The organism is Streptacidiphilus pinicola (genome assembly GCF_003258295.1).
Lineage (GTDB): Bacteria > Actinomycetota > Actinomycetes > Streptomycetales > Streptomycetaceae > Streptacidiphilus > Streptacidiphilus pinicola.
Genome location: NZ_QKYN01000035.1, coordinates 1 through 49,170 on the forward strand (window position 1 = coordinate 1; position 49,170 = coordinate 49,170).

Below are 49,170 nucleotides of genomic sequence, written 5' to 3' on the forward strand. Positions count from 1 at the left end.
TCCTCCGGGTGGGTGGACCGGCTCGCCCCCGCCGGTCCACCCACCCGGAGGACGCAGATGCCCGACCAACTCCCCCAGCTCTCCCGCAGATCCCTGCTCCGCGCCGGCGGTCTCGGCGCGCTCGGCCTCGGCCTCGCCGGCTGCGGCTTCAGCCAGCCCACGACCGTGGCCGCGGCCCAGACCGACAAGCCAATCGACATGAAGGTCGACGGCCCGCTGGTCTACTTCAACTGGGCCGACTACATCGACCCCTCCGTCTTCGCCGGCTTCCAGAAGGAGTACGGCGTCAAGATCATCCAGTCCAACTTCGACTCGATGCCGAGCATGGTCGCCAAGCTGGACGCCGGGAACAAGTACGACATCATCTTCCCCTCGGCCAAGTACGCCCAGCGCCTTGCCCAGGCGGGACGCCTGCACACGATCGACCACGCGAAGCTGCGCAACGCCGAGCTGGTCTTCGGCAGCTACTCCTACTTCGACGACCCCTGGTACGACCCGAAGTCCGCGCACACCGTGCCGTTCACGATGTACAAGACGGGCATCGGCTGGCGCCGCGACAAGCTCGGGAACCTGACCGGCTCCTGGCAGGACCTGTGGGACGCGCAGTCCAGCGGCACCACCTTCCTCCTCGACGACGAGGACGAGGTGCTCGGTATGGCGGCCTTCAAGCTCGGCCTGGACCCGAACACCACCGCGCAGGGCGACCTGGACCGGATGACCGCACTGCTGCACACCCTCCGTCCGAACCTGCGCGGCTTCTCCAGCGACGACTACAACAACCTGCTGAACGGCACCGCCACCATGACCCAGGCATGGAGCGGCGACATGGTCAGCGTGCTCAACCAGGCCAAGGACGCGACCCTGTACGGCTTCGAGGTCGCCAAGGAGGGATCGCCGATCAACTCCGACTGCTTCGCGATACCCGCCAACGCCGAGCATCCGGGCACCGCGATGCTGTTCATCGACTATCTGCTGCGACCCGAGAACGCCATCAAGACCATCCAGTACCTCGGCTACCCGATGCCGGTCCACGGCACGGAGTCGACGTACGCGGCCCTGGTCAAACAGCTGCCGCAGTGCATGATCGAGCCCGGCGACCTCAAGCCCTCGCTCTACTTCCGCAATCCGTCCGGCGCCGGCGCCCAGGCGCGCGACACGGCCTGGACCGACGTGAAGGCGGGCTGAGATGGCACTGCGCACACCCGTCCGCACCGAGGCCCCGCGCGGAGGCAGAACCGCCCGGCGGGACCGGCGGCCCAGACCGTCCGCCGCCGGGGCGCGGATCTGGACCTGGCTCACCCTGCCCGGCACCGTCTGGATGTCGGTCTTCTTCATCGCCTCGCTGCTGCTGGTCGCGGCGATCTCCTTCGGCACCACCGACCAGCTCGGCGACCCGCGGTTCGGCACCAACCTCGGCAACCTCCAGGCGCTCACCGACCCCGCCTACCGCGACGTCATGCTCCGCTCGCTCGGCTTCGCGCTGCTCACCTCGGTGATCTGCCTGCTGATCGCCTATCCCGTCGCCTACGCGGTGGCGCTGCACGCGGGCCGCTTCAAGAACGCGCTGATCGCCGCGATCGTGGTGCCCTTCTTCGCCAACTACCTGGTGCGAATGTACGGGTGGTCCGTGCTGCTCTCCGACGACGGGCCGGTGCTGCGGCTGCTGCGGGCGGTCGGGCTCGCGGACGCACACACGAAGATCCTCAACACCGGCTTCGGCGTCATCGCCGGCCTGGTCTACGGCTTCGTGGTCTTCATGATCATCCCGCTCTACGCCGCCATGGAACGCATGGACACCTCGCTGATCGAGGCAGGACGCGACCTGTACGGCGGGCCCCTGCGCACCTTCTGGTTCGTCACCGTCCCCGCCACCCGGCAGGGCGCCGGGGCCGGCGTGGTGCTGGTCTTCCTCCCGGCCATGGGCGACTTCGTCAGCGCGCAGTTCATGGGCGGACCGAACCAGATCATGATCGGCAACCTGATCCAGGACAAGTTCTTCGAGGGCCAGGACTGGCCCCTCGGCTCCGCGCTGACGATGGCGCTGATGGCCGTGCTGCTGATCGCGATGTTCGGCTACCTGCGGCGCGCCCGCAAGGACGAGGCGGAGGCCACCCGATGAACCTGCCGGCCTCCCTCCCCCCGCGCGCCCGCAGACGCCGTGGCCCGCGCCGCAAGCCGGTGTTCGCGATCGCCGTCACAGTCGTCTTCTTCGTCCTGCTCTACCTGCCGATCGCCATGGTCGTGCTCTTCTCCTTCAACGCACAGAAGTCGCTGACCATCTTCAAGGGCTTCTCACTGCGCTGGTACGAGGCGTTCTTCCACGACAACGTGCTGCTCGGCTCGCTCGGGATGAGCCTCGAGGTCTCGCTCGTCGCCATGATCGGCTCGGTCGTGCTGGGCGTGGCCCTCGCACTCGGCCTGGTGCGCCACAAGGGCCGGCTCGGCGGCTACGCCGGGCTGATCATGATGGTCCCGCTGATCACCCCCGAGATCGTCACCGGCGTCGCCTCGCTGCTGCTCTTCAAGGGCCTCGGCGTCACCCTCGACAGCGGCACGGTGATGATCGCCGAGATCACCTTCTCCATCTCCTACGTCACCGTCATCCTGCGCTCCCGCGTCGCCGCGCTGAACCCGGAGGTCGAGGAGGCGGCGATGGACCTCGGCGCGACGCGCTGGCAGGCGCTGCGCCTGGTCACCCTGCCCGCGCTGCTGCCCGCGATCCTCGCCAGCGCCGTGCTGATCTTCGCGCTCGTCTTCGACGACTTCGTGCTCGCCTACTTCACCACCGGCGTCGACCCCCAGCCGCTCGCCGTGCGCATCTACTCCGCGATCCGCTTCGGCGTCGAGCCGACGATCAACGCGGTCGGAACCCTGATGCTCGCCGGCTCGATCACCCTCATCGGCCTCGCCCTGGCCATCCCGCGCCTCTTCGGCCGCCGCGGCGGCCTCGACCTCATCTCCGGGGAGTGACACCCATGACGCCGACCGCTGCGACCCCCGCCGTCCGACTCGACCACGTCAGCAAGGAGTTCAACGGCTCCCACGCGGTGCGGGACCTCGAGCTGGACATCGCCGCCGGCGAGTTCTTCTCCCTGCTCGGCCCCTCCGGCTGCGGCAAGACGACCACGCTGCGCATGATCGGCGGCTTCGCCGACCCGACCGAGGGCGCCGTGCTGCTCTCCGGCGAGGACGTCACCGCACTGCCGCCGAACAAGCGCAACGTCAACACCGTCTTCCAGAGCTACGCGCTCTTCGACCATCTCAGCGTCGCCGACAACATCGGCTTCGGCCTCAAGCGCAAGGGCGTCCCGAAGCCGGAGATCCGCGAGCGGGTCGGCGCGATGATCGACCTGGTGCAGCTGGGCGGCATGGCCGAGCGCAAGCCGCGGACGCTCTCCGGAGGCCAGCGCCAGCGTGTCGCGCTGGCGCGGGCGTTGGTCAACCGGCCCGCCGTGCTGCTGCTGGACGAGCCGTTGGCCGCGCTCGACCTGAAGCTGCGTCGGCAGATGCAGGTCGAGCTCAAGCAGATCCAGCGGGAGGTCGGCATCACCTTCGTCTTCGTCACCCACGACCAGGACGAGGCGCTCACCATGTCCGACCGCGTCGCCGTGATGAACGGCGGCCGGGTGGAGCAGTGCGGCACCCCGGAGGACGTCTACGAGCGACCCGAGAGCCGGTTCGTGGCCGCGTTCATGGGCACCTCCAACCTCGTCGGCGGCGTCTACCGCGACGGCACGGTGCAGCTCGAGGGCGGCCCGGCGCTGCCCGTGGGCCGACGGCCGGAGATCGGCGAAGGCAGCCAAGTCGACGTGTCGATCCGGCCCGAGAAGATCTGGCTCTCCGACTTCGAGCCCGGCATGCCCGTCGTCAACGGCGTCATCCGGGAAACGGTCTACTCCGGGCCCACCACGACCTACCTGATCGAGCTCGCCCCAGGCGTCACCGTCGCTGCGCTGGAACAGAACACCGCCCGTGCGCGGATGGAGGACCGCTGGGCGGGCGGCGAGACCGTCGAGCTCGGCTACGACCCCGAGCACTGCCTGGTCCTGAGCCACTGACGCCGCCGGGCCACCAAGGGGAGGCAACCACATGAACCACGACGTCATCGTGCTCGGCGCCGGCCTGGCGGGCCTCAGCGCCGCCCGCGATCTCGCCGCCGCCGGCGTCGACGTCCTCGTCGTCGAGGCCCGCGACCGCGTCGGCGGCCGGGTCGAACAGCAGCAACTGCCCGACGGGCGTCTCGTCCAGCTCGGCGGGGAGGTCGTCGGCCGCGCCCACACCGCCTACCTCGGCCTGGTCGCCGAGCTGGGCCTGACGCTGATCCCCAGCTACGTCGCCGAACCGGGGCTGATCGCCCGCGCCACGCCCGAGGGGGTGTCCGCGGGCGATCCCCCGCACTGGTTCGGCCCCGACGACGAGACCGAACACCGGGAGGTCACCGCCGAGTTCGTCTCCCTGGCGGGGACGGTCGACCCGGACGACCCGTGGTCGCACCCCGACGCGGCGGCGCTCGACGACCTGTCGGTCGGGGCCTGGCTGCGCTCCCGCAAGGCGCCCGGCGCCGTGGTGCGACTGTGGGAGATCGGGGCGCTCGGACTCGCCGACGGCTCGGTCGAGCGCACCTCGCTGCTGGCCGCCTTGCGCAAGCAGGCCGCCGTGCCGAGCGCGGGCCACTACGACTACGAGGACTGGGAGGGTCTGCGCGTCGCCGAGGGCTCAGCGACGGTGGCGCTGCGGATGGCCGAGGAGCTCGGCCCCCGGATCCGGCTGGGCGCGCCGGTGACCGCGCTCGACGTGCGGCCCGAACGCTGCACGGTGCGCCTGCGCGGCGGCGAGACCCTGACGGCGTCGGCGGTGGTCAGCGCGCTCCCGATCGGGCCGCTGCGGGACGTCGTCGTCACGGGCGTCTCCGACGCGCGGTTGGCGTCCCTGCACGCGCAACGCCACGCGTTGGCGGCGAAGTTCGTGGCCGCCTACCGTCAACCATTCTGGCGAGACCGCGGGTTCAGCGGGCTCTCGGAGTGCGAGGGGGTGCTGGGCAGCACCTGGCCGCAGAGCACCGCCGTGCTCTCCGCGCTCGTCCCACCGGAACGCCTCGGCGTGCTGCTCGGCGTGCCCGCCCAGCTGCGCGAGCGCGAACTGCTCGCGCAGATCGGCGAGTTGTACGGCCCCGAGGCCGAGGAGCCGCTCTCGGCGTGGCTGCGCCTGTGGGGTACGGACCCCTGGACGCAGGGCTACGTCACCCAGTGGGTGCCGGGCGACGTGCGGCGGGTCGGTCCGCTCCACGGCACCCACGAGCCGCCGTTCTACGTCTGCGGCTCCGACCAGTGGGTGGCCGGCTACATGGAGGGCGCGGTCCGCACCGGCCGCGTCGCCGCCGAGGAGGCCCTGCGCCGTGGCTGACTCGTCATCACTTCCCCTCGTACGCAACCACATCGGCGGCCACGACCGTCCCGCGACCTCGGGCCGGGAGACCCTCCTGCTCGATCCGGCCACCGGACGCCCCCACGCCCGCGCCGCCTGCTCCGACGCGGCGGACGTCGCCGCGGCCTGTGTCGCCGCCGAGGCGGCGTTCGAGCGCTGGTCGCGCACCACTCCCGCCGAGCGGCAGCGCGCGCTGCTGCGCCTCGCCGACACCGTGGAGCGTCACGCCGACGCGTTCGCCGAGGCCGAGACCGCCGACACGGGCAAGCCGCGCCTCGCCTTCCTCACCGACGAACTGCTCGCCGTCATCGACACCTTGCGGTTCTTCGCGGGCGCGGCCCGCGCGCTGCCGGGCAGCGTGGCGGCCGAGTACACCGAGGACCGCACCTCGCTGCTGCGCCGCGAACCGCTCGGCGTCTGCGCGCAGATCACGCCGTGGAACTACCCGCTGATGATGGCGGTGTGGAAACTCGCGCCGGCGCTGGCGGCGGGCAACACCGTCGTCCTCAAGCCGGCCGACACCACCCCGTCGTCCACGGTGCTGCTCGCCCGGCTCGCGGCCGAGCAGCTGCCGCCGGGGGTGCTCAACGTCGTCTGCGGCGACCGGACCACGGGCGCGGCGCTGGTCGCCCACCCGGCGCCCGCGCTGGTCGCGGTCACCGGCAGCGTCCGGGCTGGACGCGAGATCGCGGCGGCCTGCGCCGCCGACCTCAAGCGCCTGCACCTCGAACTCGGCGGCAACGCACCGGTCCTGGTCCACGACGACGTGGACGTCGAGGCGACGGCTGCGGCGCTGGCGGAGGTCGCCTTCTACAACGCCGGCCAGGACTGCACCGCCGCCACGCGTCTGCTGGTGCACCAGGGCGTCCACGACGCCTTCCTCGCCGCCTTCGCCGACCACGCGGCCAAGCTGCGTCCAGGTGCGCCCGACGAACCCGACGCCGCCTTCGGCCCATTGAACAGCTCCGCCCAACTGGCCCGGGTCCAGGGCCTGCTGGACCGCCTCCCGGCCCACGCGCGGCTCGTGACGGGCGGGAGCGCGATGGCCGGAGCGGGGTACTTCCACGAGCCGACCGTGGTCGCCTCGGTCCGCCAGGAGGACGAGATCGTCCAGGAGGAGGTCTTCGGCCCGGTCGTCACCGTCCAGCCCTTCGCGGACGAGGCGGAGGCGCTGCGCCTGGCGAACGGCGTCCGCTTCGGCCTGGCCGCGAGCGTCTGGACCCGCGACGTCGACCGGGCCATGCGGGCGACGCGCGCGCTGCGGACCGGCATCGTCTGGGTCAACACCCACGGCACCACGGTCTCCGAGATGCCGCACGGCGGTCGCGGCCAGTCCGGCTACGGCAGCGACCTGTCGATGACGGGACTGCTGGAGTACACGCAGGCGAAGCACGTCATGGTCTGACGCCGCGCGCGTCACCGCGGACGGCGAAGGCCGCCGACCGGAGGGGTCGGCGGCCTTCGCTTCGTGCGGAGCGGATGTCCGGGCTCAGAGGATGGCGCCCGGACGGTACTTGGCCGCCTCCGGGTAGCGCGCGGTGACCTCCTCCACGCGCGCGACGACCTCGCCGACCTGCGCGGCGGCGGCGCCGGTGAAGGAGAGCTTGTCGGCGAGCAGCGCGTCCAGCGCGTCACGGTCCAGCGGGATGCGCTCGTCCGCCGCGAGGCGGTCGAGCAGCTGGTTCTCGCGCACGCCCTGACGCATGGCCAGCGCGGAGCCGACCGCGTGCTCCTTGATCGCCTCGTGCGCGGTCTCGCGGCCGACACCGGCGCGCACCGCGGCCATCAGCACCTTGGTGGTGCCGAGGAACGGCAGGTAGCGGTCCAGCTCGGCGGCGATGACGGCCGGGAAGGCGCCGAACTCGTCGAGCACGGTCAGGAAGGTCTCGACCAGCCCGTCGAAGGCGAAGAACGCGTCCGGCAGCGCGACGCGGCGCACGACAGAGCAGGAGACGTCGCCCTCGTTCCACTGGTCGCCGGAGAGCTCGGAGACCATGGAGGCGTAGCCGCGCAGGATCACCGCGAGGCCGTTGACGCGCTCGCAGGAGCGGGTGTTCATCTTGTGGGGCATCGCGGAGGAGCCGACCTGGCCCTCCTTGAAGCCCTCCGTCACCAGCTCGATGCCGGCCATCAGCCGGATCGTCTTGGCGAGGGAGCCGGGCGCGCCGGCCAGCTGGACCAGGGCGGTCAGCACGTCGTAGTCGAGCGAGCGCGGGTAGACCTGGCCGACGCTGGTGAAGCCGTGCTGGAAGCCGAGGTGACCGGCGACGCGCTGCTCCAGGTCGGCGAGCTTGGCGGCGTCGCCGCCGAGCAGGTCCAGCATGTCCTGGCTGGTGCCGACCGGGCCCTTGATCCCGCGCAGCGGGTAACGGGCGATCAGCTCCTCCAGCCGGGTGAAGGCGACCAGCAGCTCGTCGGCTGCGGTGGCGAACCGCTTGCCCAGCGTCGTCGCCTGCGCGGCCACGTTGTGGGACCGGCCGGCCATCACGAGCTCGCCGTGCTCGGCGGCAAGCTGGGCGAGGCGGGCCAGCAGCGCGACCGTGCGGTCGCGGACGTGCTCCAGGGACTGCTTGAGCTGCAGCTGCTCGACGTTCTCGGTCAGGTCGCGGGACGTCATGCCCTTGTGGACCTGCTCGTGGCCGGCGAGGGCGTTGAACTCCTCGATCCGGGCCTTCACGTCATGGCGGGTGACCCGCTCACGCTCAGCGATCGAGGCGAGGTCGACGTTGTCGACCACCCGCTCGTAGTCGGCGACGGCGCCCGCGGGCACCTCGATCCCCAGGTCGGCCTGAGCCTTCAGAACGGCGAGCCACAGCTGCCGTTCGAGGACGACCTTGTGCTCGGGGGACCACAGCCGCGCCAGCTCGCCGGAGGCGTAGCGGGCGGCCAGGACATCGGGGATGAAGGGCTTGGCGCTCACGCTGGGCAATTCTAACGTGCAGCTCACCGGGGCTCCGCCAAGGGATGGCCTCCGGCCACGACGAATCCCGACGTGACCGTCGGAATCAGCCTGGCCGGCATGCCGACGCAATGCGGGGACGAGACGGTGCCAGCCCTCGGATCCATCACCGGCACCGGCCCGGACATCCCGTGTGCTGCGGGCCTGCGGCCGCGCCGACGCCGCCCTCGCGCTGTGTGTGACCGGCGGACTCCGTCGGGCGCGGCGTGCCGACCGAGTTCCGACCACGCTCAGGCGCAGCCACAGGCGCCGGCGGACGCGGTGGCCCGGCCGCCGGCAGGCACACGCTCCGCACCCGCGGCCGCCCGCACAGGAGCCCAGGCAGCCGCCGGGACGGGGCGATGGTTGTGGCTGGCGCGGCCGCGGCTGCCACAACCCCACACCCGACCAGGCCAGCCCCCGACACAGACGAGCACCCCACCAGAACGAGCCGGGCCAGCAGGCTGGCCCGGCACCACCACAGCCAGGGCGGGCGTCGTCCCGCGGGGCGACCGGAGACGGCCGCTCGGAGGGACCTGGGCTGAAGAGCCTGGACCGGGGAGCCATCGAGCTGCGAGGCCGCGGCCAGGCATGCGGAGCGCGCCAGAGCGCTGGACCCGGCCCGACCGGCACAGGCCCAGCTATCGCACGATCAGTACCCAAGACCCACCCGGGGCGGCAGACGCTGGCCGGGCAGGCGGCGGGTGCCAGGGCGCGGCATGGCCGGGCAGCCCTGCGGGGCAGCAGCAGGCGCCGGCACGACAGCAGGAGAGGGGCGGAGCAGCAAAAAGCGCCGAGCCCGTGCGAGTAATCCAGACGGGCACGGGCCGGGTCCGCCCGCCACCGAACCCGAACCCGAGGAACGCACCCCCGCCCGCGGAAGGGGGCGTCAAGGCGGGGTGGGGCGATTGCCACCAAGCAACGCCGTGCTGCGGATCGTGGAATTCAGTCTCTGGACCAGCGGGCTCCCCCGTGGTTGGCGAGGGCTTGTGAGAGCTGCGTTCGTTGTTCGTGTGTCATCGGTCCGAGGACACACACCGGGTGTCCGATGTCGTTGGCGCGCCAGACCTTCGGAACTGGCCATCCAGCGGGCGCTTGAGTGACCGCCGAGTCTCTTCTCACCGGCTTCACGAACAGTGCGGTGAACCGGTACGGGACTGCGTCTTGGAGGTCTCGGATAGTGACCTCCTTGATGTTGTCCCAGGTGAACTCGCGGCGTCCGGTTGAGCTGGTGGTCATGATGTAGTCCGGGCCTACATACAGGGCCCAGCCCGGTCGTGCTGAGGGCACTTGGCCCAGTCGCCGGCTGTAGACGGCTGCCAAGTGGCAGCAGATCGCAAGAACGGCGAAAAGGCCGCCCCCTCCCAGGAGGCCTAGGCCGAGTTGCGAATGGGAGGTACTAATTTCGGGAAGGGCGTTGGAGAGCAGTTCAACCACGCCGACAATGACGAGTCCAAGGGATATCAGCCAGAGAGCGGGAATCAACTCTGCCACGTCTGACGAAGTGCCCGCGGGTACCTCCTCCGCGAAGCCGTGCAGGGGCTCCCTTCCGGTCCAGGCCAGCTCGAAGGAACCGCCACTCCCAGGAGGCTGCGGCTCCTGTGACTTGTTCACGGGGTGGCTTGGGGGTGGCGTCTTGACGGGCGGTGCAACGGTGACAGGGGAGTGCAGTCGCTCCGCGACGGTTTCGGCGTCGGGCCGCATTGCCGGTTCTTTGGCGAGCATGGCTGCAACGAGTTGCTCGACGTGCGGAGGAACGTCGTCTCGGACAGATCGCAGTGGCGGTGGTGTCTCCTCCAGATGGGCCACCATAAGGGCGGGCAATGACTCCTTCTCAGGCAGGAACGGTGGGTTGCCGGTGAGCAGGGCGTACAGGACGCAGCCGAGAGCGTAGATGTCCGTGGGCCTGCCGACGTCTTTGCTGCCGCGCCATTGCTCGGGAGCCATGAAGGGCGGAGTACCGATCAAAGCACCGGAAGCGGTCAGAGGCCCGGTGGCCTGGACAGTGCGAGCGACGCCGAAGTCGCAGATCTTGATCCGCCCAGTGCGGAGCAGGAACAGGTTCGCGGGCTTGAGGTCGCGGTGCACTACCTGCTGCTCGTGGGCCGCAGCCAGCGCCTCGGCAGCCTGCCCGACCAGGTCGAGAGCTTCGGCTACGGGCAGGCCTTTGACCTTGTCTGCCGGGAGCCCTTCGCGGTGCCGCTTGAGGTGGCGCGCCAGGTCGGTGCCTTCGAGCAGTTCCATCACCATGAAGTGCTGGCCCTCGTACTGCCCGAAATCGTGCACGACGGTGATCCCAGGGTGCTGCAAGCGCGCACCGACCCGGGCCTCACGCCGGAACCGCTCCATCATCTCCTGATCGATGCCGGACTCAAGCAGGACTTTCACCGCGACCGCGCGGCGAAGCGTCAGGTCGTTGGACTGCCAGACCTCTCCCATGCCGCCCTTGCCCAGGTGCGCCCCCAGCTCGTACCTGTCGGCAAGAACGTCTCCAGGCTGCACGCGAACTCCCAAGATCCCAACTGGCATGGAATATCCAATGTATGGAGCACTCCGATCACACCTCCATGGTTCCCGAATCCACTCGCGGTTCGGAAGGCTCCCTCCAACAGTCGAGCTGACGACCTGTGAGCAAGACTGGCAGGGCAAGCGGGCCACAGGCAGGGCGGTGCTGGCCCTCACGGCGGCGGCGGTCCGGGCTGTTCAGCCTCCGGCGGGAGCTCATGCTGCCGGAGCCGGTCGTGGTGGCGAACCGTATCGGGTCCCCGTCGGGGCGAGCGGGCTCGCCGTGTTCGATGTCGTCGAGCGTGCGGACACGCGCCGCATTCAGGTCGATGGCCGGCGCGCCGCTCTCGGAGCCAAAGCCGTCCTGCGACCCCGTACTGTCGTCGCCTGCCCGGTCCTGACCTGCCGACGGAGCTGCCCGCGACCGCGCCGAAGCTCAAGGGCGGCTGACACCTCACACGACGCACTCCTCAGACGGCGCGCACCCGCCGGACGCGGGCTTCGATGCCGTCCAGGGCGATCTCCAGGCTGGCCGCGAAGGTGTCGTCGCGCTGGGTGGAGAGGGTTGTGCCCTCCTTGTGGGGCATGACGCGTTCGGCGTTGGTGAGGTGGCGGGGGTCGATGTCGGAGGCGAGGCCCATGACGGCCTCGTGGTAGGCCTCCTCGGTGAGACCGGATTCGCGGACACGGATCAGCTGCTGGGCTTCGGAGGTGGCGAAGCCGTAGACGAACTGGAAGAGCAGGCCGAGCGCGCCGCCGCACTGTTCGGGTGGGAGGCCGGTGCGCTCGGCGGCGGCGATGGCGCTGCTGGAGAAGAAGAGCGCGTTCGGGCCCAGCGGCAGGACCTCACCGGCGACGCGGGTGGCCCAGAGGTGGCGGCGGTAGAAGTCGCGGTACTCGTGGGCCATGACGCGCAGGTGGTCGCGCCAGTCGCCGTCCTCGGCGAGAGGCGGGATGCGCATCTCGCCGAGGGCCTCGTCGAGGGCGAGCTCGAGGAGCTCGCCCTTGTTGTCGACATACCAATAGACCGACATGGGGGTGACCCCGAGCTCCGCGGCCAGGCGGCGCATCGAGAAGCCCTGGTCGCCCTCGGCGTCCAGCAGCTCGACGGCGGCCTGCACGATGCGCTGGCGGGAGAGCCCGCCGGGCGCGGTGCCCCGCTTGCGTTCCTTCGGGGGCCGAACCCAGACGCTGACCTGCGGCGCTGCGGCGGGGTTCGGCGGCGAGGACTTCTGCGGGGCCATGCGGCGATCGTAGTGCCGCCCGTCGGCGCTCACCTGGGTCGCCCGCCGGTCAGGCCGCCGTGGCGGGCTCGGGCTCGACGACGGGGCCGCCGCCCGCGGGCGTCCCGGCGACGGCGCGGCCGATCAGCCAGGCGGCCAGCAGGCCGCCGACCAGGACCGCTACGGCGCCGATCAGCTGAGCGCTGGTCAGGCTGTCCGCGAAGGCGTTCGCGACCTGGTGGGCGCGGCCGGGTCCGGCCGTGGCCAGCGCCTTGGGCAGGGAGCGCGCGGCGTCCTGCGGCACGCCGGCCGGCAGTGAGGCCGCGAAGCCTGCGGTCAGCACGGCGCCGAGGACGGCGACGCCCAGGGAGTTGCCGAGCTCGCTGAGGGTGCCCATCAGGCCCGAGCCGACGCCGGCCTTCTCCGGCGGGATCGAGCTCATGACGGAGCCGGCCATGGCGGGCTGCGCGCAGGCGACGCCCGCGCCCATCAGCACCAGGCCGAGGAGGATGCCCAGGTAGTCGCCGTGCCGGCCGAGCACCGCGATCGCGGCGAGGCCGCCGGCCATCAGGCTGAGGCCGCCTGCGATGGCGACCGGCGCGGGCAGCTTGGAGGTGATCCGCATGCCGGTACCGGTGAGGTTCAGCAGCACGATCGTCAGCGCCATCGGCGCTGTGCGCAGGCCGGCCTCCAGCGGGCCGTAGCCGAGGACGAACTGCAGGTGCTGGGTGAGCAGGAAGAGGGAGCCGCCCATGCCGAAGGAGACCAGCACGCCGCCGGAGACCGCGCCGCGGAAGCGGGCGTTGTGGAAGAACGACATGTCCAGCAGCGGGTGCGGGGTGCGGCGCTCCCAGAGCACGAACAGCACGACGAAGACGACGCCGATCGCGCCGGGCGCGAGCGTGCGGCCCGAGGTCCAGCCGTAGCCGGGGCCCTGGATGATCGCGTAGACCACGGCCACCAGGCCGACGATCGACAGCAGCGCGCCGAGCAGGTCGGGGCGCTCGCCCTGCGGGTCCTTGGACTCGGGGACGAACCTGGCCACGGCCAGCAGGCCCAGCACGCACACGGGCAGGTTGACGATGAAGACCGAGCCCCACCAGAAGTGCGCCAGCAGCGCGCCGCCGATGATCGGCCCGAGGGCGAAGCCGAGCGAGCCGACGCCCATCGCGGCGCCGAGCGCCTTCGGCTGCTCCTCCGCGTCGAAGGTGCGGACGACCAGCGCGATGGTGGTGGCGAGCAGCAGGCTGCCGCCCACGCCCATCCCGAAGCGGGCGGCGATCAGTTCGCCCGGCGTGGAGGAGAGCGCGCCGCCGAGGGAGCCGACGCCGAACAGGCCGAGGCCGAGCATCTGGACGAGCTTGCGCCCGTAGCGGTCGGCGAGCCCGCCGGCGGCGATCAGCATGCCCGCCTGCGCGAGGGAGTACGCGCCGATGACCCACTGCGTCTGCGCGGTGGTGGCTCCGAGCTCCTTCGTGAGCGAGGGCACCGCCACGTTGAGCACGGTGTTGTCGAGGATCACGACGAGCTGGACGAGACAGATCACGGCGAGGATCAGCCAGCGGTCCGGTCTCCGTTCGACCGGTGTGGTCGCGGGCACGGTGGTGGCGGTCACGGGGTCCCCCTTGTACGGCGTATAAGGCTTGTACACTGTAGAAGGACAAGCCGGGTGACCGCCACCGGTTTTTCCGTGCACGATTCTCAGGCGCCCGCTGGCCGCCCGTCAGACCCCCGGCAGGGTCTCCACCCAGCGCAGATGGCCCTCGACGACGGCCAGGACGCGCGCCTCGCCGTCCGGTCCGCGCAGCTGCAGCCCGGCGCCGCCGCGCGAGCGGTCGGTGCGCGGGTCCGGGTCGGGTACGTCCTCGACCGAGAGCCACCACAGCGGGCCGGTCTCACCCAGCGAGGCGATCGCGCCGTCGAACGCGGCCCGCCGCTCCGCCGGGACGTGCATGCGCGTCGCGGAGTGGAAGACGACGCGCGGTTCGCCGTCGGGCAGGCCGGCGGCGAGGCCGGGCAGCACGTCGATCGCGTCCCCGCGCACGATCGGCGGCGGGTCGCCCGCGACCAGGTCCAGCGCGGCGGTGAGCAGGATCCGCTGGTCGTGGTGCTCCGGCCAGACCAGCGCGCGCAGCCACTGCCGGTCGTCGGGGTCGAGCACGTCGACGGGGTTCAGGTCCACACCCCGCACGCTCGCCAGGGCGGGCAGCGCGTCCAGGTCCGGCAGCTCACCGTCGCCGTGCAGCTCGGCGACGAGCTGGACCGGCGAGTCCGGTTCGCCGAAGCGCCGCCCGCCGAGCCGGTAGCCGTACCGGTCGAACCTGAGGTTCAGGCCGGCGCTCGCGCCCACCTCGATCAGGTGGACCGGCCGGTCCCCGATCTCGTCGGCGATCGCCGCCAGCGCGAACCGCAGGCCGAGCGAGCGCTGCACCTGGTTCGTCTGCACCAGCCGCGAGCCGATGACCGCGCGCAGTGCGTCCGCGTGCCGGGCGCAGAAGGCGACGAGCGCGGGCCCGGCCTCCTCCGCGGGCCGGGCCGCCACGCCGTCGGGGAGCAGCGACGGGTAGTACGCGGCGAGCGGGTCGTCACCGGCACCGGTCAGCAGCACCTGCTGGACCGCGCCGAAGAACAGGAACGTCGGGTACTGTCCCGGCCGCCCCGCCGCGGCGAGCTCCAGCAGCGCGTCGTCGGCGGCGACGGTGCGGCTCAACGCCTGGTACAGCGGTGAGGTCGCGAACTCCCCGGGCTCCGCGAACGCGCGCCGGACGAGGGCCCGGTGAGCATCAGTGATCTTGGATTCCATGCCGCCGAACATAACCGACTCCCCCGCGGCGGGGTCGCCTCCGCCGTGCCGCCGCTTCCGCCGGCTCAGCGCACGAGCAGGTCCAGCAGCCGGTCCGCCTCCGCCGAGGGGTCGACGGAGAGCCCGCAGTGGACCGGGCCGGGTTGGACGACGGTGCTGCGCGGCGCGGTGAGCCAGCGGAAGCGACGGCCCGGCTCCTCGTCGCGGGCCTGGCCCGCGGTCTCGCCGCCGGTGCAGACGTCGGCGACGGCGCGGAGCGCGGCGCGGACACCGGGCAGGTCGACCGCGGGGTCCAGGGCCAGCAGACGCGCCTCGTCCAGGTGGATCGCCGCGCGCAGTACGCCCGCCTGGCGGCTGTAGACCAGCACGCCCGCGTTGATCTGCTCGCCCCGCTCCACCCGCGGGACGACGCGCACGAGCGCGTACTCGTAGACCAGCTTCTCCGCGGCCGGAACGCTGCTCACAGCGACACCCACTCCCTCGGGCCGGCGGCGCGCGCCGCCAGCTGGGCCACGTACGCGGCGCGCACCGCGTCCGGATCGTCGAAGCCGGGCTCGTCGGCGAGCCAGACGTCGGGGACGAGCGCGAGGACCTCGCGCAGCAGCGCCTCCGTCACCCGAGGGCCGAGTTCCGCGTCCGCCGTCGCGACGTCGGGGGCGAAGCGCAGCAGCACGTGGTCGGAGGAGTCGAAGGGCTTGCGCGCCGACGCGGCGGCGCGGGGCCAGTTGTGATGGAAGATCAGGCTGGCGCCGTGGTCGATCAGCCACAGCTCGCCGTCGTGGACCAGCAGGTTGGGGTTGCGCCAGGAGCGGTCGACATTGCCGATGAGGGCGTCGAACCAGACGACGCGTCCGGCCAGCTCCGGGTCCACCGGAAAGGCGAGCGGGTCGAAGCCGAGCGCGCCGCTGAGGTAGGCCATGCCGAGGTTGGTGCCGCCGGACGCCTTGACCAGGTCCTGCACCTGCTGGTCGGGCTCGCCGACGGCGATCCGCGGGTCGACCTCCAGCCGGGTCAGCTCCGGGACGCGGAAGCCGAGCCGCCGGGCCAGCTCCCCGCTCACCACCTCGGCCACCAGCGCCTTGCGGCCCTGGGCGGCGCCGACGAACTTGGCGACCCACAGCCCGCCCCGGCCCGTCTCCACCAGACCGGGCAGGGAGCCGCCCTCCCGCAGCGGCGTCACGTACCGGTCCGCCGTCACCTCGTGCAACATGCGCCCCACCCTAGATGACCTCGGTCCGCGGGCCGGGTCCGGCCGCTCTGCGGAGGCCCTAATTCGGTGTCCCGGCCGCGGCCCACGGAGCTACGCTCCCCGACATGATCCCGTCGATGGCCGAGGCAGCAGCGAAGCGATATCCGCGGTAGTCCGCGCGGCCGGGCCCGCGTGACCTCCGTGGCACGGCCGGACTCCTCCGGGGGACGGCCGCCTCTGCTTCCGCTTCGCCTTCGACCCGACGGGACTCCCCTCGCCATGCCCCACACCCCGCCTTCGACGACCCTCGACGCCTCCGCCGACGCCCTGCTGACGGTGCTGCGAACCCAGCCGGACCTACGGGAGGGCCCGGCGCTCGACGCGGTGCTGCGGCTGCTCGCCGAGCGTCGCACGATGGACCTGACCGACCTCGCCCCCGCCCGCCAGGCCGAGCTCGTCCACGCCCGCGCGGTGCGGCTGCTGCCCGGCGCCGGCCGGCTCGCCGAACTGCTGGAGTCCGCCCGTGCCGCGAACCGGCCGCTGACGGTCAAGTTCGGCATCGACCCGACCGCGGCCGACGTGCATCTCGGTCACGCCGTGCCGATGATCCTGGCGAGCCGGTTCCAGCGGATGGGCCACCGGGTGGTGTTCATCGTGGGCGACGTGACCGCGCGGATCGGGGATCCGTCCGGGCGCAGCGCGGACCGGCCGGCCCTCACGGAGGAGGACGTGCGGCGCAACCTCGCCGGCTACCGGCGGCAGGTGGCGCCGTTCTTCGACTTCGACCGGGCCGACTTCCGGTTCAACAGCGAGTGGTTGGCGACGCTGCCGCTCCCGGAGTTCCTCGGCGTGCTGCAACGGCTGCCGGTCTCGGCGGCGCTGCAGCGCGAGGACTTCCGCACGCGCCTGGCCGCGGGCGGCGGGCTGACGCTGGCGGAGCTGGTGTACTCGGTCGTGATGGCGCTCGACTCGGTCGAGGTCGCGGCCGATGTCGAACTCGGCGGCCTGGACCAGTTGCTCAACCTGCAGATGTGCCGGCGGGTGATGGAGAACGCCGGGCAGGAGCCCGAGGTCGTCGTCGCCACCGGGCTGATCGAGGGCACCGACGGCAGCGGAGCGAAGATGAGCAAGAGCCAAGGCAACTACGTCGCGCTCGGCGCGGGTCCCGACGACGTCTTCGGCAGGCTGATGTCCGCCGCGGACCGGCTGCTGCCGGACTACCTGCGCGCGCTCACGGAACTGCTGGAGCCTGAGGTCGAGCTGCTGCTGGCCGCGGTCGCGGACCGGACCGTCCATCCGCTGGGCGTCAAGACGCTGCTCGCCTCGGACGTGACGGCCACGATCCACGGCCTCGACGCCGCCGCGGCGGCGCGCGCCGGCTTCCGGGCCCGGTTCTCCGCGCGGCGCTTCTCCGAGGCGCCCGGCCTGCCCGTCGTCGACGCCGCCGAGCACGCCACGACGACGGTCGGCGAGTTGCTGGCCCGGGTGGTGGGCGTGGTGGCGGGCCTCAAGCAGGTGCGCAGGGTGGCCGAGGCGGGCGGTCTCCGCCTGGTCGTGGAGGACGCGGCGGGCGGACAGCGGGTGACGACGCTGACGTCCGCCGACGCCGACCGCAGCGTGGGCGCGCTGCTCACCGCGCACCCGGCCGCGCCGGGCGGGACGGGGAGCCGGGTGTTCCTGCGCTGCGGCCGGAGCGTGGTCGAGTTGACCTGACCGCCACCCCGGAGCCCGCGCCGTCGGCTCCGCCTCCGTTACGGCGCGTCAGTCCGCGGTGGCGGGCCGGAGGTCGGCCGCCGGATGCCTGCCGTGGGGTCGGCTCAGGCCACGTGGTCGAGGACCTGCCGCAGCGTGCCGATCAGCGCGGTCGCCCCGACGGCGGCGAGGCGTTCGGCCGGCATGAGCGCGGTGTAGCCGAGCACGTCCATGCCCGCGGCCCGCGCGGCGAGGACGCCGTTGGGGCTGTCCTCGACGACGAGGCAGTCCGCGGGCGCCACGCCCATCGCGCGGGCCGCGTGCAGGAAGAGGTCCGGGGCGGGCTTGCCGACGCCGGCGACGTCCTCGGCGCTGAAGACCACCGAGGCGGGCAGGTGCTCGCGCAGGCCGGAGCGGTCCAGGGTGAGGTCGATCCAGGCGTGGTCGGAGGAGGACGCGAGGCAGTAGCGCACCTCGCGTCGTCCCAGCTCGGCCAGCACCTCGGCCGCCCCCGGCGCGGCCACGACGCCCCGGTCGAACGCGGCGAAGACGCGATCGTGGCAGCGCGCGGTGAAGTCCTCGGGCAGCGTGCCGCCGTAGCGGTCGGCGACGACCGTGTGCACGTTGCGTCCCGCGTTGCCGAGGAAGTAGTGGAAGGACTCCTCCAGCGTGGTGGGATAGCCCAGTTCGGTCAGAAAGCCGGAGAGCACGCGGTGCGCCGTGGTCTCGCTGTCGACGAGCGTCCCGTCGTTGTCGAAGATCACCATCTGGTAGGCCACCCCGGCATGCTAGTGCCGGGCTAGTGCCCCATCGCCGCGCCGCCGTCCACCGGCAGCACGGCGCCGGTGATGAAGGCCGCCTCCGGGGAGGCCAGAAACTCGACCGCGGCGGCGACCTCCTCGGGTTGGGCTAGTCGGCGCAGCGGCGTCTCGCCGGCCATCTTCTCCTTGAGTTCGTCACTGAGAACGGCTGTCATCGCCGTTTCGGTGAGGCCGGGGGAAACGACGTTCACGGTGATGGAGCGCGGGCCGAGCTCGCGGGCGAGCGAACGCGAGAAGCCGATCAGGCCCGCTTTGGACGCGGCGTAGTTGGCCTGTCCCGTCTCCCCACGAAGTGCGACCGCCGAAGAGATGATCACGATTCGTCCGGCCCGCGCGCGGATCATCCCCCGGGCCGCGCGCTTGACGACGCGGAAGACGCCGGTGAGATTCGTGTCGACGACCGTGGTGAAGTCCTCCTCGGTCATCCGCAGCAGCAACTGGTCGCGCGTCACGCCCGCGTTCGCGACCAGGATCTGGACCGGGCCGTGCGCCTGCTCGACCTCCTTGAAGGCCTGCTCGACCTGCTCGGGGTCGGCGACGTCGCAGCGTACGGCGAGCAGGCCCTCGGGCGGGTCGCTGCGATAGGTGACCGCGACCCGGTCGCCCGCCTTGGCGAAGCGACGGGCGATCGCGAGTCCTATCCCTTTGTTTCCGCCGGTGACCAGAACGGACCGGGACATACCGTGACCCCTCTTCCACGAAGCCTTGCGGAATTCCCGTGCATACTCCGCGATCAAGGCATCCGGGGCGGGTACTGGACGCGTCCCTCGGGGGTCTTTCAGGGGGCGCGGCGGTGACCGGATACCGGACGTCCGCGTCTCATCTCTTACCGTCGGGTAGGATAATTCTCCCGTGTCCTCGGCGGCCGCGTTCGCCCGCGTGAAGGTTTGGAGCAGGGTTGCTCGACCAGCCTGCGTTCGGACGTCGCCTTCGGAATCTGCGTCGTCAACGCGAGATGTCCCAGTCGGAATTGGCCGGCGGCGAGGTGTCGCCGAGCTATATCTCGCTGATCGAGTCCGGCCGCCGCATGCCGAGCGAGGAGATCGCCCAGGCCATCGCCGAACGCCTCGGTGTACCGCTGAGCGAGTTCGGCGTCGTCCCGCCCGCGCAGGCGAACGCCGACGAGCGCGCGGATCTGGTGCGCCGGCTGGTGGTCGCGCGCAGCGCCCGCGCCGAGGGCGGTTCCGCGTTCGCGGCCGAGGAGCTGGTGACGCTGGTCGACGAAGCGGACTCGCTGGGCGAGGACGACGTCGCCTGGGAGGCCTCCTGGGAGCTGGCCGAGACCTACGGCGACCTGGACCAGCCGGTGGACCGGGACGCGGTGCTGCGACGCCTGCTCGACGACCCGCTCACCAACAGCTCGATCCGGCTGCGCGCGCGGGTCGCGGCCGCGATCGCGGAGCTGGCGCAGAGCCGCGGGCGACTGCCGGAGGCGGTGCGCGCGGCGGAGCAGGCGGTCGCCGCGGCGGCCGAGCTCGACGCCAGCGCGCTCGAGTGGTGCCGCGCCAGGCTGGCGCTGATCGCCGCGTACACGGCCTGCGACGACCTGGACCGGGCGGGCGACGCGCTGCACGACATCCTGGACCGGCTGGACGAGCTGCCCACCGACCGGCTGCGCGGCCTGGCCTGCTGGGCCGCCGCCGACCTGCACGTCGCCACCGGCCACCCCGCCGACGCCGTCCCACTGCTGGAGCGCGCCGCGGAGCTGCTGCCGCCGCGCACCGACCTGCGGCAGTCGGCGCGGCTCGCGCTGACGACGGTGCGGGTCTGGCTGGCCACCGACCGACCGGCGGACGCGGTCGACGAGCGGCTGGGCTGGACCCGGCACGCGTTCTCGATGGTGGGTACCGAGGCGGACCGGGTCCAACTGGCCGCGGTGGAGGCGACGGTGCTGGCCCGCAAGGGGCTGTTCGAGGAGGCCCTGTCCCGCGCCGACGACGTCCGCCCGGCCCCCGGGCTGCCCCCGCACGAGCTGGCCGAGAGCCTGCTGGCCGCCGCGGAGGTCCAGATGGCGGGTGGACGCGCCGCGGACGGCGAGAAGTCCTGCCGCCGCGCCGCCGAACTCTTCGACGAGACCGGCACCCACCGCAGGGCCGCGCGCGCCTGGCGGACCCTGGTCGGCCTCGTGGCCGAACGCGGCGAGCGCTGACCACGCGGAACGCGGTCCCGTTCAGCCCGCGAGCCGCTCCCGCTGAGCGGCCTGGCGGGCGAGCAGACGGTCGCGCTGTTCGACGAAGCGGTCGGCCTTGTGGTCCAACAGGGCAAGGAACTCAGCGAGTTCCTCGCGGGCCCGCTCGCCCTCGGCGGAGAGGCTGGCCAGTTCGAAGACCCGCCAGAAGCGCAGCACCGGTGTGACGACCTCGTCGTGATGGAGCCTCAGGTCGTAGATGCCGGCCTTGGCGATGGCCACCGAGCTGCGCGCGAAGTCGGGTTCCGCGCTGCCGGGCATCTCGAATCCGATCACCTCGTCCCGGATCGCCTGCAGGGTCTCGTTCGGCTGGATCTCCAACGCGGCCTGGAGCAGGTTGCGGTAGAAGACCATGTGCAGGTTCTCGTCGGTGGAGATCCGGGTCAGCAGGCGGTCCGCGACCGGGCAGCCGGTGGCGCGGCCGGTGTTGCGGTGCGAGACGCGGGTGGCGAGCTCCTGGAAGGAGACGTAGGCGAGGTCGCGGACGACCGAGTCCGTCGTGCCGGCGTAGCCGGTCTGCATGTGCGCCATCCGGCGCCTTTCCAGCTCGACCGGGTCGACGCCGCGGGTGACCACCAGGTAGTCGCGCAGCGCGATGCTGTGACGGGCCTCCTCCGCGGTCCAGCGGTTGACCCACTCGCCCCACGCGCCGCCGCGGCCGAAGGCGACGGCCACCTCCCGGTGGTAGGAGGGCAGGTTGTCCTCGGTCAGCAGGTTGATGATCATCGCGGCCTTGGCCACCGGATCGAGGCGGGAGTCCTCCGGCCGCCAGTCCTCGCCGCCGAGGAAGGCGAAGTCGCGCCCCTCGCTCCACGGCACGTAGTCGTGCGGCATCCACTCCTTGGCGGCCGCCAGATGGCGTTCGAGATTGGTCTCGACCACCGATTCCAAAGAGTGCAGGAGTTCGAGGTCACGCGTTCGCACAGAGTCCGTGGTCATCCGTCCCCCAGGTAATGGAGAGCGCTCCAATTCAGTGGGCGCACGCAGCGCCTCACCATTTAATCGACAAGGCCCGTGGCGGTCGCCTCCGGGCGCCGATCTTGTTGTGGTGTTCACAGCTCGTTCGTCCCGTCGTCGTACCACTGCGGGGCGGCGTACGCCTTCGGACCTTTGGATGCGGAGAAAGCGGACAGGGCGGTGGACCCTTGCCCGATGCTCGATCATGCTGCTAGCTTCGCAACCGAGTTGGGATCGGCACGCGACCGCCCAGGTCGCACGGGAACTGCCCCGAACCAGAGGGCAAGTCGCGTTACACGCCGGTGATTGCCGATCCATGAACGCTTGGCACGTTCTTCCCGCGAGGCATTTTCTGCCGATTCACCACGCGTTCCCGCACCTGATCCACGGGCGGCCGAAAATCGGTAGCGGTCCACCCCGTCCCGGGGAGTAATTCAATACCGAATTCGCGGGCGCCGGAGAGCGCGTTCTCGCACAGAATTGGGGTTTCCATGGGCATTCTGGCCGGCAAGCGCATCCTGGTCACGGGCGTGTTGACCAGTGATTCCATCGCCTTCCACGTGGCTCGGCTGGCGCAGGAGGAAGGCGCGCAGGTGGTGCTCACCGGCTTCGGGCGGCTGAGCCTGGTCGAGCGGATCGCCAAGCGGCTGCCCACGCCGGCGCCGGTGCTGGAGCTGGACGTGACCGACGACGACCAGCTCGCCTCACTGGCCGACCGGGTGCGCGAGCACGTGGACGGGCTCGACGGCGTGGTGCACGCGATCGGCTTCGCCCCCGCCGAGGCGCTGGGCGGCAACTTCCTCAACACCGGCTGGTCGGACGTCTCGACGGCGCTGCAGGTCTCCACCTACTCGCTCAAGGCGCTCGCCACCGCCACCCTGCCGCTGATGCACGACGGCGGCTCCATCGTCGGCCTGGACTTCGACGCCACGGTCGCCTGGTCCTCCTACGACTGGATGGGCGTCGCCAAGGCCGGTCTGGAGTCCTGCTCCCGCTACCTGGCCCGGCACCTGGGCCCGAAGGGGATCCGGGTGAACCTGGTCGCGGCCGGCCCGCTGCGCACCATCGCGGCCAAGAACATCCCCGGCTTCGAGGAGTTCGAGTCCACCTGGGACGCGCGCTCGCCGCTGGGCTGGAAGGCCGACGACATCGAGCCGGCCGCGCGCGCGGCGGTGGGCCTGCTCTCGGACTGGTTCCCGGCGACCACGGGCGAGATCGTCCACGCCGACGGCGGCTTCCACGCCATGGGTGACTGACAAGCACGGCGGTCCCGGCGGAACCCCGCCGGGACCGGACCCGGCCGACCGAGCTCGACCACAACACGAAGCACGCGTGTACGGGGGCGTCTCGCTCATGTCAGATCAGTCATGCACGCGTTGCGGTGAGCCGGACCACGGCTGCCGCACGGAATCGGAGTACGAAAGACCGCCGCGACAGCGACCGCACGTGCCGTTGCCCCCGCCGGGGCGGCCCGGTGAGCCGTTGCCGTCTCCTGACGCACGGCTCGGCGCTCCGGTCGAGGCGGCCCAACTCGCCACGCTGCTGGCCGCGGTGGCGCATCTCGGTGCCGCGGACCGGGCCTGCCCCGGCGCGCTGGGGCTGTACGTGGTGGCGAACCGGATCACCGGGCTGGCCTCCGGGATCTACCGCTACCGGCCGCGGACGAACGCACTGGCCCCGGTCGAGGCGGCCCAGTCCGCGCGGCGGCTCGCGAGCTGCGCCGCCGAGCCGGCTGCACTGCTCGCGGCGGACGCGGTGCTGGGCTTCGCGGCGGGTGCCGCACGGGGCGGTCCGCCACGGCATGCGCTGCCGCGCGCCGCCACGGACGGGCTCGGCCCGGTGAAGTCCGCGTACCGGGCGGTCCGGTCCGCGGGCGCACTGGGGCTGACGGGCACCGTGGTCGCCGGGTTCGTCGACGCCATCGGCGACCTGCTCGCGCTGCCCGCGGGCAATCCGTCCTGCGTCCTGGTCGCCCTGACCCGGACTCAGGCGCGGCTCCACCGTTGACCGGAGAATGTCACCGGAGAACCGGCAGGGCCGGCACCGCTCACGGTGCCGGCCCTGCCCCGTTTTCGCGCCCGGCATGCATCCGACCCGTCGAATGTCACAGAACCTTACGGTGAACGTCGGTCGACGCGCGAAGTCCACGGCATTGCTGTCATAAAACGTTACGGCCAACAGTGGTGGGCCAGTCGCTGGCCACTGCCCCAACGGCCGCTCTGACCAGGTGAAATGACAGCACTCAGAGCTGTCACAGATGTTGACTCCTGCCTCGAACACATGACAGCGTTCGCGACGGCTGGCCGCAAGCCAGTCTTGGACCACCGATCTGACGGCGAGGTACCTGGTGCGCGACATCGCGATCGTTGGAATGAGCTGCCGCTTCCCAGGGGCACGGAACCTGCAGGAGTACTGGCGTCTGCTGCTCGGCGGGCAGCGGCAGTTCCGCTCGGTCCCCGCGGAGCGCTGGGACCACGCGGAGTACTTCGACCCGACCGACAAGCGCGGCTCCAAGGCCTCCTACACCGACAAGATCGCGGTGATCGACGAGGTCGACCAGTTCGACGCCGCGCACTTCCGGATGTCGCCGCGCCGCGTGCAGAACATGGACCCGCAGCACCGACTGCTGCTCCAGGTCTCCCGCGAGGCCCTGCAGGACGCCGGCTGGGAGCGCCGCCCGTTCGACCGGGCCACGACCGGTGTCTTCTTCGGGCTGAGCAGCTCGGAGTACGCCGAGTACAGCCCCGACGTCAAGCAGATCCAGCCGTTCACCGTGCCCGGTGTGCTGCTGAACATGGCCGCCGCCACCGTCAGCCAGTACTACGACCTCGGCGGGCCCAGCTTCACCGTCGACGCCGCGTGTTCCTCCAGCCTGGTGGCGCTCTACGAGGCGGTCACCCACCTGCGCGCCGGGCACTGCCGCGAGGCCGTGGTCGGCGGCGCCTACCTGGCGCTGGCGCCGAACGGCCTGGTCGGCTTCGCGAAGGTCGGCGCGCTGTCCCAGGCGGGGGTCTGCCGCCCGTTCGACCGGCGCGCGGACGGCTTCGTGCTCGGCGAGGGCATCGGCGCCGTCGTCCTGCGGCCGCTGGACGAGGCCCTCGCCGCCGGCGACCGGGTCTACGCCGTGGTGCGCGGCGTCGGCTCCTCCAACGACGGTGTCACGGACGGTCCGATGACGCCGCGTCAGGAGGGACAGGAGGTCGCGCTGCGCCGGGCCTACGCCGACGCGGAGTGCACCATGGACTCCGTCGGCTTCATCGAGGCGCACGGCACCGCGACCGTCGTCGGCGACCGGACCGAGCTGGACGCCATCAAGGCGGTGCGGACCGCCGACCTGATGGGCAGACCGGACCGCGGCGCCTACCTCTCCTCCGTCAAGAGCCTGATCGGGCACGGCCTCAGCGCGGCCGGCATGGCCAGCGTGATCAAGGCCGCCCTGGTGCTGCACCACGGCACGGTCGTGCCGCAGCCGGAGACCGAGGTGGACCCGGCGGTCGGCATGGCCGAGGCGGGCCTGCGGATCGCCGACGCCCCTGTGCCGTGGCCCGCCGAGGACGCGCCGCGCCGCGTCGGGGTCAACGGCTTCGGGTTCGGCGGCACCAACGTCCACGTGGTGCTCCAGGACGCGCCGGACAACCCGGCCACCACGCCCGCCCCGGACGAGCCCGAGCGCCCCGAGCTGTTCCTGCTGTCGGCCGGGACCCCGGCCCTGCTGGCCGACCACATCGGCGCGGTGCTCGACGAGCTCGCCACACAGCCCCACGCCACCGCACGCGAGTTGGCCTGGACGCTGGCCCAGCGCACCCCGCTGCCCGCCCGCCTGGCCGTCGTCGCGAGCGACCTCGCCGAGCTGCGCGAGAAACTGACGCAGGCTCAACAACAGCTGGCCGACGGCAGGCTGGGCGTGCTGGGCGACGCCGGGTTCGCGGGCAGGACGCCACTGCCGGCCAAGAAGCGCCAGGTCGCCTTCCTCTTCCCCGGCCAGGGCAGTCAGCGCCCCGGCATGCTGGGCGACCTGGTCGAACGCTTCGGGGCGCTGCGCGGACGGGCCGAGGCGCTGGACGCGGGTCTGCGGGAGCAGGCCGGGTTCTCCGCGCTCGACGCGCTCTACGGTCCGGAAGCCGCGAGCGACGCGGGCCGCGCCCGACTGACGGGCACCGACGTCTGCCAGCCCGCGCTCGGCCTGCTCGGGCTGTCCATGGCCCGCCTGCTCGCGGAGTGCGGGGTGCGGGCCGACCTCACGCTCGGACACAGCGTGGGCGAGTTCCCGGCCGCGGCGATCGCCGGAGCGATGACCGACGAGGCCGCCCTGGGACTGCTCGCGACCCGGGGCCGCCGGATGCGGGACGCCGAGGCCGAGGTCCGCGGCGGGATGCTTGCGGTCCGCGGCGACGCCGAGCGCGTCGAGGCCCTGCTGCACGGCGTCGACGGGGCCTGGCCGAGCTGCTACAACCACCCCGGCCAGACCGTGGTGAGCGGCACCGAGGCCGGGCTCGCCGAGACCGGGCGGCGCTGCGCCGCCGAGGGCCTCCCGGCGGTGCGGCTGGAGGTGTCCAACGCCTTCCACTCCCCGCTGCTCGCCGGCGCGCGCGAGGGCATCGAGAGCGACCTCGCCGACGCACCGATCGGCGCGCCGGGGCTGACCTTCGTCTCCTCGGTGAGCGGCGCGGCCTGCGCCGCCCCGGAGCGGCTGCGGGTGCTGTGGGCCGAGCACGCGCTCGCCCCGGTCCGCTTCGCCGACGCCGCGAGAGCCGCGCACGACGCGGACGCCCGGATCTTCGTGCAACTCGCGGGCGGCAGAGGCCTGCTGTCCACCGTCCGGCAGAACCTCCGCGAGGAGGAGGGGCTCCACTACGTCGCGCTGACCGGCGAGAAGCCGGACGACGCGCGCACCTTCCTCGCCGGGCTCGGCCAACTGGCCGTCCTCGGACTGCCCGTCGGCCTCACCCCACTGTTCGAGGGCACGCCCCGGCTGCTCTCACTGCCGCCGTCGCCGCTGCGCACCCGGCGCTACTGGGTCGACGCACAGAAGCCGCGGGACACCTCCGCCTTCCTGGCGCCCCGGCCGGTCCCGGCGGCGACGGCCGGCACGGCCGAAGCGACCGCCCCGGCCGAACCGCCCGCCATCGCCGCGAGGGCCGTGCTGCCCCAACCCCCCGTGAAGGAGCATCCCGTGAACGAGGTCGTGTCCCTGCTGCGCGAGCAGCTCGCGACGTTGCGCAGTCTCGGCGTCGCCGAACTCGCCGAGTTCGCCCCCGCGCCGACGACGGTGGTGACGGCGGAGGCCGTGGTGCGGACTCCGGCCGCGCTCCCCCCGGCGGCACGGCCCGCGCCCACCGCGACGGCGGGCGCCGCCGAGCGGCTTGCGGTGCGCGGCACGGTCGTCGGGCACATCTCCCGGATCAGCGCCTTCCCGGCCGACCAGCTGCACGACGACCACCTGGTGGTCCAGGAGCTCGGCTTCGACTCACTGATGCTGACCGAGCTGATGGCCTCGGTGCGCAACACCTGGCCGCACCTGGCCGAGCAGCTCGCGGGCGGAGTCATCGCGACCCGGCCGACCATCCGTGAGATCGTCGACGCCGTCGCCGGCCTGCTCGGTGTCCCGGCGGCGGCGGCCGCACCGCAGGCCACCGCACCCGCCGTCCCCGACGAACCGGCCGACGCCGTCGCGCAGGAGCGCAGGATCGAGGACTTCCCCGAAGCGCTGGCGCTCGCGGCGCAGATCGACGAACCCGGCACCCGCAACCCGTACTTCCTGCTGCACGAGGGCACCGCGACCGACACCTCCCGGATCGAGGGCCGCGAGCTGGTCTGCTTCTCCAGCTACAACTACCTCGGCCTGTCCGGCCACCCGGCGATCAAGCAGGCCGTCGGCGAGGCGCTGGACACCTACGGCAGCTCCGTCTCGGCCAGCCGCTTCCTCTCCGGCGACCGGCCGGTGCACCGGGAGCTGGAGGCCGAACTCTCCACGCTGCTGGGCACCGAGGACGCCATCGTCATGGTCAGCGGCCACGCGACCAACGTGTCGGTGATCGGGCACCTGCTCGGCGCGGAGGACCTCGTCGTTCACGACGAACTCGCGCACGACAGCATCCTGCAGGGCTGCAAGCTCTCCGGCGCCCGGCGACTGCCGTTCCCGCACAACGACATGACCGCGCTCGACGAGCTGCTGACCCGGGCTCGGCCGCGCTACCGCCGCTGCCTGATCGTGGTCGAGGGCGTCTACAGCATGGACGGCGACCTGGTGGACCTGCCCAGGCTGATCGAGGTCAAGGAGAAGCACGGCGCGATCGTGCTGGTCGACGAGGCGCACAGCATCGGCACCATCGGCAAGAACGGCGGCGGCGTCGGCGACCACTTCGGCGTGGACCGCTCCCGGATCGACCTGTGGGCCGGGACCCTGTCCAAGTCGCTGTCCAGCTGCGGCGGTTACGTCGGCGGTTCGGCGGACGTGGTGCGCTACCTCAAGTACAGCGTGCCGGGCTTCGTCTACAGCGTCGGCATGACGCCGCCGAACACCGCCGCCGCGCTGGCCGCGATCCGGGCGATGCGCGACGAGCCGGAGCGCCTGGAGCGGCTGCGCGGCAACGCGGAGCTGTTCCTCGCCGAGGCCCGCAAGGCCGGTCTGGACACCGGGCCGAGCTCCGACTCCCCCGTGGTGCCCTGCATCGTCGGCGACTCCGCGATGACGCTCAAGCTCGCCGAGGTGCTGTTCGACCGCGGCATCAGCGTCAACCCGATCATGTACCCGGCGGTACCGGAGGCCGAGGCCCGGCTGCGCTTCTTCATCACCTCGGAGCACACCGAGAAGCAGATCCGCGCCTCCGTCGCCACCGTGGCCGAGGAACTCCGGCTGCTGCGCGCCGGCGCCTGACACCACCCCGAACCCCCGCCGCTCGACCGTCCGCTCGACCCCAGGAGCTGGTTCCCGTGTCCTCCATGCCCACGTCGCCGGTCGCCGCCCCGGCGCCCCCCGGCCCAGGTACGGCCGAGCACGCCCGCCGGCTGCCGCTCGCGCTGCGCCGGCCGCGCTGGGTGCTCTGGATCAGCGTGCTGTTCCTGGTGCTGACCGGGGTGCTGGCGGGCGGCGCGTCGGCGGCGATGAAGAACGGCGGGTTCGACGACCCGGCGTCGGACTCCTCGCAGGCGACGCAGCTGCTCGCGGCCAAGTTCCCGGCGAGCCAGGCGAACCTGGTGCTGCTGGTGCAGAGCCACGCGGGCGTGGACGCGCCGCAGGCCACCGCGACCGGCAAGCGGCTGCTGGCCACGCTGACGTCGACACCCGGGGTCCACGTCGTGGACAGCTACTTCGCCACGGGCGACCCCGGGCTGCGCTCCCGCGACGGGCACAGCGCGCTGACCACGGTGAACGTCAGCGGCGACGAGGACGCGGTGGCGCGCACCACGACGAAGCTGCACGACGAGCTGGCCCGGGCCTCCGGGCCGGTCGCCGTGCGGTTCGGCGGCATCGCGCAGGTCACCAACGACCTGACCGACCAGACCAACAACGACCTGGCGACCTCCGAGGGCATCGCGCTGCCGCTGACGCTGATCCTGCTGTTCTTCGTCTTCCGGGGGGTGGTCGCCGCGCTGCTGCCGCTGTTCATCGGGGTCCTGTCGATCTCCGGCTCGCTGGCGGTCCTCTACGGGCTGGGCCAGGCCACCTCGGTGTCGGTGTTCGCGGTCAACCTGACCACCGCGCTGGGCCTGGGACTGGCCGTCGACTACAGCCTGCTGATCGTCTCCCGCTACCGGGAGGAACGCGCGGGCGGCCTGGAGGCGCGCCCGGCCCTGGCGGCCACGCTGCGGACGGCCGGACGCACGGTGGTCTTCAGCGGAGCGATCGTTGCCGCGGTGCTCAGCACGCTGGTGGTGTTCAAACAGTACTTCCTCAGCTCCTTCGCCTACGCCGGGGTCGCGGTCGTCGCCATCACGGTGCTGTGCGCGCTGCTGCCGCTGCCCGCCGCGCTGCTGCTGGTGGGCGACCGGATCGACTCCCGCGCCGTCCGGCGCAAGCGCGCCGCCGGGACGGCGGCCGAGGCGAAGGCTCCGCAGGACCGGCTCTGGGGCCGGATCGCCGGTGGCGTGATGCGCCGCCCGCTGGTGGCCGGGCTGCTGGTGGCCGGGTTGCTGGTGGTGGTGGCCGCGCCGCTGACGGGAGCCCAGTTCGGCGTCCCGGACGAGCGGGCGCTGCCCAAGGGCACCGAGAGCCGGGTGGTGGCCGACCTCGCCCGCACCCAGTTCAGCGGCGACGACGAGAACGCCCTGTCGCTGGTCGGCCAGGACTGGCCGGACGGCTCGCCCACCGATCTGGCCGCCTACGCGCAGCGCCTGTCCGCCCTGCCGCACGTGACCTCGGTGACCAGCGCCGCCGGACGGTTCCAGCAGGGCCGGCCGGTCGGCGGGCCGGTCCCCGGCCTCACCGCGGGCGCGGCGACGGTGCTGCAGGTCGCCGACGACGTGGTGCCCTACTCCCCCGCGGGCGAGCAGCTGGTGACGAGCGTGCGGGCGGTCCCCGTGCCCGGCGGGCACCGGGTGTACGTCGGCGGCCTCGCCGCCCAGTACGTGGACGTGACGGCGTCGATCGGCGCGCGACTGCCGCTCGCGATCGGGCTGGCCACACTGCTCACCCTGGTGCTGCTGAGCCTGGCGACCGGCAGTGTGCTGCTGCCGCTCAAGGCGGTGCTGTTCAACGCGCTCGGCCTGGGCGCGGTGCTCGGCGCGATGATCTGGATCTTCCAGGACGGGCACCTGGCCGGCCTGCTCGACGTCACCCCCGCGCCGATCGCGGTCACCATGCCGGTCCTGCTGCTCTGCATCGCCTACGCGCTCTCGATGGACTACGAGATGTTCGTGCTCTCGCGGATCAAGGAGCGCTACACGAAGTCCGGCGACCCGATCGGCGCGGTGCGCGAGGGGCTCGGCGGCTCCGGCCCGATCATCACCGCGGCGGCGGCGATCCTGGCCGTCTCCTTCTTCTCGACGGCGATCTCCGGGGTGTCGCTGGCCAAGCTCTTCGGCATCGGCACCGGGCTCGCGGTGATCCTCGACGCGGTGCTGGTGCGCGGCGTGCTGGTGCCCGCCTTCCTCAAGATCTTCGGTGCCGCCGCCTGGTGGGCGCCGGCCCCGATGAAGCGCCTCACCGGCCGGATATCCGGCGCCGTGGGCGAGCACTGACACGGCCTCACAACGACGACTGAGGAGAGATCGTGGAACTTCCCCAGGCGACCCTGGTCACCGGGTCCGGCACCCGTACGGCGCAGGACATCGCCGGTGCGGCGCTGAGACTGGCGGCGGTGCTGCGCCGGACCGGCGTGAGAACCGGTGAGCGGGTGCTGCTCAAGGCCGACAACTCACCCTCGATGGTGACGGCGCTGCTGGCCCTGATGCACCTCGACGTCTCCGTCGTGCTGCTCGACGACCGGCAGACCGACCAGGAGTGCACCCGGGCGGCCACGCTGACGAAGGCCCCGTGGGCGGTCTCGCACCGGGGCGAGGAGATCGCCCCGCACGTGCGGACCATCCCGCTCGACGCCGTCGAGGCCGAGCCGGCCGAGACCGAGCTCGACGCCGAGCTGGACTTCTCCGCGTGGGAGCGGCGCGAGGACGCACTGATCACCTGGTCCTCCGGTTCGACCGGACTGCCCAAGGGCATCGTCCGCTCCGGCCGGGCACTCCTGGACGACCTGGAGCGCTCCCGCGAACGGATGGGCTACCAGGCGAGCGACGTGCTGCTGCCGCTGGTGCCGTTCTCGCACTTCTACGGCCTGACCCTGGTGCTGATCTGGTGGCGGCTCGGCTGCACCCTGATCGTCACCCCGACCAACCGCCTCGACCAGGCGCTCAAGGTGGGCTCGGAGGCGGGCGCGACGGTGGTGGACGCCACCCCGTCGACGCTGCACAGCATCCTGAACCTGACCGAGCGTCGCCCGCAGCTGCTGGTGGAGCTGGCCACGGTGCGGATGTGGTGCGTCGGCGGCGCGCCGATGAGCAGCACCTTCGCCGCGCGGTTCGCCGCCACCTTCGGGGTGCCGGTGCTCGACGGCTACGGCAGCAACGAGGCCGGCAACATCGCGCTGGCGAGCGTGGACAACCCGGAGGGCTGCGGCCGTCCGCTGGACGGCGTCGAGGTCACCATCGTCGACGCCGACGGCAGCCCGGTGCCGATCGGCAGCACCGGCGAGATCATCGTGCGCAGCCCGGCCATGATGGTCGGTTACCTGGACGAGGCCGGCGAGGTCGCCCCGCTCGGGTCCGAGGCTTACCACACGCAGGACCTCGGCTACTGGGACACCCACGGCAACCTGTACGTGGTGGGCCGCAAGTACGCGGTGCACCGCCTGGGCCACACCCTCTACCCGGAGTCGATCGAGCGGCGCGCGGAGGCCTGCGGGCGCCCGGTCAAGATCGTCGCGCTGGACGACGAACGGCGCGGCTGCCAGCTGGTGTTCGTGGTGGCCGACCCGGACGGGTCGAGCGCCCAGCTGTGGCGCCGCGAGATCGACGCGCTGCTGCCCTCCTACGAGCAGCCGAACCGGGTGATCGTGGTCGAGCAGTTCCCGCTGAACGCCAACGGCAAGCCGGACATGGTGGAGCTGCGGCGGCAGGCGCAGGACGCCATCGGCGACCGGGCGGCCCGCCCGGTGGTGCCGGTCGCCGCGCTGGCCTCGGCCAACGTGCCGCTGCCCGACCGCCTGCACGCGGTGCACGACATGGTCGCCTTCCTGCGCGAGCAGCCGGAGCAGATCGCGGAGATCCTCACCGAGATCTCGGTGCGCCGGGCGGTCGACGAGGAGATCGAGGACTCGATCGTCACCCTGGAGGGCGCCGTCGAGGAGATCGACCGCTACCGGCCCGGGCGGGTCTCCCGGCTGGCCGGCTTCATGTCCTCGAACGTGGTGCTCTACTCCTACGTGCTGCACGCGGTGCTGCCCTCGCTGTTCGTCGAGCGGATCTCGATGCGGCCCTCCAGCCAGGTGGCCGCGCAGACACGCCGGCTGCACGAGCTGTTCGCCCCGGTGCACGGCCTGCCGATCGAGATGTCGACGCTGAACCAGCGTCAGTTCGTCTCCGGCCCGGCCGCCGAGGCGGACGTGGTGGTCTTCACCGGCGCCTACAACAACGCCGAGGAACTGCGCGGCAAGCTGCGCCGCGACCAGCTGATGGTCTTCTTCGGCCAGGGCATCAACCCGTTCGTGGTGGGCCCGGACGCGGACGGCGAGCGGGCGGTCGAGGACGCGATCCGGATCCGGCTGCACAACTCCGGCCAGGACTGCTTCGGGCCGGACGTGTTCTTCGTCCACGCCTCCCTGCAGGATCGTTTCGTCGGGGGCCTCACCAAGCGCCTCGCCGAACAGCGCCACGGCGCCTACACCGACCCGGACGCGGACTACGGCGCGGTCTACTACGACTCCGCGATCCGTGCCACCACCGAGTTCCTGCTGCGCAACCGGGAGCACGTGGTGCACGGCGGCGAGGTCGACTTCCGCACCGGCCTGGTCCGCCCGACGGTGCTGGTGCGGAACATCGAAGACCAGCTGGACATCAGCGAGTTCTTCTCGCCGATCTTCAACGTCGTGGTCTACGACGACCCGGAGCGGCTGGAGAAGGTGCTCTTCTCGCCCTACTTCGCCGAGCGGTCGATGGGCGCGATGGTCTACGGCACCGAGGACGCCCTGGTCGAGAAGCTGCGCGAGCGGCACACCGTCGGCGTCAACCGCACCCTGCTGGACGTCGACAACGGCAACCACCCCTTCGGCGGCCGTGGCGTCATGGCCAACTACGCCGCCTACCGGGGCAGGCGCACCGCCGAGCCGCTGCTGCTGTCCAAGTCCGTTGCCCAGTACGGAATCGGAGTCTGAGAGCTGATGGCGGAGACCACCTACCCCAGTCCGTGGCACGCCGTGGTGGACGCGCTCGTCCACCACGGGGTCGACACGGTGTTCGGTCTGCCCGGTGACGACCTCGGCGCGCTGCACGCGCTGGAGGACGCGCCGGTGCGGATGCTGCTCTGCCGTGACCAGCGCAGCGCGCTGTTCCTGGCCACCGGCCACGCGCTGCAGTCCGGGCGCACCGCCGTCTGCGTCGTCGGCAAGGGCCCGGCCGTGGCCAACGCGGTCACCGGGCTGCTGGAGGCGCACACCTCCGGCGTGCCGCTGGTCGTGCTGGCGGGCGGCACCGCGACCAAGCGCCGCGACTCCGGCGCCTTCCAGGAGGTCGACCAACTCGCCCTGGTCCGCCCGCTGGTGAAGTGGGCCGCGCGGATCGACCACCCGGACCGGCTGGTTCCGGCGCTGGACAAGGCGTTCCTGCTCGCCGCGTCGGGCGCGCCCGGCCCCGTCTACGTCGAGCTGCCGGACGACCTGCTGGACCTGGAGATCGTCCGCACCCGCCCGTGGGCGGACGCCCCGGAGGTCGCGACCGCGGTCACCGCGGACGGCGTCGACTCGCGGGCCCTGGCGCTGGTCCGGGCCGCGCGGCGACCGGTGCTGCTGGTCGGCGGCGGCATGCGCGGCCGTAACGGGGAGCGCCGCATCGAGGCCCTCGCGGACCGGCTCGGCGCGGCGGTCTTCGCCACCGCCTCCGGGCGCGGCGTCGTCGACGAGACGCACCCGCACTTCGCCGGCCTGGCCGGTCTGTACTCCCCGGCCGAGCTGGCGCCGGTCTGGTCCGAGGCCGACCTGCTGATCACGCTCGGCAGCCGGCTGGAGGAGACCGCGACCTTCAACGGCTTCGTCGGCCCCGGGGTACCGGTGCTGCAGGTCAACCTCGACCCGGCCGGGCTGTCCACGGAGTTCCCGGGCCTCGGCCTGCTGGGCGAGGGCGCGGCGGTCGTCGCGCACTGGCTGCGCGAGCTCGGCCCCCACCCCACGGAGGCCGAGGCTGACGCCACCTGGCCGGACACCGTGACCGAGTGCCGCGCCGCCGCCCACGCCGCCGTCGCCGCCCGGCTGGCCGAGATGGCCGCGGGCGACACCCTGCACGTCGCGGAGGTCCTCGCCGCGCTGGACCGGCTCGCGCCCGCCGACCGGATCCTGGTGCAGGAGAACGGCCTGCAGGACATGTGGTCCTACTTCTTCCCGCACTGGACCGTCGGCGCCGAGGCGGGCTCGGTGGTCCCCTCCGAGCAGACCACGCTGGGCTTCGGCACCGCCGCCGCGGGCGGCGTCAAGCTCGCCGCCGGGGACCGGCCGGTGATCGCCTTCGTCGGCGACGGCGCGTTCGCGATGGTCGCGAACGACATCGCGACGCTGGCCCGCGAGGGCGTCGGCGTCACCTACGTGGTGCTGCGCAACAGCGGCTACGGCTGGCTGCAGTGCCAACTCGACCAACACGGCGCCGAGTCGACGCGCTTCGCCTTCTTGGGCGAGGAGATGGGGAGCACCCTCCCGGTCCACCCCGCCGCCTGGCACGCGGTGGTGCGCGACAAGTCCGCGCTGGCCGACCTGCTCGGCGAGGCGCTGCTGAACAGCTCCAAGGGCCGCGTCGCCGTCCTCGAAATCCCGGTGACCATCGCCGACGCCCCGCCCGGGATCACCGAGCTCGACGGCGACTTCCCCGGCGCCGCCACCGACTCCGCCCCGAACCCCGCCTCCAAGAACGTCAGCAAGAACGAAGAGGAGAGACCCACTGATGAGCAGTGAGCACGCACCGCGCCGCCGGGTGGTCATCACCGGCTGCGGGGTCATCTCGCCGATCGGCCTGAGCTCCGCGGCGTTCTGGGACTCGCTGCTCGCGGGCCGCAGCGGCATCGCCCGGATCGAGGACTTCGACGTCTCCGACCTGCCGACCCAGATCGCGGCCCAGGTCAAGGGCTTCGACCCGGAGCAGTACATGCCGCGCAAGGTGTGGCGGCGGATCGACCCGTTCGCGCAGTACGCGCTGGCCGCCGCCGTCGAGGCGGTCGACATGGCCAAGATCGAGATCGACGAGGAGCTGGCGCCGCGGGTCGGCGTGCAGATCGGCTCCGGCTACGGCCCCAGCACGATCCAGTCCCAGGTGACCCTCGGCCTGCAGGAGAAGGGCGCGCGCAGCATCGGCCCGTTCACCTCGGCGGCCTCGGCCATCGACAACGCGGCGGGCGAGATCGCGATCCGCTTCGGCGCCAAGGGCCCCTCCGGCGCGATCAGCACCGCCTGCGCCAGCGGCACCTCCGCGATCGGCGAGGCGATGCGCTGGATCCAGTACGGCGCCTGCGACGTGGTGCTGGCCGGCGGCGCGGACCAGTCGGTGACCCGCTCGGACATCGCCTCGGCCTGCTCGGCGCGCGCGCTGTCGCGCCGCAACGACGACCCGGAGCACGCCTGCCGCCCGTTCGACAACGAGCGCGACGGCTTCATCATGGCCTCCGGCGCCGGCGTGCTGGTGCTGGAGGAGGCGGAGCGGGCGATGCGCCGCGGCGCGCCGATCCTCGCCGAACTGGTCGGCTACGGGGCGAGCACCGACGCCTACCACCCCACCGCCCCGCACCCGGAGGGCGCCGGCGCCCAGCAGGCGATGCGCGGCGCGCTCACGGACGCCCGGATCGACGCGTCCGAGGTGGACTACATCAACGCCCACGGCACCAGCACCAAGCTGAACGACCGGATCGAGACCCTGGCGATCCGTCAGGTCCTGGGCGCACACGCGCTGCGGGTGCCGATCAGCTCCACCAAGTCGATGACCGGCCACATGATCGGCGCGGCCGGCGCGGTCGAGGCCATCGTGGCCCTGCACACGATCCGCGACGGCGTCGTCCCACCGACCGTCAACTGCTTCGACCCGGAGGACACCGAGGTCAACTACGTGCCCCACACCGCGCAGGAGCACAAGGTCGACGTCGCGATGAGCAACTCCTTCGGCTTCGCCGGCCACAACGCCGTCGCGATCCTGCGCGCGTGGAAGCCGTGACCCCCGCTCTTTCCGAAGCCAGCCGAAAGACACACACCCAACCGAAGGGAACCGCCATGAACGACGAAGAGATCCGCGAGGGCCTGGCCGCCATCCTCCAGGAGGTCGCCGGTACCGACCCGGCCGAGGTCGAGATGGACAAGTCCTTTGTCAACGACCTCGACGTCGACTCGCTGCTGATGGTCGAGGTCGTCGTGGCCGCCGAGGAGCGGTTCGAGGTGAGCATCTCCGAGGACGACCTCAAGGAGGGCAGCACCGTCGGCGACCTGGTCCGCAGCATCCAGGGCGTGCTCGCCGCCGCGGTCTGACCCGGACCGGTGTGTGGAAGGAACTGTGGTGAACGCAGCAGGGCACAACCCCTTCGCGCCCGCCTCGGCCGAGGTCGCGCGCTCGTATCACGGATTTCTCGACAACCGCCTGGTCAAGCTGGCGCCCGAGGCGGCGCCCGCGGATCCGGAGGCGGAGGTCGCGCACGAGTCGTTCCGCGCCATGGTGATGGACGACCCCTACCCCTGCGTGGTCGGCCGGGGCCTGCTGCGCCGCGGCGACTACCGGTTCGGCGCCTACCCGGAACTCGGCACGCCCGCGAGCGCGCGGGCGGTGGCGGCGGACCTGTGGCAGTTCATCCAGGACTTCCCGATCCGGCAGGAGACCTTCGCCTCCTTCGTCGCCTGCTACGCCGGTCCCGACTGCGCGGACGAGCGGCAGTTCGAGGAACTGCTTTGGCAGCAGCTGCAGTTGCTGCACGACTTGGACCGCGAGCACCACCACTGGAACCCGATCGTCGGCGCCGACCCCAACACCAAGGGCTTCTCCTTCAGCTTCGCCGGGCGGCCGTTCTTCATCGTCGGCATGCACCCGGCGTCCTCCCGCCTCGCGCGGCGGCCGGGCCGGCCGACGATGGTGTTCAACGCGCACGAGCAGTTCAACATCCTGCGCGAGAACGGGCTGATGCCCCGCATCACGCAGACCATCCGCACCCGCGACCGCAAGCTGCAGGGCTACGTCAACCCGGCGCTGGAGTTCTTCGACGGCGACCACCCGGAGACGGTGATGTACTCGGGCCGTGTCCCCGACGACAGTTGGACGTGCCCGGTCCACATCGCCGCCCGCACGGCGGTCGCCGAGGGGACGGAGCGATGAGACGGCCCGCGGTCCTGGACGCGGTCGGCCGGGTCTACCCGCCCACGGAGCCCTACGAGATCGGCCGGGAGCACATCCGCGCCTTCGCCCGCGCCATCGGCGACGACTCGCCGATCTACCGCGACGCCGCGATGGCACGGGCGTTGGGCCACGCCGACGTGCTCGCGCCGCCGACCTTCCCCGTGGTCTTCACCCAGCAGGCCGCCGAACAGGTCACCGGCGACCCGGAGTTGGGCATCGACTTCGCCCGCGTGGTGCACAGCGGCCAGCGCTTCGTCTACCAGCGGCCGATACTCGCGGGTGACCGGCTCTCCTGCGTGGTGCTGATCGAGGAGGCCAAGTCCCTGGCCGGCAACCTGTCGCTGACCCTGCGTACCGAGGTGCTGGACGCCACGGGCGCCACGGTGCTGACGGAGTGGTCCACCCTGGTCGTCCGCGCGGACGACACGTGAACCGGCCCGCGACAGACCGCCGTTGGGCGACGCTGGCCGTCTGCTGCCTGGCCGCGCTGCTGCTGGCGATCGACGCCACGGTGGTCACGTTGGCCGTCCCGGCGCTGACCCGGGCGCTGCGGCCGTCGGCCAACCAGATCCTGTGGATCGCCGACGTCTACGGCTTCGTGCTCGGCGGGCTGCTGGTGACCATGGGCAACCTGGGCGACCGGATCGGCCGCAGGCGCCTGCTGCTGCTCGGCGTGGCCCTCTTCGGTCTCGCCTCCGCCGCGACGGCCTTCGCGCCGAGCCCCGCGCTGCTGATCGCCGCCCGCGCGGCGCTGGGGGCGGCCGGGGCCACCATCATGCCGTCGACGCTGTCGATCCTGCGCGGCGTGTTCACCGACCCCCGCGAACGGACCTGGGCGATCAGCCTGTGGAGCAGCACCTCGGTGGCGGGCTTCGCCCTCGGACCGGTCCTCGGCGGACTGCTGCTCGGTCACTTCTGGTGGGGCTCGGTCTTCCTGGTCAACGTCCCGGTCTGCGCCCTGGTGCTGGCGGCCGGCCTGCTGGTGCTGCCCGAGTCCCGCGCCCCCCAACCGGGACGGCTGGACGCGCCGAGCGCGGCACTGTCGGTGGTCGGCATGGTGACGGCCGTCTACGCCGTCAAGGAGGCCGCCCGCAGTGGCCCGCTGCACCCCGGTGTCGCGGTCACGGCGCTGCTCGGGATCGGCGCCCTCACCGCGTTCGTGCGGCGGCAGCGGCGACTGGCCGAGCCGCTGATCGACCTGCGGCTGTTCCGGCGCCGCGCGTACGGCGTGTCGGTGGCCGCGGCACTGGTCGCCATGTTCGTGACGGCCGCGCTGTCGCTGCTCTTCGCCCAGTACTTCCAACTCGTGCTGGGCTGGTCGCAGTTGCGTTCCGGACTGGCCGGGCTGCCGGGCGCGCTGACGGCGGTGCTGGGCGGGGGCGCGGCGGCGCCCGCGGTCGCGGCGTGGGGCCGTCGCCGGGTCGTCCCCCTCGGCCTGGCGCTGATGGGGCTGGGCTGCCTGCTCTACCTGCCGGTGGGCACGGCGGCCGACTACCCGCTGGTGCTGCTGCCGATGGCCGTCTTCGGCGCGGGCGCCGGGCTGAGCGTCGCGGTCACCAACCACACCGTGGTCGAGGCCTTTCCGCCGGACCGCGCGGGGGCGGCCGCCGCGGTGTCCGAGACCGCCTTCGAGGTCGGCGCCGCGCTCGGCATCGCGTTGATCGGCACCCTGCAGGCCGCCGTCTACCGGGCCCGGCTCACCCTGCCCGCCGGGCTGACGGGCGACCAGGCCGCCCGGCTGCGCGAGTCGTTGGGCGACGCCCTGACGGGATCCACATCCACCGCGCTCGCGGCCGCGCGGCGGTCCTTCGTCGCCGGCGTCCACATCGCCACGCTCACCTGCGCCGCCGTGGCCCTGGCGGCGGCCGCGGCCGCACTGCTCGTACTGCGCGCCCGGCCCCGCACCCGCACCGGCGGACCGACCGAGTTCGACCCAGACCAGGAGGTCATGACCAGTGGTGCACGGTAACCTGAGCGTCGAGCTGGGACAGCGGGTGGCCACGGCGGTGCAGGCCGCGCTGGATCTCCCGATCACCCCGGCCGAGGCGGTGATCCGGCCGTCCCGGCAGCCCGGCGTGGACTACCAGAGCAACGTCGCGATGGGCCTGGCCGCCCGCGCCGGCCGCGACCCACGCGAGGTCGCCGCGGACATCGTGGCCCACCTGGACGCCGCCGACCTGGTCGAGCCGCCACGGATCGCCCGCGCCGGGTTCATCGACCTGGTGCTCACCCCCGCCTGCCTCGCCCAGCGGGCGCGCGCCCTGGCGGCCGACGAGCGGCTCGGCTTCCCGCAGGTCGAGGGATCCCGACGGATCGCCATCGACTACTCCAGCCCCAACGTCGCCAAGGAGATGCACGTCGGCCACCTGCGCTCGACGGTGCTCGGCGACGCGATCAGCAGGCTGCTGCGGTTCGCCGGACACGAGGTCGTACCGCACAACCACATCGGCGACTGGGGCACGCCCTTCGGCATGCTCATCGAGCACCTGGTGGACGAGGGCCTGACCGGCCCCGCGGCGGCCTCCTCGCGGGGCGGCCTCTCACTCGGCGACCTCAACGGCTTCTACCAGGAGGCCCGCAAGAAGTTCGACACCGAGCCGGACTTCGCCAACCGCGCGCGCCGCCGCGTGGTGCTGCTGCAGGGCGGCCACCAGGAGACGCGGGAGCTGTGGCAGCAGCTCGTCGAGGAGTCGGCCACGCACTTCGAGCAGGTCTACCAGCTGCTAGGGATCCAGCTCACCCCCGCCGACGTCTACGGCGAGAGCTTCTACAACCCGTTCCTGGCCGACGTCGTCAAGCAACTCAGCGCCAAGCGGCTGGTCAAGGTCAGCGGCGGCGCGATCTGCGCCTTCCCCGAGGGCTTCACCAACCGCGAGGGCGAGCCGCTGGCCGTCATCGTCCGCAAGAAGGGCGGCGGCTACGGCTACGCCTCCACCGATCTGGCCACCGCCCGGTACTGGATCGAGGACCGCGGCGCCGACGACCTGCTCTACGTCGTCGGCAGCCCGCAGGCACAGCACTTCGCCGTCGTCTTCGCGGTGCTGCGCGAGGCCGGCTGGCTCACCGACGACCACCACGCCGAGCACATCGGCTTCGGCTCCATCCTCGGCTCCGACGGCCGGACCATCCGCACCCGCGCGGGCGGCTCGGTCAAGCTCGTCGACCTGCTGGTCGAGGCGATCGACCGGGCCGCGACCATCGCCGAACAGCGGGGCGAGCTGCCGGAGGAGCAGTGGGGGACGGTGGCGCGCGCGGTGGGCATCGGCGCGGTCAAGTACGCGGACCTCGCCCACGACCGCCGCAAGGACTACGTCTTCGACTGGGACCGGATGCTGGCGATGACCGGCAACACCGCCGCCTACCTCCAGTACGCCCACTGCCGGATCCGCTCGGTGCTGCGCCGCGCGGGCGTGACCGAGGAAGCGGCCACCGAGGCCCCGGTGCTGCTCGCGGACCCGCGCGAGCGGGAGCTGCTGGTCCGGATCCTGCGCTTCCCCGAGGCCTGCGCGGCGGCGACCCGGGCGTACGCGCCGCACAAGCTCTGCACCTACCTCTACGAGACGGCGAGCGCCTTCTCCTCCTTCTATGCGACCTGCCCCGTCCTGACCGCGGCCACGCCCGAGCTGCGCGACTCGCGGCTGGCCCTGGCCGCGCTCACCTCGCGCGTGCTGACGCTCGGCCTCTCGCTGCTCGGCATCGAGTCCCCGGAGCGGATCTAGTGCCGTGGCCGATCCGACGGAGTACCGCCCGCGACACGCGGCGGGGCCGTCCGGTCCGTCGGACGGTCTTGCGCGGTGGCGGGGGATCCGGGAGCGTGCCAGTGTGGCGAGGAGTGGTGACACCTGGTGCTTCCTGGTGCTCGCCGGTCTCCTGAGACCACGCATGACAGTGACCACGACCGTGAGGGATGGGCACGATGGAACGACCCCGGATCCTGGTGGTCGGCGGAGGCTTCGCCGGCGTCGAGTGCGCGCGGCGGCTGGAACGCGAGCTCGCGCCGAGCGAGGCAGAGATCGCGATGATCGCGCCGTTCAGCTACGAGCTCTACCTCCCGCTGCTGCCGCAGGTCGCGGCCGGCGTGCTGACGCCGCAGTCGGTCGCCGTCTCGCTGCGCCGGATGCTCCGCCGGACCCGGATCGTCCCGGGCGGGGCGATCGGCATCGACGCCAAGGCGAAGATGGTGATCGCCCGCAAGATCACCGACGAGCTGATCGCCGAGCCGTACGACTACCTGGTGCTCGCCCCGGGCAGCGTGACCCGCACCTTCGACATCCCCGGCCTGGCCGACTACGGGCGCGGTATGAAGACGCTGGCCGAGGCCGCCTACGTGCGCGACCACGTGCTGGCGCAGCTCGACCTCGCCGACGCGGCCACCACCCAGCAGGAGCGGATCTCCCGCCTCGGCTTCGTCGTCGTCGGCGGCGGCTACGCCGGCACCGAGACGGCGGCCTGCCTGCAGCGTGTCACCGCCAACGCGGTGCGCCGCTACCCGCGGCTGAACCCGAACCTGATCAAGTGGCACCTGGTCGACATCGCCCCGAAGCTGATGCCGGAACTGGGCGACGTGCTCGGCACCACGGCCATGGACCTGCTGCGCAAGCGCGGCATCGACATCTCGCTGGGCGTCTCCGTGGCCGAGGCGAGCGAGGAGTCGGTCAAGCTGACCGACGGCCGGCTGATCCCCGCGCGGACCCTGATCTGGACGGCCGGCGTGGCCGCCAGCCCGCTGGTCAACACCCTGGACGCGGAGACGGTGCGCGGTCGCCTCGCGGTGACGTCGGAGATGCGCGTCCCGCAGTGCGAGGGCGTCTTCGCGCTCGGCGACGCGGCCGCTGTACCGGACCTGGCCAGTGGCGACGGCGCGGTCTGCCCGCCCACCGCGCAGCACGCGCAGCGGCAGGGCAAGGCGGTGGCCGACAACGTCATCGCCTCGCTCCGGGGCCGGCAGCTGAAGCCGTACTTCCACAAGGACCTCGGCCTGGTCGTCGACCTCGGCGGCGCTGACGCCGTCTCCAAGCCGATGGGCGTGGAACTGCACGGCCTCGCCGCGCAGGGCGTGGCCCGCGGCTACCACCTGATGGCGCTGCGCACCAACGTCGCCAAGGTCCGGGTGATGACCAACTGGCTGCTGAACGCCGTGGCCGGGGACGACTACGTGCGCACCGGATTCCAGGCCCGCCGCCCGGCCCGGCTGCGCGACTTCGAGTACACGGACTCGTACCTGACGAAGGAGCAGATCAAGCAGCACACCGCCGCCCTGCACGCGCGGCACCAGTAGTCCCCTGGATAGCGATATCTGACGCCCTGGGCGGCGGGTTGCGACCGGCGCCGCCCGGGGCGCGTTGATTCTGGCATGCACTCGCCAGGCGTGTCACCCCTCCGTGTGGTATTCACGACGACACGATGATCCTGCGGATTGAGGCGGAGGCGGCGGCCCTAGCTTTGCGTGCATGCTCGAACACCCCGCGTCGCCCCAGCTGCCCCGCCCCTCCCGCCGTCTGGTCCTCGGCTCCGCCGCCGGCTCGGCCCTGCTGACGACGGCCGCCGCCGTCTCAGGAACGCGGCCGGCCGCGGCTGCCGTGAATCCCGCGTACGCGGCGGACGACGCCGAGGGCCGGCGGCTTCCGAGCGACGCCGACGCCGCCGCCGCGATCCGTGCCGAGTTCCTGCACGGCTGGTACGGCTACACCGCGAAGGCCTGGGGCTATGACGAGGTGCGCCCGCTCAGCGGCGGACACAACGACTTCTTCGCCTCCGGCCACAGCTTCGGCCTGTCCATCGTCGAGGCCCTGGACACGCTCTACCTGATGGGCTGCGACAACGAGTTGACGCAGGCCCGGGACTGGGTCGAGAACAACTTCGACCCGACCCAGGACGTCGACATGCACGTCTTCGAGGCGATCATCCGCCTCGTCGGCGGCCTGATCGCCGGTCACCTGACGACGGGCAGCGCCGCGTTGCTCTCCCTGGCACAGAACGTCGCCGACAGGCTGCTGCCCGCCTTCACCTCCTCGCCCACCGGCATTCCCTACACCCACGTCAACCTGCGCACCGGTCAGGTGTCCGGACACGAGGTCGCCCTCGCGGAGGCCGGCACCAACGTGATGGAGTTCGGCGTCCTGTCCCAGCTCGTGGGCGACTCGCGCTACTACGACGCCGCGATGGGCTGCTACTCGGCAGTGCTCGCCCGGCGCAGCTCGCTGGACCTGCTGGGCACCCGCATCAACGTCGAGTCCGGCCGCTGGGTCGACCACAGCTCGACCGCGCCCAACCCGCCGGTCGACTCCTTCTACGAGTACCTGTGGGGCGGCGGCCGGCTCCTCGGCAACGCTCAACTGACGAGCTGGTACCACCAGTTGACCAATGCGATCGTGGCGCACCAGACCGACGAGCGTCACGGCCGCCTCTGGTTCCACAACGTCGACCACGCGACGGGCCGCCGCACCGGCCCCACCCACCAGTCCGAACTCGCCGCCTTCTACGCGGGCCTGCTCGGCAAGGGCGGCGACCTCGGCCGCGCGGCCTCCTACTTCCGCTCGTGGAGCGCGGTCCTGGACCGGTACCCGGTACTGCCCGAGACCATCGACTACAGCGACTTCTCCATCGTCGACCAGGGCAGCCAACTGCGGCCCGAGTACGCCAACTCGGCGTTCGACCTGTGGCGCCTCACCGGCCACACCACCTACAAGAGCGGTGCCTGGCGCTGGTTCCAGAACATGCGCACCCACCAGCGCGTCGGCGGCGGCTACACCGTCGCCGACGAGGTGGGCTCCTCGTCCGTGCGGCTGGGCGATCTGACGCCGGGTTACTGGTTCGCGGAGAACCTCAAGTACCTGTGGCTGATCTTCTCCCACACCCCGCGCTTCGACTACACCAACGGGATCCTGTCCACGGAGGGCAAGGTCCTCGCGGGGGCACTGGCTGGTTGACGCCCGCGCCCCGCGAGAGCCGCGCTACTTGAGCCCGAGCCGCGATTCGGCCGTGAACCAGTCCGTGGCGATGGCCTCCTGGGCCTGGGCCAGGGTCACCTGGCCGCCGCAGACGGCCGTGTGGAGACGGGTCTCGACGGCGTCCTTGGGGTTGTTCGGTCCGGCGCCCGCCGCGTGCCCCGGGGACGGCGGCTCGACCCAGAGGTTGCGCGGGTCGTTCGGGTCGCCGCCCAGCTCCAGGCTCACCAGGTGGTCGTACTCGGCATCGTGGAGCTGGCCGGTATAGCCGTAGGAGGCGGCGTTCTTGCGCTTCTCGGCGTCCGTCACCGACGCCGGCGGCCGGATCCCGCCGGTGTAGCCGCCCTTGCGGCAGATCGTGGACGCGAGGTTCGCCTGCGTCACCGCGGGCGAGAGCGCGCCAGGGGTGCACGTGGCGTCCGGCAGCGGCTGACCGCTGTCGCTCCGGTAGTGGCAGCTGTCTGCCGCCGGTTGCGCGGCGACGGCGTAGTGGGACTGCGGGCCGGGGCCCTCGGCGAGCGGACCGGCGGCGTCGCCGGCCGGCTGCGAACTGCCGGCGGAGGCACCGGCGGAGGCGCGGTCGCCGGAGGAGGAGTGGGATCCGGTGGAGTGGGAGCAGCCCGCGACGGCGGCGGCGAGCAGCACGGAGGCCAGGGCCAGGACGGGGCGGGCCAGGGCAGAACGGCGCACGGTGATTCCTCGGGACGTTGCGGCGAGGGCTTGGATGAGGGCTTGGTTGCCGCGTAGCAGCCTCCCAGATCCGGCGATCTGCCACAGGCTATTCCGCTTCTGACGGCGAGTCGCCCGAATGGCCGCTATTCTCCCGTGCGGGCCGCGCCCTCCGGCCAGACCCGCACCACCTCGACGCCCGCGTCGCGACTGCGCTGCACCAGCTCGCCGGTGCCGCCCGGCCCGGCCGGCGGCCGGCCGTCCCAGACCGCGACGACCACGTCCGCGCGCGCCAACAGCACCTCGTTCGCGGCCTGGTAGGCCTCCTGCGAGACCTCGCTGAACTGCAGCTCGTGCACCTCGACGGCGGCCCGGACCAGACGCTCGAAGGTGGGCGCGCGCTCGGTGTGGACACGCTCGTGTCGGTAGCCGCGCGCCGGGAAGACCACGACGAGCTCCCCGCCCGCCTCCACCAGCTCCTCCGCGAAGATCGTGTCCGCCCCCGCCGCCAGGCAGCTGAGACCGACCAGCGGTCCCTCCACCGCACGTGCGGCGATGAGTTTGCGCAGCTCCGCCCGGACCAGCTCGGCGGTCTGATCTGTCAGGTCCCGGTGTCCTGTCACCGCGAGCGTCACCACAGTCTCCCCTTCTCCGCAGCAGGCTCCCCCCTGTCGTATGCCCGTCCGCGCGGGGCGCGATACGACGGGAACCGGGCACTCCGCGGACGGCCCGTGGGACGGCCCGCGGGCACTCCGCCGACAGGACCTTGGTCCCGGCAAGTGGGGCCCAACGCCGCGGTCCCGGCCCCACGCGCCGGAGCACGCTTACGACATCTACCTGGTCCTCCTCGACATCAAGTCCTGGGACCGGGAGGTCTACCAGCGCGTGACGGGCCGTCCGCTCCAGCCCACCCTCGACTTCGCCCGCCACCTGGCCGACCTGGGCAAGGACGTGTGGGTGCGCTTCGTCCTGGTCCCGGGACTGACCGACGGCGAGGAGAACGTGGCCGGGGTCGCGTCGTTCGCCGCCTCGCTGGGCAACGTCTCGCGCGTGGACGTCCTGCCGTTCCACAAGCTCGGCGCGGCGAAGTACGAGGCCCTCGGCGAGCGCTTCGAGCTCACCGACACCCCCACCCCCACGAGGGAGCAGGTCGCGACAGCCCGCGCGATCTTCGCCGCCGAAGGGCTCCACGCCGTCTGAACGTATTGACGGCGTCCCGTGGGGTCAACGCTGCTCCCACCGCTCCTTGGTGATCTCGTACCGCACACCGCCGTGCTCGGCGCCTTCGACCGTCATCATGTCGTCAGGGGTGGGGAGAGTGCCTGTGAGACTCATGGACAGCTTCTCCATGACACGACGCGACCCGCTGTTCATGGCCATCGTCGCGGCCCAGATCGCACACAGTCCGAGCTCGGCGAACCCCTTCTGCAGCAGGGCCTGTGAGCCCTCGGTGGCATAACCCTTGCCCCAGGACGCCTGGCGCAGCCGGTAACCGAGCTCGGCCTCGTCGAGCGGTCCGTCCGGCTCGGGACGCAGATGGAACCAGCCCACGAACGCTCCGCCGTCCCGCTCGTGTGCGGCGAACAGGCCGAGGCCCGGGTGCTTCTCGTAGCCGGCGATGATGTACGGCAGGTGGCGGTCGCGGACCACCTCCGGGGCGGTCGCCTCGCCGCCGGACAGGTAGCGCATCACCGCCGGGTCGCTGTCCAGCTCGATCAGCAGGTCCGCGTCGTCGGCCGTGAAACGGCGCAGGACAAGACGCTCGGTCTCCAGGTAGATCTCCACGGCGTGGATCATTCCCGAGGAAGGCAGCACCGTCCAACGGCTTTTCCCGGAGGCTGTCTGCGACGCTGACCGATGAGACGCTTACGAACGCCGCCCGGAGCAGACCGCTCCTCGGACGACCGACCCCACGGAGGAGTGTCCATGGCTGAGAAGTCCGCCGTCCCGACCACCGCGCTCTGCGACTTCCTGGGCCGGGAGCAGGTCATGGACCTGGGCGTGCGGTCGCTGTGGACGCCGGCCCCGCACGTCGCCGGTCCAGCCTTCACCGTACGGTGCCCACCCGGCGACAACCTGATGCTGCACGCTGCCATCCACCGGGCCGAGCCCGGCTCCGTGGTCGTCGTCGAGTCCGGCGACCTCGACTACGCGCTCGCCGGAGGCAACGTCTGCGCCGTCGCCCAGCTCCGCGGGATCGCGGCGTTCGTCCTGGACGGGGTGATCCGCGACCTGGCGGAGGTGCGGGCGGCGGGCTTCCCGGTGTACGCCCGTGGCACCATGCCGATCCCGGGCGGCAAGAAGGTCGTCACGCCCCTGGGCGAGCCGGTGCGCTGCGGCGGCGTGCTGGTGAACCCCGGCGACCTCGTGGTGGCGGACGGGGAGGGCGTCGTGGTGCTCCCCGCCGCCCGGCAACAGGAGCTGCTGCGCGATGCCCGGGCCAAGCAGGAGCGGGAGGAGGCGCAGTCCCTCGACGACTGGGCGGCGGAGCACCGCGCCCGCATCGACAAGGCCCTCGCTGCGGGTGGCTTCCAGGACTGACTCCGCGTCCTGCTCGGCGTCGCCCGACCGCTGACGGGTAGGAAGCCGGGGCAGGCCGTCTCAGCTGATCCGTCGTCACCGTGGGGAGCCGCGCATGGCATCCGAGGAGTACTGCGAGAGCCCCGACGTCGCGGCCCTGCCACCGCAGGAGCGGTGGCAGGCGGCGCCGGGCGACGCCGTCGCCGCCTGCACGCAGTGCGACGAGCCCACCCGCTTCCGGGCCGACGCACCGGGGGCGGTGCTGTGCCCGCGGTGCGAGTGGCAGCAGGCCCAGCGCGGCGCCTGCTCCGGATGAACCCTGGCGCGGCGAGCAGGCCTCACGCCGTGGGGTGCAGCGGGAACGCCAAGTGCAGACCGCCGAGGACGAGGATGCGGGCGACCGGGCCGGGCGGCTCCGTCAGCGAGACGGGCACTGCGGCGGCGTCGGCCAGGCGGCCGGCCCGCAGCAGGCCGGTGAGTCCGGCGGCGTCACAGAAGCTGAGCGCGCCGAGGTCCAGGACCAGGCCCCGCGGGCCGTCGCGGCCCGGGGGCAGGTCGAGTGTGCGGCCGACCGCGACGAGCAGGGACGGCGTGGCCGCCAGGTCCAGCTCCCCGGTCAGGTGCAGGACGTGGCAGCAGGCGAGGCGCTGCAGCCGGTTCTGGCAGCCGCGGGCCCGGAAGGCGCGGCGGCGCGGGCCGAGGGTGCCGCAGGGGCGGATCGGGTGGTGGCGCATGGCAGAGGTCTCCGGTCGGGCGGATCAGGCGCCGTGGCTGGTGGAGCCGGTCAGCACGGCGGTGACGACGAGGTTGTCGGGATAGGTGTGGGTGGCCGGATCCGGCGTACCCGCGCAGGTGACCAGGCGCAGCACCGGCTGGGGGTCGGGGCCGTAGACCTGCTGGTCGGGGAAGGACGACTTCGGGTAGGAGTCCGCGCGGGTGACCGTGAAGTCGGCGGTGCTGCCGTCCGCGCGGGTGACCTCGATGCGGTCCCCGGGGTGCAGCCGGCCGAGCTGGAGGAACACGCCGTTGCCGTACTGGCCGACGGTGACGTGGCCGAGGATCACGGAGGAGCCGCGCTGGCCGGGGGTGACGGAGCCGTCGTACCAGCCGGCCGGGGAGTTCGCCGCGATCGGCGGGACCTGGACGGTCCCGTCCGCGGCCAGCCCCAGGCGCTGTACCGAGGTGTCCACACCGATGGCGGGGATCTTCAGGCGTTCCGGCGTCGACGCCGGAACGCC

The 49,170-nt window shown here is 72.4% G+C and carries 40 protein-coding genes; 25 read left to right on the plus strand and 15 right to left on the minus strand.

Annotated elements, in window-relative coordinates; all coding sequences use genetic code 11:
- From DN069_RS08750 to DN069_RS08775, 6 genes are all read left to right on the plus strand, one after another.
- The coding region (locus tag DN069_RS08750) for a polyamine ABC transporter substrate-binding protein (protein ID WP_341538454.1) at positions 1-1,185 on the plus strand (1,185 nt) is incomplete at its 5' end.
- 1 nt (position 1,186) lies between these two features.
- The gene (locus tag DN069_RS08755) at positions 1,187-2,119 is read left to right on the plus strand and encodes an ABC transporter permease (protein ID WP_111500298.1); all 933 of its coding nucleotides are present in this window, start codon (positions 1,187-1,189) and stop codon (positions 2,117-2,119) included.
- On the plus strand, positions 2,116-2,970 hold the full coding sequence (locus DN069_RS08760; protein WP_111500299.1) for an ABC transporter permease: 855 nt from the start codon (positions 2,116-2,118) through the stop codon (positions 2,968-2,970). The genes DN069_RS08755 and DN069_RS08760 overlap by 4 nt, the downstream gene beginning before the upstream one ends.
- A 5-nt stretch (positions 2,971-2,975) precedes the next feature.
- A complete protein-coding gene (locus DN069_RS08765; protein ID WP_111500300.1) occupies positions 2,976-4,058 on the plus strand; it encodes an ABC transporter ATP-binding protein in 1,083 nt (360 codons plus the stop codon).
- A 31-nt stretch (positions 4,059-4,089) separates the two neighbouring features.
- On the plus strand, positions 4,090-5,403 hold the full coding sequence (locus DN069_RS08770; protein WP_111500301.1) for a flavin monoamine oxidase family protein: 1,314 nt from the start codon (positions 4,090-4,092) through the stop codon (positions 5,401-5,403).
- Positions 5,396-6,829 (plus strand): aminobutyraldehyde dehydrogenase, encoded by a 1,434-nt coding sequence (locus DN069_RS08775; protein ID WP_111500302.1) that lies wholly within the window; start codon positions 5,396-5,398, stop codon positions 6,827-6,829. Before DN069_RS08770 ends, DN069_RS08775 begins: the two co-directional genes overlap by 8 nt.
- Positions 6,830-6,913: 84 nt before the next feature.
- Here the strand turns inward: DN069_RS08775 and purB are convergent, their stop codons facing one another.
- From purB to DN069_RS08810, 7 genes are all read right to left on the minus strand, one after another.
- Complete coding sequence (gene purB / locus DN069_RS08780) at positions 6,914-8,353, minus strand: adenylosuccinate lyase (protein WP_111500303.1); 1,440 nt, start codon at positions 8,351-8,353, stop codon at positions 6,914-6,916.
- A 954-nt stretch (positions 8,354-9,307) separates the two neighbouring features.
- On the minus strand, positions 9,308-10,864 hold the full coding sequence (locus DN069_RS08785; RefSeq protein ID WP_165845429.1) for a serine/threonine-protein kinase: 1,557 nt from the start codon (positions 10,862-10,864) through the stop codon (positions 9,308-9,310).
- A 473-nt stretch (positions 10,865-11,337) separates the two neighbouring features.
- The gene (locus DN069_RS08790) at positions 11,338-12,111 is read right to left on the minus strand and encodes a TetR/AcrR family transcriptional regulator (RefSeq protein WP_111500305.1); all 774 of its coding nucleotides are present in this window, start codon (positions 12,109-12,111) and stop codon (positions 11,338-11,340) included.
- A 49-nt stretch (positions 12,112-12,160) separates the two neighbouring features.
- Positions 12,161-13,705, minus strand: a complete 1,545-nt coding sequence (locus DN069_RS08795) for an MFS transporter (RefSeq protein ID WP_111500306.1) — start codon at positions 13,703-13,705, stop codon at positions 12,161-12,163.
- A gap of 108 nt (positions 13,706-13,813) precedes the next feature.
- Entirely contained in the window at positions 13,814-14,893 is a 1,080-nt protein-coding gene (locus tag DN069_RS08800) for a DUF2332 domain-containing protein (protein WP_165845430.1), read from the minus strand.
- 65 nt (positions 14,894-14,958) lie between these two features.
- A complete protein-coding gene (locus tag DN069_RS08805; RefSeq protein ID WP_111500308.1) occupies positions 14,959-15,357 on the minus strand; it encodes a DUF3037 domain-containing protein in 399 nt (132 codons plus the stop codon).
- The gene (locus DN069_RS08810; RefSeq protein WP_111500309.1) at positions 15,354-16,103 is read right to left on the minus strand and encodes a HipA family kinase; all 750 of its coding nucleotides are present in this window, start codon (positions 16,101-16,103) and stop codon (positions 15,354-15,356) included. The genes DN069_RS08805 and DN069_RS08810 overlap by 4 nt, the downstream gene beginning before the upstream one ends.
- Positions 16,104-16,361: 258 nt before the next feature.
- Here DN069_RS08810 and tyrS point away from each other — a divergent pair, with 258 nt between their 5' ends.
- Positions 16,362-17,795: a tyrosine--tRNA ligase gene (tyrS, locus tag DN069_RS08815; RefSeq protein ID WP_111500310.1), complete on the plus strand. Its 1,434-nt coding sequence runs from the start codon at positions 16,362-16,364 to the stop codon at positions 17,793-17,795.
- A 104-nt stretch (positions 17,796-17,899) separates the two neighbouring features.
- Here the strand turns inward: tyrS and DN069_RS08820 are convergent, their stop codons facing one another.
- Positions 17,900-18,553, minus strand: coding sequence for an HAD family hydrolase (locus DN069_RS08820; RefSeq protein WP_111500311.1), 654 nt, complete (start codon positions 18,551-18,553; stop codon positions 17,900-17,902).
- 20 nt (positions 18,554-18,573) lie between these two features.
- Positions 18,574-19,275, minus strand: coding sequence for a beta-ketoacyl-ACP reductase (locus DN069_RS08825; protein ID WP_111500312.1), 702 nt, complete (start codon positions 19,273-19,275; stop codon positions 18,574-18,576).
- Between the two features lie 218 nt (positions 19,276-19,493).
- On the opposite strand from DN069_RS08825, the gene DN069_RS08830 reads away from it, so the two are divergent.
- Entirely contained in the window at positions 19,494-20,744 is a 1,251-nt protein-coding gene (locus DN069_RS08830; RefSeq protein WP_279387885.1) for a helix-turn-helix domain-containing protein, read from the plus strand.
- Between the two features lie 21 nt (positions 20,745-20,765).
- On the opposite strand, the gene DN069_RS08835 is transcribed toward DN069_RS08830, so the two are convergent.
- Positions 20,766-21,722 (minus strand): acyl-ACP desaturase, encoded by a 957-nt coding sequence (locus DN069_RS08835; RefSeq protein ID WP_111500314.1) that lies wholly within the window; start codon positions 21,720-21,722, stop codon positions 20,766-20,768.
- A gap of 509 nt (positions 21,723-22,231) precedes the next feature.
- Between DN069_RS08835 and fabI the strand changes: the two genes are divergently transcribed.
- From fabI to DN069_RS08905, 14 genes are all read left to right on the plus strand, one after another.
- On the plus strand, positions 22,232-22,996 hold the full coding sequence (gene fabI, locus DN069_RS08840; RefSeq protein WP_111500315.1) for an enoyl-ACP reductase FabI: 765 nt from the start codon (positions 22,232-22,234) through the stop codon (positions 22,994-22,996).
- Between the two features lie 226 nt (positions 22,997-23,222).
- Entirely contained in the window at positions 23,223-23,747 is a 525-nt protein-coding gene (locus tag DN069_RS08845; RefSeq protein WP_111500316.1) for a nitroreductase family protein, read from the plus strand.
- A gap of 340 nt (positions 23,748-24,087) precedes the next feature.
- Positions 24,088-28,617, plus strand: coding sequence for a type I polyketide synthase (locus DN069_RS08850; protein WP_279387886.1), 4,530 nt, complete (start codon positions 24,088-24,090; stop codon positions 28,615-28,617).
- Between the two features lie 65 nt (positions 28,618-28,682).
- Positions 28,683-30,920, plus strand: a complete 2,238-nt coding sequence (locus tag DN069_RS08855) for an MMPL family transporter (RefSeq protein ID WP_133259858.1) — start codon at positions 28,683-28,685, stop codon at positions 30,918-30,920.
- Positions 30,921-30,952: 32 nt separating this feature from the next.
- Complete coding sequence (locus DN069_RS08860; protein WP_207892093.1) at positions 30,953-33,604, plus strand: aldehyde dehydrogenase family protein; 2,652 nt, start codon at positions 30,953-30,955, stop codon at positions 33,602-33,604.
- A gap of 6 nt (positions 33,605-33,610) precedes the next feature.
- Complete coding sequence (locus DN069_RS08865; RefSeq protein ID WP_111500319.1) at positions 33,611-35,386, plus strand: thiamine pyrophosphate-binding protein; 1,776 nt, start codon at positions 33,611-33,613, stop codon at positions 35,384-35,386.
- Positions 35,376-36,632 carry a beta-ketoacyl-ACP synthase II gene (gene fabF, locus DN069_RS08870; protein WP_111500320.1) on the plus strand — a complete coding sequence of 419 codons (1,257 nt, stop codon included), beginning with the start codon at positions 35,376-35,378 and terminating at the stop codon, positions 36,630-36,632. Before DN069_RS08865 ends, fabF begins: the two co-directional genes overlap by 11 nt.
- A gap of 56 nt (positions 36,633-36,688) precedes the next feature.
- Positions 36,689-36,940, plus strand: a complete 252-nt coding sequence (locus DN069_RS08875) for an acyl carrier protein (RefSeq protein ID WP_111500321.1) — start codon at positions 36,689-36,691, stop codon at positions 36,938-36,940.
- A 28-nt stretch (positions 36,941-36,968) separates the two neighbouring features.
- Positions 36,969-37,775 (plus strand): guanitoxin biosynthesis heme-dependent pre-guanitoxin N-hydroxylase GntA, encoded by an 807-nt coding sequence (gene gntA, locus DN069_RS08880; RefSeq protein ID WP_111500322.1) that lies wholly within the window; start codon positions 36,969-36,971, stop codon positions 37,773-37,775.
- A complete protein-coding gene (locus DN069_RS08885) occupies positions 37,772-38,227 on the plus strand; it encodes an FAS1-like dehydratase domain-containing protein (RefSeq protein WP_111500323.1) in 456 nt (151 codons plus the stop codon). Before gntA ends, DN069_RS08885 begins: the two co-directional genes overlap by 4 nt.
- Positions 38,224-39,765 (plus strand): MFS transporter, encoded by a 1,542-nt coding sequence (locus DN069_RS08890; protein WP_165845431.1) that lies wholly within the window; start codon positions 38,224-38,226, stop codon positions 39,763-39,765. Before DN069_RS08885 ends, DN069_RS08890 begins: the two co-directional genes overlap by 4 nt.
- Positions 39,755-41,515 carry an arginine--tRNA ligase gene (gene argS / locus DN069_RS08895; RefSeq protein WP_243639022.1) on the plus strand — a complete coding sequence of 587 codons (1,761 nt, stop codon included), beginning with the start codon at positions 39,755-39,757 and terminating at the stop codon, positions 41,513-41,515. Before DN069_RS08890 ends, argS begins: the two co-directional genes overlap by 11 nt.
- 197 nt (positions 41,516-41,712) lie before the next feature.
- Entirely contained in the window at positions 41,713-43,074 is a 1,362-nt protein-coding gene (locus DN069_RS08900) for an NAD(P)/FAD-dependent oxidoreductase (RefSeq protein WP_111500331.1), read from the plus strand.
- A gap of 172 nt (positions 43,075-43,246) precedes the next feature.
- On the plus strand, positions 43,247-44,725 hold the full coding sequence (locus DN069_RS08905; protein ID WP_111500326.1) for a glycoside hydrolase family 47 protein: 1,479 nt from the start codon (positions 43,247-43,249) through the stop codon (positions 44,723-44,725).
- 24 nt (positions 44,726-44,749) lie between these two features.
- On the opposite strand, the gene DN069_RS08910 is transcribed toward DN069_RS08905, so the two are convergent.
- Together DN069_RS08910 and DN069_RS39945 are read right to left on the minus strand one after the other, a co-directional pair.
- Positions 44,750-45,433: a hypothetical protein gene (locus tag DN069_RS08910; protein ID WP_424556266.1), complete on the minus strand. Its 684-nt coding sequence runs from the start codon at positions 45,431-45,433 to the stop codon at positions 44,750-44,752.
- A 125-nt stretch (positions 45,434-45,558) separates the two neighbouring features.
- Entirely contained in the window at positions 45,559-46,047 is a 489-nt protein-coding gene (locus DN069_RS39945) for a hypothetical protein (RefSeq protein WP_341538455.1), read from the minus strand.
- 40 nt (positions 46,048-46,087) lie between these two features.
- On the opposite strand from DN069_RS39945, the gene DN069_RS08920 reads away from it, so the two are divergent.
- Positions 46,088-46,612: a pyruvate formate-lyase-activating protein gene (locus DN069_RS08920; RefSeq protein WP_424556267.1), complete on the plus strand. Its 525-nt coding sequence runs from the start codon at positions 46,088-46,090 to the stop codon at positions 46,610-46,612.
- Between the two features lie 24 nt (positions 46,613-46,636).
- On the opposite strand, the gene DN069_RS08925 is transcribed toward DN069_RS08920, so the two are convergent.
- Positions 46,637-47,197 carry a GNAT family N-acetyltransferase gene (locus DN069_RS08925; RefSeq protein ID WP_111500333.1) on the minus strand — a complete coding sequence of 187 codons (561 nt, stop codon included), beginning with the start codon at positions 47,195-47,197 and terminating at the stop codon, positions 46,637-46,639.
- Between the two features lie 141 nt (positions 47,198-47,338).
- Here DN069_RS08925 and DN069_RS08930 point away from each other — a divergent pair, with 141 nt between their 5' ends.
- Both DN069_RS08930 and DN069_RS08935 read left to right on the plus strand, forming a co-directional pair.
- Complete coding sequence (locus tag DN069_RS08930) at positions 47,339-47,953, plus strand: RraA family protein (RefSeq protein WP_111500327.1); 615 nt, start codon at positions 47,339-47,341, stop codon at positions 47,951-47,953.
- Between the two features lie 94 nt (positions 47,954-48,047).
- Entirely contained in the window at positions 48,048-48,248 is a 201-nt protein-coding gene (locus tag DN069_RS08935; protein ID WP_111500328.1) for a hypothetical protein, read from the plus strand.
- Between the two features lie 22 nt (positions 48,249-48,270).
- Here DN069_RS08935 and DN069_RS08940 read toward each other — a convergent pair whose 3' ends face one another.
- Together DN069_RS08940 and DN069_RS08945 are read right to left on the minus strand one after the other, a co-directional pair.
- Positions 48,271-48,666, minus strand: a complete 396-nt coding sequence (locus DN069_RS08940) for an STAS domain-containing protein (RefSeq protein ID WP_111500329.1) — start codon at positions 48,664-48,666, stop codon at positions 48,271-48,273.
- Between the two features lie 24 nt (positions 48,667-48,690).
- Positions 48,691-49,170, minus strand: a 480-nt coding sequence (locus tag DN069_RS08945; RefSeq protein ID WP_133259859.1) for a class F sortase, incomplete at its 5' end; no start/stop codon positions are given.

Excerpts from the sequence above, each read along its gene's own strand:
- DN069_RS08755 (WP_111500298.1), top strand. The coding sequence starts at position 1,187 with ATGGCACTGCGCACACCCGTCCGCACCGAGGCCCCGCGCGGAGGCAGA.
- DN069_RS08760 (WP_111500299.1), top strand. The coding sequence starts at position 2,116 with ATGAACCTGCCGGCCTCCCTCCCCCCGCGCGCCCGCAGACGCCGTGGC.
- DN069_RS08765 (WP_111500300.1), top strand. The coding sequence starts at position 2,976 with ATGACGCCGACCGCTGCGACCCCCGCCGTCCGACTCGACCACGTCAGC.
- DN069_RS08770 (WP_111500301.1), top strand. The coding sequence starts at position 4,090 with ATGAACCACGACGTCATCGTGCTCGGCGCCGGCCTGGCGGGCCTCAGC.
- DN069_RS08790 (WP_111500305.1), bottom strand. The coding sequence starts at position 12,111 with ATGGCCCCGCAGAAGTCCTCGCCGCCGAACCCCGCCGCAGCGCCGCAG.
- DN069_RS08800 (WP_165845430.1), bottom strand. The coding sequence starts at position 14,893 with ATGGAATCCAAGATCACTGATGCTCACCGGGCCCTCGTCCGGCGCGCG.
- DN069_RS08810 (WP_111500309.1), bottom strand. The coding sequence starts at position 16,103 with ATGTTGCACGAGGTGACGGCGGACCGGTACGTGACGCCGCTGCGGGAG.
- tyrS (WP_111500310.1), top strand. The coding sequence starts at position 16,362 with ATGCCCCACACCCCGCCTTCGACGACCCTCGACGCCTCCGCCGACGCC.
- DN069_RS08825 (WP_111500312.1), bottom strand. The coding sequence starts at position 19,275 with ATGTCCCGGTCCGTTCTGGTCACCGGCGGAAACAAAGGGATAGGACTC.
- DN069_RS08835 (WP_111500314.1), bottom strand. The coding sequence starts at position 21,722 with ATGACCACGGACTCTGTGCGAACGCGTGACCTCGAACTCCTGCACTCT.
- fabI (WP_111500315.1), top strand. The coding sequence starts at position 22,232 with ATGGGCATTCTGGCCGGCAAGCGCATCCTGGTCACGGGCGTGTTGACC.
- DN069_RS08855 (WP_133259858.1), top strand. The coding sequence starts at position 28,683 with ATGCCCACGTCGCCGGTCGCCGCCCCGGCGCCCCCCGGCCCAGGTACG.
- DN069_RS08865 (WP_111500319.1), top strand. The coding sequence starts at position 33,611 with ATGGCGGAGACCACCTACCCCAGTCCGTGGCACGCCGTGGTGGACGCG.
- fabF (WP_111500320.1), top strand. The coding sequence starts at position 35,376 with ATGAGCAGTGAGCACGCACCGCGCCGCCGGGTGGTCATCACCGGCTGC.
- DN069_RS08875 (WP_111500321.1), top strand. The coding sequence starts at position 36,689 with ATGAACGACGAAGAGATCCGCGAGGGCCTGGCCGCCATCCTCCAGGAG.
- DN069_RS08885 (WP_111500323.1), top strand. The coding sequence starts at position 37,772 with ATGAGACGGCCCGCGGTCCTGGACGCGGTCGGCCGGGTCTACCCGCCC.
- DN069_RS08900 (WP_111500331.1), top strand. The coding sequence starts at position 41,713 with ATGGAACGACCCCGGATCCTGGTGGTCGGCGGAGGCTTCGCCGGCGTC.
- DN069_RS08905 (WP_111500326.1), top strand. The coding sequence starts at position 43,247 with ATGCTCGAACACCCCGCGTCGCCCCAGCTGCCCCGCCCCTCCCGCCGT.
- DN069_RS08920 (WP_424556267.1), top strand. The coding sequence starts at position 46,088 with ATGCCCGTCCGCGCGGGGCGCGATACGACGGGAACCGGGCACTCCGCG.
- DN069_RS08930 (WP_111500327.1), top strand. The coding sequence starts at position 47,339 with ATGGCTGAGAAGTCCGCCGTCCCGACCACCGCGCTCTGCGACTTCCTG.
- DN069_RS08935 (WP_111500328.1), top strand. The coding sequence starts at position 48,048 with ATGGCATCCGAGGAGTACTGCGAGAGCCCCGACGTCGCGGCCCTGCCA.
- DN069_RS08940 (WP_111500329.1), bottom strand. The coding sequence starts at position 48,666 with ATGCGCCACCACCCGATCCGCCCCTGCGGCACCCTCGGCCCGCGCCGC.